The 40,858-nt window shown below is 66.0% G+C and carries 36 protein-coding genes; 14 read left to right on the top strand and 22 right to left on the bottom strand.

The features are described from left to right. Positions 1-427: 427 nt before the first annotated feature. The 5 genes from LL972_RS17330 to LL972_RS17310 all read right to left on the bottom strand — a co-directional run bounded on the left by LL972_RS17330 (position 428) and on the right by LL972_RS17310 (position 8,168). Complete coding sequence (locus LL972_RS17330) at positions 428-1,876, bottom strand: dihydrolipoamide acetyltransferase family protein (RefSeq protein ID WP_228328645.1); 1,449 nt, start codon at positions 1,874-1,876, stop codon at positions 428-430. Further along, a complete protein-coding gene (locus LL972_RS17325) occupies positions 1,873-2,256 on the bottom strand; it encodes an SH3 domain-containing protein (protein ID WP_228328644.1) in 384 nt (127 codons plus the stop codon). Before LL972_RS17325 ends, LL972_RS17330 begins: the two co-directional genes overlap by 4 nt. A 1-nt stretch (position 2,257) precedes the next feature. Next, positions 2,258-3,328 (bottom strand): alpha-ketoacid dehydrogenase subunit beta, encoded by a 1,071-nt coding sequence (locus tag LL972_RS17320; RefSeq protein ID WP_228328643.1) that lies wholly within the window; start codon positions 3,326-3,328, stop codon positions 2,258-2,260. Next, entirely contained in the window at positions 3,321-4,409 is a 1,089-nt protein-coding gene (pdhA, locus tag LL972_RS17315; protein WP_228328642.1) for a pyruvate dehydrogenase (acetyl-transferring) E1 component subunit alpha, read from the bottom strand. The genes LL972_RS17320 and pdhA overlap by 8 nt, the downstream gene beginning before the upstream one ends. 177 nt (positions 4,410-4,586) lie before the next feature. After that, positions 4,587-8,168 (bottom strand): lamin tail domain-containing protein, encoded by a 3,582-nt coding sequence (locus tag LL972_RS17310; protein WP_228328641.1) that lies wholly within the window; start codon positions 8,166-8,168, stop codon positions 4,587-4,589. Positions 8,169-8,836: 668 nt separating this feature from the next. Between LL972_RS17310 and LL972_RS17305 the strand changes: the two genes are divergently transcribed. From LL972_RS17305 to LL972_RS17295, 3 genes are all read left to right on the top strand, one after another. After that, on the top strand, positions 8,837-9,739 hold the full coding sequence (locus tag LL972_RS17305; protein WP_228328640.1) for a tryptophan 2,3-dioxygenase: 903 nt from the start codon (positions 8,837-8,839) through the stop codon (positions 9,737-9,739). Positions 9,740-10,010: 271 nt separating this feature from the next. After that, positions 10,011-11,528 (top strand): peptide MFS transporter, encoded by a 1,518-nt coding sequence (locus LL972_RS17300; protein WP_228328639.1) that lies wholly within the window; start codon positions 10,011-10,013, stop codon positions 11,526-11,528. A gap of 11 nt (positions 11,529-11,539) precedes the next feature. Next, positions 11,540-12,130, top strand: a complete 591-nt coding sequence (locus LL972_RS17295) for a thioredoxin family protein (protein ID WP_228328638.1) — start codon at positions 11,540-11,542, stop codon at positions 12,128-12,130. A 50-nt stretch (positions 12,131-12,180) separates the two neighbouring features. Here the strand turns inward: LL972_RS17295 and LL972_RS17290 are convergent, their stop codons facing one another. Next, the gene (locus LL972_RS17290) at positions 12,181-12,669 is read right to left on the bottom strand and encodes a MarR family winged helix-turn-helix transcriptional regulator (protein ID WP_016905082.1); all 489 of its coding nucleotides are present in this window, start codon (positions 12,667-12,669) and stop codon (positions 12,181-12,183) included. Positions 12,670-12,791: 122 nt separating this feature from the next. On the opposite strand from LL972_RS17290, the gene hppD reads away from it, so the two are divergent. From hppD to hmgA, 3 genes are all read left to right on the top strand, one after another. Continuing rightward, positions 12,792-13,922 carry a 4-hydroxyphenylpyruvate dioxygenase gene (gene hppD / locus LL972_RS17285; RefSeq protein WP_228328637.1) on the top strand — a complete coding sequence of 377 codons (1,131 nt, stop codon included), beginning with the start codon at positions 12,792-12,794 and terminating at the stop codon, positions 13,920-13,922. 246 nt (positions 13,923-14,168) lie between these two features. Continuing rightward, positions 14,169-14,561 carry an endonuclease domain-containing protein gene (locus tag LL972_RS17280; protein WP_228328636.1) on the top strand — a complete coding sequence of 131 codons (393 nt, stop codon included), beginning with the start codon at positions 14,169-14,171 and terminating at the stop codon, positions 14,559-14,561. Between the two features lie 100 nt (positions 14,562-14,661). Further along, complete coding sequence (gene hmgA / locus LL972_RS17275) at positions 14,662-15,975, top strand: homogentisate 1,2-dioxygenase (protein ID WP_228328635.1); 1,314 nt, start codon at positions 14,662-14,664, stop codon at positions 15,973-15,975. A gap of 211 nt (positions 15,976-16,186) precedes the next feature. On the opposite strand, the gene LL972_RS17270 is transcribed toward hmgA, so the two are convergent. From LL972_RS17270 to LL972_RS17240, 7 genes are all read right to left on the bottom strand, one after another. Beyond that, positions 16,187-16,741, bottom strand: a complete 555-nt coding sequence (locus tag LL972_RS17270) for a hypothetical protein (protein WP_228328634.1) — start codon at positions 16,739-16,741, stop codon at positions 16,187-16,189. 250 nt (positions 16,742-16,991) lie between these two features. Beyond that, on the bottom strand, positions 16,992-17,417 hold the full coding sequence (locus tag LL972_RS17265) for a Na+/H+ antiporter subunit G (RefSeq protein WP_228328633.1): 426 nt from the start codon (positions 17,415-17,417) through the stop codon (positions 16,992-16,994). Further along, positions 17,414-17,698, bottom strand: a complete 285-nt coding sequence (locus LL972_RS17260; RefSeq protein WP_016901330.1) for a K+/H+ antiporter subunit F — start codon at positions 17,696-17,698, stop codon at positions 17,414-17,416. The genes LL972_RS17265 and LL972_RS17260 overlap by 4 nt, the downstream gene beginning before the upstream one ends. Continuing rightward, positions 17,695-18,201, bottom strand: a complete 507-nt coding sequence (locus LL972_RS17255) for a Na+/H+ antiporter subunit E (protein ID WP_119129415.1) — start codon at positions 18,199-18,201, stop codon at positions 17,695-17,697. Before LL972_RS17255 ends, LL972_RS17260 begins: the two co-directional genes overlap by 4 nt. Next, entirely contained in the window at positions 18,198-19,742 is a 1,545-nt protein-coding gene (locus LL972_RS17250; RefSeq protein WP_228328632.1) for a monovalent cation/H+ antiporter subunit D, read from the bottom strand. Before LL972_RS17250 ends, LL972_RS17255 begins: the two co-directional genes overlap by 4 nt. Next, positions 19,739-20,113, bottom strand: a complete 375-nt coding sequence (locus LL972_RS17245; RefSeq protein WP_016901335.1) for a Na+/H+ antiporter subunit C — start codon at positions 20,111-20,113, stop codon at positions 19,739-19,741. The genes LL972_RS17250 and LL972_RS17245 overlap by 4 nt, the downstream gene beginning before the upstream one ends. Beyond that, entirely contained in the window at positions 20,113-22,941 is a 2,829-nt protein-coding gene (locus LL972_RS17240; protein ID WP_228328631.1) for a monovalent cation/H+ antiporter subunit A, read from the bottom strand. The genes LL972_RS17245 and LL972_RS17240 overlap by 1 nt, the downstream gene beginning before the upstream one ends. Before the next feature lie 165 nt (positions 22,942-23,106). Here LL972_RS17240 and LL972_RS17235 point away from each other — a divergent pair, with 165 nt between their 5' ends. After that, the gene (locus LL972_RS17235) at positions 23,107-24,009 is read left to right on the top strand and encodes an NAD-dependent epimerase/dehydratase family protein (RefSeq protein ID WP_228328630.1); all 903 of its coding nucleotides are present in this window, start codon (positions 23,107-23,109) and stop codon (positions 24,007-24,009) included. A 176-nt stretch (positions 24,010-24,185) separates the two neighbouring features. On the opposite strand, the gene LL972_RS17230 is transcribed toward LL972_RS17235, so the two are convergent. The 7 genes from LL972_RS17230 to LL972_RS17200 form a co-directional block, all read right to left on the bottom strand. Beyond that, entirely contained in the window at positions 24,186-24,671 is a 486-nt protein-coding gene (locus tag LL972_RS17230; protein ID WP_228328629.1) for a DUF962 domain-containing protein, read from the bottom strand. Positions 24,672-24,769: 98 nt separating this feature from the next. Then, positions 24,770-26,365: a M4 family metallopeptidase gene (locus tag LL972_RS17225; RefSeq protein ID WP_228328628.1), complete on the bottom strand. Its 1,596-nt coding sequence runs from the start codon at positions 26,363-26,365 to the stop codon at positions 24,770-24,772. Between the two features lie 430 nt (positions 26,366-26,795). Beyond that, on the bottom strand, positions 26,796-28,553 hold the full coding sequence (locus LL972_RS17220; RefSeq protein ID WP_228328627.1) for a peptidoglycan-binding protein: 1,758 nt from the start codon (positions 28,551-28,553) through the stop codon (positions 26,796-26,798). A 74-nt stretch (positions 28,554-28,627) separates the two neighbouring features. Beyond that, positions 28,628-29,164 (bottom strand): hypothetical protein, encoded by a 537-nt coding sequence (locus LL972_RS17215; RefSeq protein WP_228328647.1) that lies wholly within the window; start codon positions 29,162-29,164, stop codon positions 28,628-28,630. A 233-nt stretch (positions 29,165-29,397) separates the two neighbouring features. Continuing rightward, the gene (locus LL972_RS17210) at positions 29,398-30,024 is read right to left on the bottom strand and encodes a hypothetical protein (protein WP_228328626.1); all 627 of its coding nucleotides are present in this window, start codon (positions 30,022-30,024) and stop codon (positions 29,398-29,400) included. Between the two features lie 176 nt (positions 30,025-30,200). Next, a complete protein-coding gene (locus LL972_RS17205; RefSeq protein WP_228328646.1) occupies positions 30,201-30,881 on the bottom strand; it encodes a hypothetical protein in 681 nt (226 codons plus the stop codon). 118 nt (positions 30,882-30,999) lie between these two features. After that, the gene (locus tag LL972_RS17200; protein ID WP_167765859.1) at positions 31,000-31,926 is read right to left on the bottom strand and encodes a phosphoribosylaminoimidazolesuccinocarboxamide synthase; all 927 of its coding nucleotides are present in this window, start codon (positions 31,924-31,926) and stop codon (positions 31,000-31,002) included. 207 nt (positions 31,927-32,133) lie between these two features. Between LL972_RS17200 and LL972_RS17195 the strand changes: the two genes are divergently transcribed. After that, positions 32,134-32,463 (top strand): J domain-containing protein, encoded by a 330-nt coding sequence (locus tag LL972_RS17195; protein ID WP_047126203.1) that lies wholly within the window; start codon positions 32,134-32,136, stop codon positions 32,461-32,463. Positions 32,464-32,591: 128 nt separating this feature from the next. On the opposite strand, the gene LL972_RS17190 is transcribed toward LL972_RS17195, so the two are convergent. Beyond that, positions 32,592-33,431 (bottom strand): outer membrane protein, encoded by an 840-nt coding sequence (locus LL972_RS17190; RefSeq protein WP_228328625.1) that lies wholly within the window; start codon positions 33,429-33,431, stop codon positions 32,592-32,594. 122 nt (positions 33,432-33,553) lie between these two features. On the opposite strand from LL972_RS17190, the gene rpe reads away from it, so the two are divergent. The 6 genes from rpe to LL972_RS17160 all read left to right on the top strand — a co-directional run bounded on the left by rpe (position 33,554) and on the right by LL972_RS17160 (position 39,523). Continuing rightward, positions 33,554-34,225, top strand: coding sequence for a ribulose-phosphate 3-epimerase (rpe, locus tag LL972_RS17185; protein WP_228328624.1), 672 nt, complete (start codon positions 33,554-33,556; stop codon positions 34,223-34,225). Beyond that, on the top strand, positions 34,222-34,713 hold the full coding sequence (locus tag LL972_RS17180; RefSeq protein WP_228328623.1) for a GNAT family N-acetyltransferase: 492 nt from the start codon (positions 34,222-34,224) through the stop codon (positions 34,711-34,713). Before rpe ends, LL972_RS17180 begins: the two co-directional genes overlap by 4 nt. A gap of 233 nt (positions 34,714-34,946) precedes the next feature. After that, positions 34,947-35,876, top strand: coding sequence for a lipid kinase YegS (gene yegS / locus LL972_RS17175; RefSeq protein ID WP_228328622.1), 930 nt, complete (start codon positions 34,947-34,949; stop codon positions 35,874-35,876). A gap of 288 nt (positions 35,877-36,164) precedes the next feature. Beyond that, positions 36,165-37,640 (top strand): anthranilate synthase component I, encoded by a 1,476-nt coding sequence (trpE, locus tag LL972_RS17170; RefSeq protein WP_102583237.1) that lies wholly within the window; start codon positions 36,165-36,167, stop codon positions 37,638-37,640. Continuing rightward, positions 37,640-38,707, top strand: coding sequence for a threonine aldolase family protein (locus LL972_RS17165; protein ID WP_228328621.1), 1,068 nt, complete (start codon positions 37,640-37,642; stop codon positions 38,705-38,707). Before trpE ends, LL972_RS17165 begins: the two co-directional genes overlap by 1 nt. A 27-nt stretch (positions 38,708-38,734) precedes the next feature. Continuing rightward, positions 38,735-39,523, top strand: coding sequence for an SIMPL domain-containing protein (locus tag LL972_RS17160; RefSeq protein WP_228328620.1), 789 nt, complete (start codon positions 38,735-38,737; stop codon positions 39,521-39,523). Positions 39,524-39,655: 132 nt separating this feature from the next. Here the strand turns inward: LL972_RS17160 and LL972_RS17155 are convergent, their stop codons facing one another. Beyond that, a complete protein-coding gene (locus tag LL972_RS17155) occupies positions 39,656-40,564 on the bottom strand; it encodes a LysR family transcriptional regulator (RefSeq protein ID WP_228328619.1) in 909 nt (302 codons plus the stop codon). Positions 40,565-40,858: the final 294 nt, after the last annotated feature.

Raw genomic sequence — 40,858 nt, 5'->3', positions numbered from 1 at the left:
CTTACGCGGCATGGATGCCGCGTAAGAGCCTCCATGGACGGATTCACGGCGTGTCCTGCGATGGTGGGCGGGCAAGGGCCCTGCAGAAAGCCCGCAGATCGGCTGCTCTGCAACTGATCCATCCGCAGTGTGCAAGCCTCATCGGGGCACGACGCATAAAGCGGCCAATACTTCGACCAAGGCGTTATTCCGCCGCGGTCAGATGCTTGAAACAAAAAAACGGTGGGTCGACTGCGAGGTACCCTCACCGATTGCGTGACACGTCGCGACTCGATCCCTGGATGGCGACATCGTGGGATGTCGCCATCCGTTCTTGTCTTGAAGCAGCGAGTTCACTGCAACCGCCGACTTGGCCGTGTGCGGATGAGATCCACAAGACCGGCCGCGCCCACGTGGCGGTGGACGCGGCCGTCTTGCTGTCCGCGCGTTAGTTGGCCAGCGCCAGATCGTCCAGCAGTGCGCGCAGGAAGCGTGCGGCTTCGCCGCCGGTAGCGGCGCGGTGGTCGAAGGTCAGCGATAGCGGCATGACCTTGTGAGTTTCCACCCCGCCCATCACCGGGGTGAGCTGGTAGCGCGCGCGGCCGGCGGCGACGATGGCCACGCATGGCGGCACCACCACCGGAGTGGCGTAGCGGCCGGCGAACATGCCGAAGTTGGACAGCGAGATGGTGTAGCCGCTGAGTTCGGATGCGGCAATGCTGCGGGTTTCCACCTGCTGGCGCAGCCGGTTGACGCTCTCGCGGATGCCGTGCGCGTCCAGCATGTCGGCATTGCGCAGCGCGGGCACGAACAGGCCTTCTTCAGTATCCACGGCAATGCCGATGTCCACCTGCGTGTGCAGGGTGCGGCTGAGTGCCTCGCCGTCGAACCAGGCGTTGAGCGCCGGCACCGCCTGGCACGCACGGACGATGCCGCGCACCAGGCGCACGGTGACGTCGTTGCCGGGCTGCCAGGCGTGGATGTCGGCATCGTCGTTGAGCGTGGTCGGCACCACCTTGCTGTGCGCATCGGCCATGACCCGCGCCATGTTGCGCCGCACGCCCTTGAGCTGTTCCGGCTGGCCTTTTGCGACCACGCCTGGCGATTGCGTGCGCATCGGCTTGCCGGTGGCAGACAGCGCTGCACGTGGTTGCGCGTTGCTTGCTGCGCTGGTTGCCGAATGCGTGCCGGCAGCGGCGTGCGGCGCGGCTGCCCGCGCGTTGTCGCCGTTGATCGGCGTGACCGATGCGCTGGCACGCGTGGCAGACAACGGCGCGCTGCCAGCTGCGGCGGCCTGCTTCACATCCGCCATCGTCACCGTGCCGTCCGGGCCGGTGGCGCGCACCTGTGCCAGATCCACGCGCAGCTTGCGCGCGAGCGCACGCACCGCCGGCATCGCGCGCACGCCGCCGACGGCAATCGCCTGTTCGCTCTGCACCGCGTTGGAGCTCTGCATCGCACCGACCACCGTGCCGGCGTCGTCGCGCTCGCTCTCGCCACTGGCATCGGCGTCTACGATCTCGCCGCCGTTGTCGGAGGCGACCACGCGCGCGGTCGGGCCGGCCGCGCTGTCGCCGGTGCTGGGCGTGTGCGTGGGTGCAGGGCCATGCGAGTGGCCGGTGTCCTGACCATCGGCGCGCTGCGGCTGCGAGGCGTCCAGCGCGAACTGCGCCAGCATCGCGCCGGTCACGATCACATCGCCAGCGGCACCGGCGAGCTTGGTCACGGTGCCGGAGAACGGCGAGGGCACCTCGACCACCGCCTTGGCGGTCTCCATCGAGACCAGCGGATCGTCCAGGCGCACGCTGTCGCCTTCCTTGACGAACCATTCGACGATGGTGGCATCTGGCAGGCCTTCGCCCAGGTCGGGCAGGTGAAAATTCTTGGCTTCGCTCATGGCAGGTTCTCTTGCGCCGCAGGCAGCGGCGGCGTGGTGTCGTCGAGGAGTTCGAGGTCGGCAGCCGGCAGCCAGCCTTGCATGCCATCGGCACGCTCGGACCACCACCAACCGCCATGTTCGTAATGCAGCAACACGTCCTCGCCCTGGTGGGCATCGAGTTCGCGTGCGTCGTAGTCGCGCAGGGCTTCGGCCTGGCCGTCGCCCAGGGGGCGCAGCCAGGCCACCGGGGCCCAGCCGGCATGGCCGTCGCCGGTGTTGACCCAGGCGAAGGCCGGCCATTCCTCGTCGCGCACGCCGATGGTCACGTGCTGGCCAGCGTGGAGGCGGATCGGGTTGGCGTACGCGGCGCGGTAATCGCAGAGCAGACGGGCGCGCATGTCAGCCGGCAGCCACCGCGCGACGGGCGGCGGTGACGATGCGCTCCACGCTCGGCAGGTACTTCATCTCCAGCCGGAACAGCGGGATATGCGTGTCGTAGCCGGTGACGCGTTCGACCGGTGCGAGCAGGTCGTACATCGATTTTTCCGCCAGCTGCGCGGCGATCTCCGCACCGAAGCCGGCGGTGCGCGGGGCTTCCTGCACGATCACGCAGCGGCCGGTCTTGGCCACCGATTCGGCAATGGTGTCGAAGTCCAGCGGGCGCAGCGTGGCCACGTCGATGACCTCGGCGCTGATGCCTTCGCCGGCGAGCTTGTCGGCCGCTTCCAGCGCTTCCTTGACCTGCGCGCCCCAGGTGACCAGGGTGACGTCGGTGCCGTCGCGCAGCACGAAGCACACGTCCAGCGGCAGCGCTTCGCCATCGTTGGCGACCACTTCCTTGTACTGGCGGTAGATGCGCTTGGGTTCCATGTAGATCACCGGGTCCGGGTCGCGGATCGCGGCCAGCAGCAGGCCATAGGCGCGCTGCGGCGAGGACGGCAACACCACGCGCAAGCCGGGCACGTTGGTGAAGATGGCCTCGTTGGCTTCGCTGTGATGTTCCGGCGCGCGGATGCCGCCGCCCCACGGCACGCGCAGCACCATCGGGCAATGCAGCCGCCCGCGGGTGCGGTTGCGCAAGCGCGCGGCATGGCAGATCAGGTGGTCGACCATGGGATACACGAAGCCGTCGAACTGCGCTTCGGCCACCGGCTTCATGCCCTGCGCGGCCAGGCCGACGCTCAGGCCGGCGATGGTGGTTTCGTCCAGCGGCGTGTCCAGCACCCGCTCGCTGCCGAAGCGCTGCTGCAAGCCGGCGGTGGCGCGGAACACGCCACCGTTGACGCCGACATCCTCGCCCAGCACCAGCACCGCAGGGTCGTGTTCCAGCTCCCAGGCCAGCGCCTGGGTGATGGCTTCGATCAGGGTGATGGGCGAACTCATGGCACTCTCTCCGCGCGTGGCTGCGGCGTTGTAAGGGGCACTGGCCTGCTGTGTCGCAGCCAGGTGTGACAGGTTGTGCTCATCCATGACGGGCCTCCTGCGCCATCACTTCGGCGCGCTGGGCCAGCAACTCGGCCGGCGGGTCGCCATAGAGGTAATCGAACATTGCTTCGACCGGCTGCACCGGGGTGTTGAGGTAGGCGTTGACCTCTTCGTCCACGCGCGCGCCGCATTCGGCCTTCCAGGCGGTTTCCTGCGCTTCGTCCCACAGGCCCTGCGCGGTGAGATAGCGGCGCAGGCGCAGCAGCGGCTCGCGCGCCCAGCCTTGCTTGACCTCTTCTTCGCCGCGATAGCGCCGCGCATCGTCGGCGGTGGTGTGATCGGACAGGCGGTAGGTCAGGAACTCGATCACCGTGCCGCCGTCGCCGGCCAATGCGCGCGCGCGCGCCTGGCGCATCGCTTCGAGCACCGCGATCAGGTCGTTGCCGTCCACCTGCAGGCAATGCAGGCCGCCGGCCAGGCCCTTCTGCGCCAGCGTCTGCGCGCCGGTCTGCGCCGAGCGCGGCACCGAGATCGCCCAGCCGTTGTTGATCACGCACAGGATCAGCGGCAGCTTGTAGGCACCGGCCGAATTGAGCGCGGCATAGAAGTCGGTCTTGGAGCTGCCGCCATCGCCGCAGCAGGCCACCGCGACCTGCGGCTTGCCCTGCAGCTTGAACGACAGCGCCGAACCGGCCGCATGCAGGCACTGGGTGGAGATCGGCACGCAGATCGGGAAGTCGATCGCCGCATCGGCATCGCGCGGATAATCGCTGCCGCGTTCGTCGCCGCCCCAGTACAAGAGCACGTCCCGCGGGCGCACGCCGCGTTCGAACATGGTGCCGTACTCGCGATAGCTGGGCGCGAACACATCGCCGCTGCGCATCGCCGCGCCGATGCCCACGTGGGTGGCTTCGTGGCCGAGGCAGGCCGCGTAGGTGCCCAACTTGCCGGTGCGCTGCAGCGCGACCGACTTGCTGTCGAAGGTGCGCACGAACAGCATGCGCTTGAACAGGGCGAGCAACTGTTGCGGATTGGCGGCGTCGGCCGGCAGGTCGTCGCGGACCATCTGGCCGTCCGCGTCCATGTATTGCAGATATTCGATCTCGAACTGCGCGGCTACGCTCATTGCGGCGACACCTTCACCAAGAAGTTTCAAATGATATGAGTTGCGATGTTAAGGACCACACAGCAAAAAGCTGTCCTGCACCGCAGCACACAATGATGCTGGCTTGCACAAAAAAAAGGGCGCGGACCAGGCCGCGCCCTTTGTCGCAGTACAGAATTGCGACGTGGTGCACTGCGATCAGCGGCGGTCTGCGCCTCCACCGATCGGGGTGACGATCAGCGCCGTATTGTCGGCCGGGTTGGCATCGGGCGAGGTCGAACTGGCGCTGGCCTGCACCCGCACTGCGCGCTCGGCCGGGATCGGCTTTGCCGCGACGGTCAGCTGGAACGCGGCCTGCGCGCCCGGCTGCACTGCTGCGGCGGTGCTGCACACGAAGATCGCGCTGCGCAGCGACTGCAGTTGCTTGGCGCACCGCCAGCCGCTGGGCGGCACCAGCAGCGACAGCGCCGACACCGTGTTTCCTTCGATCCGCACGCTGGCACCGGTGGCCGCTGCGTTGCCGCGGTTGTCCAGCACCACCCGGTAGGTGGCATTGAAGGCAGTGGTTGGCAGCGTGGCTGGGCCTTCCAGGCGCACTGCCAGATCGCTGCGCAGCTGCGGCTGCACGCTCACCGCGGCGGTGTCGGTGTTGTTGTCAGGCTGCGGGTCGGGCGTTTGCGAGGCGACCGAGGCGGCCAGGGTCAGGCTGCGTCCGGCCAGCTCCGCGCCAGCGTCGACCTGCACCGCAAAGCGCTGTGCATTGCCGGATGCCAGCGCGGCGATGGTGCAGGTGACCACCGTCTGGGCACCGGTTTGCGGCGGCTGGCAGTTCCAGCCCGCTGCCGCGGTGACCCGTGGGCTGATCGCGGCATCGAAGGCCAGGGCCACCGCTGCAAACGCTGCGCTGTCGGGCCCGCGGTTCTCCACATCCACACTGAAGTCGATGCGCTCGCCTTCGGTGACCTGTGCGCGTGCCGCGGTGACCATCACGCCCAGGTCGGCACGTAGCGCTGGCGCCATGCGTAACAGCACCACGGTGGGGTCGTGGTCGGACAAGCGCGTGGGCGTATTGGCATCGTTGCGCGCGGTGCCGGGGAAGTCGGCATTGATGCGCGCATGGCCCACCGACAGCGAGGCGATGCCAGGCGCGCGCATCAGCGCCTCGTTGGCCAGGATGTGATCCAGCGACTGCACATTGCCGTCGAAGGCGTACGAGTAGCTCTGGTCGGGCGTATTGAACCAGGTCAGGTCGGTGTAGTCCGGATTGACCAGGTCCACGCCATCGCCGCTCACCACGGTCTGCGCATCCGGTGCCGGCCTGCCGGTGACGGTGCCCATCGCATCCACATAGCCGTCGTTGAACTCGAAGGCGTTGAAGTCGCCCATCACCAGCACCTGTTCGGCCGGGTCGAGCTGCTGGCGCGTCTGCAGCAGGCGCGCCAGATACTCGGCCTGGGCCTGGCGTTTGGCGCGGATGCGGGTGCCGGCCGCATCGTCGGTCTCGGCACCGTTGAGCGAGCGCTGATGCACCACGATGGCGGTCAGCGGCAGCACGCGGCCATCGGCCTGGTGCACCCTGGCGCTGAGCACCAGCGGCGGGCGATCGTTGAGCAGGCTCACCGCGCCGCCTGGTTCGGTCCAGGTGGTGGTCTTGCCTTCCTGGGCGATGGACACCACTTCCACGCGCGGCATGCCGGCCGACACCGCAGCGGTCTTGACCAGGAAACCGACGTCGATGCCGCCGACGTCATTGCCTTCCTGCAGGTACGCCACGTACTGCGGATTGGGCTGGCCGGAGGCGATGGCATCGGTGTTGATGCGCGCAGCCAATGTCTGCAGCACGCCGAGGTTTTCCACTTCCACCGTGCCCAGGATGTCGGGCGCGTGCAGGTAGTTGCGGATCGCCAGCGAGGCCTTGTTGAGGCGGGCCTGGAACGCAGTTGGCGTGAGCACCGGTTCGCCGATCGCCGGGTCGTTCTGGTCGTCGAAGAAGCGCTCCATGTTGTAGGTCGCCACGGCCACGTCGTCGGCCTGCGGTACCGGTGCCGGGCGCGGTTGGTCGGCACCGTTGCAGTTCACCTGCGGGGTGCGTTCCGGATACAGCGTGTAGCGGCGGAAGCTGTAATCCAGCGGGCCGGTGACATCCAGCACGACGCAGCCGGAGGCCAGATCCAGACGCTCGGCCCCGACGCCGGCGCTGCCGACGGCGATCACTTCCGGGTTGGTGTTCCAGCGCGGCACCCCGGCAGGCGAGCCGGCCGGCAGCGGGTCGGGCAACTGCACGCCGGGCTCGCGAAAGGCGCGCGGCAGGCCGGTGACCACTGCATGGAACACGCCATTGCTGGTGGCGGTGGCGTTGGTCTCGTTGACGCTGCCGCCGGTGGGCGCATTGACGGTGAGGCTGGCGGCGGTGACGCGCATGCCTTCCAGCGCTTCGAGCTGATCAAAGGCGCCGCTCGGGTTGGGGAAGTTCGCGCTCAACGCCACCGGCATCGGCAACGGGTTGCCGGTGTAATCCAGCAGCACGGTCAGGCTGCCGCCGATCTCGGTCAATGGCGGCTGGGTCGGATCGGCGGTGGGCACGTACTCGAGCACCGTGCCCTGCACGCGCACCCGGTTGCCGATGGCGGCGGCGTCCGGCGGTGCGCTGCCGGTGTAGACGTAGACGCCTTCGGAGGTGGCCGCATCGCCATCGGTTTCGGCATCCGCTGCCTGCAGGAAGAAACCGGCGCTGCGACGGGCGGTGACGATGCCCGAGGTGGCGACCACCTGGCCGTCCAGCGGCGAGCGTGCGCCCTTGCCCTGGATGGCGTGGATCGGCAGCAGGCTGAAGTCGTCGTTGAGGAGGGTGCCGGTGGCGCTCAGCGTGGCCGGCAATGCGCCGGTGAGGCCGCTGATCTGCAGCGCGAAGGTCTCGTCGGGCTCTGGCGTGGTGTCGCCCAGCACCTCCACTGCAATGCTGGCGCTGCGCTCGCCAGCGGCAATCCGGACGCTGGAGGCGGGCAGGGCGACATAGTCGCTGCCAGCGACGGCGGTGCCATTGGCGGTGGCCGCGGTGAAGCTCACCCCGCCCGCACCGGCCGGCTGGCTCAGGCTCAGCGTGAACACAAAGCTGCGGCTGCCGCTATTGCCTTCGGCCTGGCTGACATCGGCCAGCGTGGCGATCGGCTGGCCGCCGCCGCTGCACAGGCGTGCGGGGCTGGCGGCGTTGCGCGGGGCCGGCGCGCCGGTGGCGAAATCGGCCGCGTTGTTGTCGGTGTCGGTGCAGCCATCGCCGCCGCGCAGCACTGCCAGCGTATTGCTGGGCGCCGGTGTGGGCGCATTGCCTTCGGCGCAGCTGGCGGTGCTGCCATAGCCGACCAGATCGGCATTGCCGGTGGGGCAGGCGCCGCTCAACGCCGAGGCGCTGTTGCTCAGCGCCACCTTGCCGGCGCCGCCGCCCATGGCGATGGTGCCGGTGGCGTCGGGCGCAGGCAGCGCAACGCTGCCGCCGCTGCCATCGGCCTGTTTGACCAGGTAGTAGCCGCCGGCCGGCACGCTGCCCGCCAACGGGGTGACCTGCCAGCTGCTGCCGGCGGCCGAGGCGTATTGCACCGACCAGCCGTCCAGGCTGACCGTGGTGCTGCCGATGTTGTGCAGCTCGATGAAATCGCTGCGGAAGGTGGCACCGCTGTTGCCGCCACCGCCGTAGACCTGGCTGATGACGACCTGGGCGTTGGCGTGGCCGGCAACCGCCAGCGCACAGACGAGTAAGGCTGCACGACGCTGCAACACATGCATGAGATGAGAGTCCCCTGATCCGTGATACGTGAAACGCTCCCCTGGTCCGGCCACGTCCCTGGCCGGCAGCGCCGTTTGATTCTGCATGAATTTGCAGACCTAGGTTGACGATACGGTGACACCGGCGCAGCGGCTGCGACCGCGCAGTCGAGAGCGGTTGGCTTTTTCAGGTGTGAAGTACCAGTCGCGTACGCCACCGCGTTGTCAGGCTGCCCGCGTGAGCAGGTCACCCAGTCAAATCGGGCGCTGCGGCAAAGGCTCGCTACAGCGCCATGCAGGCGCGCTGCAACGACATGCAGGGAGGCCGCGCGCTGCACAAGGAGTAATCCGGAAGGGCGTCGGTCCAGCCAGAAGGTCTGCACGGTAGAACGATGCGACACACACCGGAGATCACGTGTCGAAGACCCAGCCTCCAGCGCCGCCCTCAGCCGCCAGGCCGTCGATATCCAATCTCCGCTCCCGCCTCCCGCCTCCCGCCTCCCGCCTCCCGATTCCCGATTCCCGATTCCCGATTCCCGATTCCCGATTCCCCCAATCCCCCAATCCCCCAATCCCCAATCCCCAATCCCCAATCCCCAATCCCCAATCCCCAATCCCCAATCCCCAATCCCCAATCCCCAATCCCCGCCACTGAGCTACCCTGACCGGCCCGATCCATCTGCACTGCCATGCCCGTCGACAAGAACCTGCGTGACCTGGAACCCGGCATTCACACCGATCTGGAGGGGCGGCTGACCTACGGCGGCTATCTGCGGCTGGACCAGTTGCTGTCGGCGCAGCAGCCCCTGTCCGAGCCGGCGCACCACGACGAGATGCTGTTCATCATCCAGCACCAGACCTCCGAGCTGTGGCTGAAGCTGCTGGCGCACGAGCTGCGCGCGGCGATGGTGCACCTGCAGAACGATCAGGTCTGGCAGTGCCGCAAGGTGCTGGCGCGCAGCAAGCAGGTGCTGCGCCAGCTCACCGAACAGTGGTCGGTACTGGAGACGCTCACCCCGAGCGAGTACATGGGGTTTCGCGATGTGCTGGGGCCCTCGTCCGGCTTCCAGTCGCTGCAGTACCGCTATATCGAGTTCCTGCTGGGCAACAAGAACCCGCAGATGCTGCAGGTGTTCGCGTACGACCCGCAAGGGCAGGCACGCCTGCGCCAGGTGCTGGAAGCGCCCAGCCTGTACGAGGAATTCCTGCGCTACCTGGCGCGCTTCGGGCATGCGATTCCGCCGCAATACCAGGGGCGCGACTGGACCTGCGCGCATGTGGCCGACGACAGCCTGCGCCCGGTGTTCGAACGCATCTACGAAAACACCGACCGCTACTGGCGCGAATATTCGCTGTGCGAGGACCTGGTCGATGTGGAAACCCAGTTCCAGCTATGGCGCTTCCGCCATATGCGCACGGTGATGCGGGTGATCGGCTTCAAGCGCGGCACCGGTGGGTCCAGCGGCGTGGGGTTTCTGCAGCAGGCGCTGGCGCTGACGTTTTTCCCGGAGCTGTTTGACGTGCGCACGTCGGTGGGCGTGGAAAGCCGCGAGCCGATGGACGGTGGCCGCGGTGAGTCGGAGAAGGGCTGAGAGGGCTAGCCCCTCTCCCGTCGGGGCGAGAAGGCACGGTTTGCGCGCCACTGGCGCGCGTGCCTTGGAGCGCCCGCGTCGCAAACGCGGGCCGGGGCGCGGAGCGGGGGCTAGGGTGAGGATACGGGCGTCATCCTCGCAGACCAACCGCCGCCATCAGGTCGGCGAGTGCTGCGAATTTGACGCGTACATGACGTCTAAGTGATCCTCGCGCGTCTCCCGGGGTACGCCCTGGGCACCCAGCCATTCCTGAATACGCAAGGGACATTCCATGAGCGTTGACGCTACCGCGCCGACTTCCGCCGCCACTCCGCCGCCGCCGGCACCGCCCGAGTTTCCCACGCTGCTCGGTCATCCCCGGCCGCTGTGGATGCTGTTCATGACCGAATTCTGGGAACGCTTCGCGTTCTACGGCATTCGTTGGGCGCTGGTGCTGTACATCGTGGCGCAGTTCTTCAATGGCGATGCCACCGGCCAGGCGCCGGCCGGACGCACCTATGGCGCCTATCTGGCGCTGGTGTATGCGGCAGCGATCTTCGGTGGTTACGTGGCCGACCGCGTGCTCGGCTACCAACGCTCGATCCTGGTCGGTGCGGCCGTCATGGCCACCGGCCTGTTCCTGATCGCCATTCCCGACCACACCATGTTCGAGATCGGCCTGGCCACCGTGGTGGTGGGCAACGGGTTGTTCAAACCGAACATCTCCACCATGGTCGGCAAGTTGTATTCGGTGGCCGATCCGCGCCGCGACAGCGGCTTCACCATTTTCTACATGGGCATCAACCTCGGCGCGATGATCTCGCCGGTGCTGACCCAGTTGCTGGCCGAAAAAGTGTTCGGCACCGACGCCATGCCGTCCTACAAGATGGTGTTCATGGCCTCCGGCGTAGGCATGCTGATCAGCCTGGTGTGGTTCTGGATCGGCCGCGCACAGCTCAAGGGCATCGGCGCACCGGCGCCGAATGCGCAGGGCATCGGCCGCGTGCTGATGGTGCTGGTCGGCTGCGTGCTGGCGATTCCAGTGGTGTACTTCCTGCTCACCGTCGGTGCGGACGTGTTGCAGATCGTGCTGACCGTGCTGTTCGTCGGCCTGTCGGTGATGCTGCTGGTCGAAGGCATCCGCGAAGGCAAGGTGCAGCGCGACAAGGTGATCGCGATGCTGATCATTTTCGCCTTCAACGTGCTGTTCTGGATGTTCTTCGAACAGGCCGGCAGCTCATTCACCTTCCTGGCCGACAACATCGTCGACCGCGGTTTCGGCGACTGGACCTTCCCCACCGCCTGGTTCCAGTCGGTGAACTCGATTGCCATCATCACGCTGGCGCCGATCATCGCCTGGATCTGGGTCAAGGCCGGCCGCTTCAACCCGTCGATTCCGCGCAAGTTCGGCCTGGGCCTGCTGTTCAACGGTCTGGCGTTCCTGCTGCTGATGTTTGCACTGTCGAGCCTGGTCAACGATGCTGGCAAGGTGCCGTTCTGGACCTTGTTCATGGTGTACGTGATCCAGTCGGTAGGCGAGCTGTGCCTGTCGCCGATCGGCCTGTCGATGGTGACCAAGCTGGCACCGGTGCGTCTGGTCGGTTTCGGAATGGGCGGCTGGTTTTTGTCTACCGGCATCGGCAACAACCTGTCGGGCATTTTTGCCGGGCATGTCAGCGGAAGCGAAGGGATGAGCGTGTCCTCGGCCCTGAGCGGGTATACCTTCGGGTTTTGGGCGCTATTGGGCGCTGGCGCGGTGCTGTTCCTGATCGCGCCTTTGATCAACAAACTGATGCACGGTGTGAAGTGAGGAGAACAGCAATGCCGATCAAACCCACTGTCTGTGGCCTGCTGCTGGCAGGTCTGTTGAGCGCCTGCGGGCAGCCCACCGAGCAACAGGAGGCGCCACGGCCGCTGGATACCTCGATGCAGAAGCCGCCCAGCGCCGATCCCAGCCAGCCGGTGTCCTCGGGCAATACGCCTACTGCGGCGGACATCGCCGCGGCGGCGGCGCTCAATGCGCAGTACGACCCGTCGCGCGATCCGGCCGCCGATCTGGAGACCGCCAAGGTCGAGGCCAAGCGCGGCGGCAAGCGCATCGTGCTCAACGTCGGCAATGCGGCCTGCGAGCCGTGCAAGGCGCTGGACGAGCTGATGGGCGGCGATGCGGAGCTGCGCAGCTTCCGCGATGCGCACTTCGTGGTGGTCAAGGTCAATCGCGATGCGGCCAACGACAACGCCGCCTTCCTGTCGCAGTTTGCCCAGCTCAATGATTTTCCGGCGCTGCTGGTGCTGGACAACGACGGCAAGCTGCTGACCACCCAGGCCGGCCCGGAACTGCGCAAGGGCGAGGGCTTCGACCGCAGGAAGCTGTTCGATTTCCTCAAGCAATGGGCGCCGCCGCAGGCCTGACGCGTCGTTGCCGTGTCATGCAAAAACCCCCGCACTGCGGGGGTTTTTTATCAGTCCTTGCCGGCCATGCGCGGCAGCCCGTCCTTGGCCAGCCGGTCGATCAGCTTCTCCAGGACCTGCTGCTCCTCGGCGCTGAACACCGACATCAGCCGCTGCTCCATCTCGTTGACCAGCGGGGCGACGGTCTCGTAGACCTGGCGTCCGGCCGGCGACAGCGCCAGCATCGAGCGGCGGCGGTCGTCGCCATGGGTTTCGCGGCGGATGAAGCCGCGCTCCAGCAGGCGCGCCACGGCGCGGCTGACTGCAACTTTATCCATCGCGGTGCGGTCGGAGACCTCGCTGGCCGAGGAACCCGGATACAGCGCCAGGATGGTGATCACCCGCCACTCGGGGATGGCCATGCCGTAACGATCGCCGTAGACCTTGGCGATGTTGCTGCTGATGCGGTTGGACAGCACGCTCAGGCGATACGGCAGGAACTGCTCAAGGTTGAGCAGCACAGGATGTGGCGGCGGGGTGGGGGCGTCGAGATCGCTCATGTTGCACTGTGTCTTGATTTTGGTTTCATTTGCAACTACAAACCTTGGGTGGCCTGCGCATTCTCGCGGGTCTTCTGCCACCCCGCATAGCCCTGCGGACGGCCTAGCGTGGAGAAACGACGATGAGCGCACAACCGAGCAGTACCGCAACCCGCCCGAACCTGGGCATGCAGGTCACCACCTTCGACAATCCGATGGGGATCGACGGGTTCGAGTTCGTCGAATTCGCCGCGCCCGCCGGCCAGGTCGCGCAGCTGCACGACTACTTCCGCAAGATGGGCTTCAGTCCGGTGCTGCGCCACCGCAGCCGTGCCATTACCGTCTATCGCCAGGGCGGGGTCAACTTCCTGCTCAACGAAGAGCCCGATTCGTTTGCCGCCGATTTCGCCGCCGCGCACGGCCCGAGCGCCTGCGGCTTTGCGATCCGCTTCCGCACCCCGGCCGAGACGGTGCTGCAGACCGTGCTGGGCAACGGCGGCGAAGCGGTGCAGGACAAGGCCGACACCCGCGCCGTGCCGGCCCCGGTGGTCAAGGGCATCGGCGACTGCATGCTGTATCTGGTCGACCGCTACGGCGATGCGGGCAGCATCTACGACGCCGATTACGAGCCGATCGAAGGCGCCGACCAGCACCCGGCCGGCTTCGGGCTGACCTTCATCGACCACCTGACCCACAACCTGTACTTCGGCAACATGCAGCGCTGGTCGGACTATTACGAGCGCCTGTTCAACTTCCGCGAGATCCGCTACTTCGACATCAAGGGCGCCAAGACCGGCCTGGTGTCCAAGGCGATGACCGCCCCGGACGGCGTCGTGCGCATCCCGCTCAACGAATCCTCCGACCCCAAGAGCCAGATCAACGAGTACCTGGACGCCTACCAGGGCGAAGGCATCCAGCACATCGCCTGCTTCACCGACGACATCTACAGCTCGGTGGAAAGGATGCGCGAGGCAGGCGTGACGTTCCTGGATACGCCCGACACCTATTTCGACGTGGTGGACCTGCGCATTCCCGACCACGGCGAAGACGTCGAACGCCTGCGCCGCAACAAGATCCTGATCGATGCCGACGTGGACACCAAGCAGCGCAAGCTGCTGCAGATCTTCACCACCAACTGCATCGGCCCGATCTTCTTCGAGATCATCCAGCGCAAGGGCAATGAGGGCTTTGGCGAAGGCAATTTCCAGGCGCTGTTCGAGAGCATCGAGCGCGATCAGATGAAGCGTGGGTGCTTTGAGGGCGGGGATTGGTGATTCGCTGTTCGGGATTCGTGTCAGTAACTGCGTTGTTACGGGTGTGAGCGGCGCATTTCGCTGCGATACCGAGCGCTGCCTTCCCTAAAGTCAGATGTGGCGACGCTGCCGATCAAGTGAAATAAGGGGTATCGCCAAGCACGCACCAAGGACGTGTTTTTCTGACAGCGCAGCACAGAGAAAATGCAGGCGCTTAAAGCCCCTCTCCCTTCGGGAGAGGGGTTGGGGTGAGGGTACGGTGGAGCGATGAAAATCAAACCGCCATTACCCACCGTCGCGCTCACCAACGCGCGTGCGTTACGGGCAGGGATGACAGAAGCAGAGCGCGCACGTTGGCACTGTCTCCGCGGCAGTCAGCGACAAGGTTTCACGTTCAGGCGTCAGCATCCGATTCCGCCGTACATCGCAGATTTTTGTTGTATTGATGCGGCGTTGATTGTTGAACTGGATGGCTCGCAGCATCAGGCATCCAGCGATCAGGCAAGAACACGGTGGCTGCAATTGAGGGGTTGGAGAGTGCTGCGGTTCTGGAACAACGATGTGTTGCTTTCGCTGGATGCGGTGGTCGAGATGATCTTCGAGGTAGTCGCTACGCCGTACCCTCACCCCAACCCCTCTCCCGCGGGGAGAGGGGCGTAATCCGCCAGGCCTCAGCTCTTCTTCGGTAGGAAAGGCCTGATTCAACTCAATCCCAACCTTCTGCATCCGGGGAGGGAGGGCCAAGATCCGGACGCATGCCATGCATAACAACGAGCACTACATGAGCGGTTTCGGCAATGCGTTTGCGACCGAGGCGGTGGCCGGCACCTTGCCGATCGGGCAGAACTCGCCGCAGCGTGTGGCGCACGGGTTGTATGCCGAACAGTTGTCCGGCACCGCGTTCACCGCGCCGCGCAGCGAGAACCGGCGCAGCTGGCTCTATCGCATCCGTCCGGCGGCCGTGCATGGCGCGTTTTCGTTGATCCAGCAATCCACCTTCCACAACGACTTCGGTCGTGGCCCGGTGCCGCCGGATCAACTGCGCTGGAGCCCGTTGCCGTTGCCATCCGTGCCAACCGACTTCGTCGATGGTCTCTACACCATGGCCGGCAACGGCGGGCCGGAGGCGATGTCCGGTGTTGCCGTGCATCTGTATGCGGCCAATGCCTCCATGCACGATCGCTTCTTTTACGATGCCGACGGCGAGCTGTTGCTGGTGCCACAACTTGGGCGCCTGCGTATCCACAGCGAGCTCGGGGTGCTGGAACTGGAGCCGCAGCAGATCGGGGTGATACCACGCGGCGTGCGCTTCCGTGTCGAGTTGCTCGATGGCGAAGCGCGCGGCTATGTCTGCGAAAACTTCGGCGCATTGCTGCGGCTGCCCGACCTGGGGCCGATCGGCTCCAACGGGCTGGCCAACGCGCGCGATGTCGAAACGCCGCATGCGGCCTTCGAGCAGCGCGAAGGCGCCTTCGAACTGGTGGCCAAATTCCAGGGCCATCTGTGGCGCGCGGACATCGGCCACTCGCCGCTGGACGTGGTGGCCTGGCATGGCAACTACGCGCCATATCGCTACGATCTGCGCCGCTTCAACACCATCGGCTCGATCAGCTTCGATCATCCGGATCCGAGCATCTTCACCGTGCTGACCTCGCCCAGCGACACGCATGGCACGGCGAACATGGATTTTGCGATCTTCCCGCCGCGCTGGCTGGTGGCGCAGCATACCTTCCGCCCGCCGTGGTTCCATCGCAATGTGGCCAGCGAGTTCATGGGGCTGGTGCACGGCGTGTACGACGCCAAGGCCGACGGCTTCGCGCCCGGTGGTGCCTCGCTGCACAACTGCATGAGTGGGCACGGACCGGATGCGGCGACCTTCGACAAGGCCTCGCATGCGGACCTGACGCGCCCGGACGTGATCGCCGACACCATGGCCTTCATGTTCGAAACGCGTGCGGTGCTGCGTCCTACGCAGCAGGCTTTGCAGGCCACGCACCGGCAGGGCGACTACCAGCAGTGCTGGTCCGGATTACGCGCGGCGTTCCAGGCGCCCAGGTCAGGCGATGCGCAGTAACTCGGGCCGCTAGCCGGACGTGCTAATCAGGCAGTACGGCATGGCAGAGGCGTGGTTGTCGGATCGAGTCGCCTGCAACGCACCAATGGCAGGTGTCCGATCAAGCAGCCTGCAGGGTATCGGTTGCGCTTGTCGGATCAAGCCAACTGCAAGGCATCAGTTGTAGCAGGCAGATCACGCCATCTACGACGTAGTCGTTTCAGCTGTTCGATCAAGCCGCCTGCAGCGCATCCGGCAGCAACTCGCCGATCCTTGCACGTACACGCTCTGCGTAGCTTGCCGAGGTGATCTGCGGCAACGCGCGTAGCGCCTCGGCGATGGCGGCGCCGATGGTGTCTTCGGCGCGTGCGGCGTGCAGTTGCCGATGCAGCACAACGGCCGCCGGGTTGCGTTGCAGCTGCAGGATGTCGAGCAGGTACAGCCGCGCGTTGGTGGCCGCGCGACGGCGCTGGCGTTGCAGGTCCTCTTCGCTCGGCGGTGCAGCTGGCGGCGGCACGGAGGTGCCGGGCATGACGACCGGAGCGAGCGTAGCGGCCGGGGGCGTGAGTGGCGTTGCCGCACCGCCTGCTGGCGTGCCAAAGGCCGGATAGCCCATTGCGCAGAGCGCCTGCACCAACGCGGCGCCGTCGCCGCCCAGCAGCACGGCCAGTGTTGCCAGATCGCGCTGCCCATCGGCCAGGATCAGCGCGCGTCGCTGCAGCAGGGTGAGTGGGCTGCGGTGCGATTGCAGCGCGGTGAGGGCGAGCGCGGTCTTGCGTGGGGTCATGGCGGCAGTCCTGCGAGGCGCTCAGCTTGCCCGCAGCCAATGAAGCGCCGATGACATCGGCACGCTGCAAGGCACGCTGGCGTTCTGCACGTCGCCGCGATGTGCGCCGTTAGGCTGTGGCGGACCCGTAGGAACGCCATGCATGACCACCGGATTGCCTGGTTTGATGGGCGCACTGCTGTTGCTGACCGCCTGCAACCGCGCCGGGGCGCCAGCACGGCGGTGCCGGCCGAGGCCGCAGCATGAAGCCTTAGTGCGGATCCTTGTCCGGCTCCACATGCTGGCTGGCGGTTTCTACGTTCTCGCCGACATCGCCCTGGGTCTGCGGCGTGGGCAGGCCTTCCTTTTTCATGTCGCCGTGGTTGGGCACTTCCGGGCGGTTTTCCATCATCAGCGACAGCGCGGCCTTGGCCATCAGATGGGCGCTGATCGGTGCGGTGATGAACAGGAACACGGTGATCAGCAGTTCGCGCGGTTGCGGGTCCACGCCGAGGAACAGGTGATAGCCCACCGATGCCAGCAGCACGCAGCCCACCCCCAGCGTGCTGGCCTTGGTCGGCGCATGCAGGCGCTTGAAGAAGTCCGACAGCTTCACCAGGCCGAACGCGCCGATCAGGATGAAGAAGGTGCCGACCAGCAACAGCGCGCTGAGCAGATATTCGGTCAGCGCGATCATTCGACGATGTCCCGACGCAGCACGAACTTGCTCAGCACCACGGTGCTGCCGAAGCCCAGCATCGCGATCACCAGCGCGGCTTCGAAGTAGATCGGCGAATCCAGATACATGCCCAGCAGCATCAGCTCGGCGATGGCGGTGATGGACAGGGTGTCCAGCGCCAGGATGCGATCAGGCACGCTCGGCCCGCGCAGCAATCGCCACAGCGCCATCAGCATGGCCAGGCCCACCGCATGCATGCAGATGACGATGGTCGATTCGATGAACATGTGGCCGGTCATGGAAAGATCTCCATCAGGGGCTTCTCGTAGCGGGTCTTGATCTCGGCGATCAAGGCGTCCGGGTCGTCCAGGTGCAGCACGTGCACCAGCAGATACTTGCGGTCATCCGAGAGCGCCGCCGACACCGTGCCGGGAGTGAGGGTGATCATGCTGGTCAGCGCGGCGATGCCGTGGATGTTGGCGATGTCCAGCGGCACCCAGATGAAACCCGGATGGATGCGCGACTCCGGGCCGAGCACCTGGCCGGCCACCTTGAGGTTGGAGCGCACGATGTCGCCGGCGGCCACCAGCAACATGCGCGGCACCGAACGTAGCGACCCGATGCGGGCGAACTCGCGGTCCAGGCGCGCCGCAAAGATCGGCACCACCCAGCCCAGCAGCAGGCCCAGCACCCATTGCTGCGGCCCGAAGCTGTCGCTGAGCAACAGCCAGAAAATGAAGACCGTCACGCTCAGCGAGGGCGAGGGCAGCAGCCGGCTGCGCAGCGGCATGCGCGTGCTCATGGCTGCCTCCGTTGCGGCGTGGTGGCGCGCACCTGTTCCACGTAGGCGCCGGGATCGCGCAGCTGCACGCCGGCCGCGTCGGTGTAGCGCATCAACGGGCCGGCACCGGCCGTCATCGCCACCAGCCCGCCCAGCAACAGCAGCGTGGCGGCAGTCTCCACCGGGCGCATGCGCGCACGCCGTTGCGGCTGCAGCGCGGGGACATCCTGCACCGCTTCGGGCACGCGCCAGAACAGGCGCACGCCGGCACGCGTCAGGCCGATCACCACCAGCAGGCTGCTGCCGAGGATGGCGACCCACACCGGTCCGACCAGGCCGGCGGGCACGTGCTGCAGCAACGCGGCCTTGGCCAGGAAGCCGGACAACGGCGGTAGCCCGGCAACCGCCACCGCGGCGACCATGAACATCTCACCGGGCATCCCACGCCGCGGCAGCGGCGCGACCACTTCCTTGCGGTCGCTGGCGCTGCCGCGGCGACGCCGAATCAGGTCCGACACCATGAACAATGCCGCGGCCACGAAGCTGCTGTGCGGCAGGTAGTACAGCCCCGCACCCAATGCGCCGGCATCGTCCAGCGAGAACGCGATGAACAACGTCGCCGCCGAGAACACCACCAGATACGACACCATCACCCGCAGCCGCGATGCGGCCATCACCCCGAAGGCGGCCATCAACAGCGTGGCGATGCCCAGCCACAGCAATGCGTGGCGACCGAAGCCCTGCAGCGCGCCGGCACCGGCGCCGAACCACAGCGCCGACACCCGCAGCGTCGCGTACAGCCCGACCTTGGTCATGATCGCAAACAGCGCCGCCACCGCCGCCGGCGCGCGCGAATAGGTCTCCGGCAACCACAGGTACAGCGGCAGCAACGCCGCCTTGCTGCAGAACACCAGCAGCAACAGGCCCAGGCTGGCCTTGGCCAGCGGCACGTCCTGCGCTGGCAACGCGGCGATGCGTTGCGACAGCTCGGCCATGTTCAAGGTACCGAACACGCCGAACAGCAGGCCCAGCGCGATCAGGAACAGGGTCGACGCACACACGTTGAACACTACGTAGTGCAGGCCAACACGCATCTGCAGCCCGCGCCCGCCGCTGAGCAACAGGCCGTAGGAGGCGATCAGCATCACTTCGAAGAACACGAACAGGTTGAAGATGTCGCCGGTCAGGAACGCACCGTTCAAGCCCATCAACTGGAACTGGAACAAGGCATGGAAATGCGGCGCGCGCCGGTCCCAGCCCGCGCAGGCATGCAGCAGGCAGGCCGCGCCCAGGATCAGGGTGGTCAACAGCATCCACGCCGACAGGCGGTCGCCCATCAGCACGATGCCGATGCGCGCCGGCCAGTCGCCGAGCAGGTACACCAGCACCTGGCCTTCGGCGGCACGCGCGAACAAGGCGATGACTGCCACGGCCAGCAATGCCATGCTCGCCCACGCCACCGTGCGCTGCACGCGCGGCCCATAGCGCCGATGTTCGACGAACAGCGCCGCCGACGCGCCCAGCATCGGGATCAGGATCGGCAGGATCAGCAGATGGCTCATCGCCGGGCCTCGCGCGTGTCCACGCCGGTGGTGGCGTCTTCATGCGCATCCACATGGTCGCTGCCGTTGTCGCTACGGCTGCGGATCGCCAGCACCAGGCTCACCGCGGTCATCGCGAAGGCGATCACGATTGCGGTCAGCACCAGCGCCTGCGGCAACGGATCGGTGTAATGCATCAGGTCGGCCGGCACGCCCTCGCGCAGCACTGGCGCCTGGCCGCTGCGCAGCCGCCCACCGGCGAAGATCAGCAGGTTGGTCGCATACGACAGGAAGGTCATCCCCAGAATCACGTCGAAGCTGCGCGCGCGCAGCAACAGGTAGATCGCCAATGCGGTCAGGACGCCGATCGCGCTTGCCACTGCCAGTTCCATCAATGCTGCTCCGCGGTGCGTGTCGAACGTTGGGTGGGGTCGATCTCGCCGCGCTGCGAGCTGCGCGTACGCGAGGGTTTGATCGTGCCCATCATCGACAGCATCAACATCGCCGCGCCGAACACCACCAGATACACGCCGACATCGAAGCCCAGCGCGCTGGCCAGCTCCAGATCGCCCAGCAGCGGCAACGGAATCTCCAGATGCCCGCTGCTCAGGAACGGCATGCCGAAGACCAGCGCACCGGCGCCACTGACCAGCGCGCACAGCAGGCCGATGCCGATCAGGCGGATGTAGTCGAAGCCGAAGCGCGATTCCACCGACGCGGTGCCCTGGATCACGTACTGCATCAGCAACGGCACTGCCAGCACCAGCCCGGCGATAAAGCCGCCACCGGGCGCGTTATGGCCGCGCAGAAACAGGAACAAGGACACCGTCAGCGTCAGCGGGAACATGATCTGCGCCAGGTCGGCCGGCACCGGCAACTTGATCGGCGGGCCGGGCATGCTGCGTTCCGGCGCCATGCGCGAGCGCCGCAGCAGTGCATGCACCACCAGCCCGGCGATCGCGAACACGGTGATCTCGCCGAAGGTATCGAAGCCGCGGAAATCCACCAGAATCACATTGACCACGTTGCGCCCGTAGGCTTCCGGCAATGCACGTTGCAACAGCTCGCCGGCCACCGTGTGGCTGGGCTGGGTCATCAAGGTATAGGCCAGCGCGGCAAGCCCGGCGCCCCCGACCACGGCGATGCCGGCATCGCGGAGTTTGCGCAGGCGCGCAGGCTCGGGCAACGAGCGCTCGGGCAGGTAATTCATCGCCAGCAGCATCAGCACCAGCGTCACCATCTCCACCAGCAGCTGGGTCAACGCAAGATCCGGTGCCGACAGGAACACGAAGGTCATGCTGACCGCCAGGCCGGTGCCACCCAGCACCAGCACGGCGAGCAGGCGCTGCTTGTACAGGAACAGGCTGCCCAGGGCGCAGGCGATCATCAGCAGCCAGATCGTCCAGCCCAGCAGCGGCAGCGGGGTGGGCGCCGGCCAGGCCGGCAAGGCGCCGCCCTGCAGGAACGGCACCAGCGCCACCACCACAGCGCTCAGTACCAGCAGCATCAGCATGCGCTGCAGATTGCCGTTGGTGACCGCATCGGTCATGCGCACGGTACCGGCGAACAGGGCGCGCAGGTTCCAGTTGAACAGCGCCTTGCCCGGCGAGCGGTTCTGGATCGCGTACATGTCCAGCGTGCGGCGCAGCGCCATGTACAACAAGGTGCCGCCCACCATGCCGGCGATGCTCATCGCCAGCGGCCAGTTCCAGCCATGCCACAGCGCCAGGCTGTAGTCGGGCAGGCGCTCGCCCAGGATGGCGCTGGCACCGGCGCGCAGCACCGGCGCGATGGTCCAGGCCGGCACGATGCCCACGGCCACGCAGATCAGCACCAGCACATCCACCGGAATCCGCATCCAGCGCGGCGGCTCGTGCGGGGTGGTGTCCAAGTCGCGCGGGCCTTCGCCAAAGAAGGTGTCGTGCACGAAGCGCAGGCTGTAGGCCACGCCGAGCAGGCCGGCCAGCAGTGCGGCGATGCTGGCCAACACCCGCATCGTCTGCGGCGCATCGGTTTCCAGCGCCACGGCGAAGAACATTTCCTTGGACAAAAAGCCGTTGAGCAGCGGAACGCCAGCCATCGCCAGCGAGGCGGTGATCGCCAGCACGCTGGTGACCGGCATCAGGCGGCGCAGGTTGCCCAGCTTGCGCATGTCGCGCGTGCCGGTCTCGTGGTCGATGATGCCGGCGGCCATGAACAACGAGGCCTTGAACACCGCATGGTTGAGGATGTGGAACACGCCGGCCACCACCGCCATCGGCGTGGACAGGCCGAACAGCATCGTGATCAGGCCCAGATGCGAGATGGTCGAGTACGCCAGCACGCCCTTGAGATCGTGCTGGAAGATCGCGTGCCAGGCGCCGAGCAACAGCGTGATTGCACCGATGCTGGTGACCGTATAGAAGAACAGATCGGTGCCGGCCAGGGCAGGATGCAGGCGCGCCAGCAGGAACACGCCGGCCTTCACCATCGTGGCCGAATGCAGATACGCCGACACCGGCGTGGGCGCGGCCATCGCGTGCGGCAGCCAGAAATGGAACGGGAACTGCGCGCTCTTGGTGAAGATGCCCAGCAGCACCAGTCCCAACGCATACGGATACAGCGGGCTGGCGCGAATCAGATCGCCGGCCGCCAGCACCGCATCCAGCTGGAAACTGCCGACGATGCGGCCGATCATCAGGGTGCCGCCGAGCAGGGCCAGGCCGCCACCGGCTGTCAGCACGAAGGCCATGCGCGCGCCTTCGCGCGCGTCCTTGCGGTGCGACCAGAAGCCGATCAACAGGAACGAGCTGATGCTGGTGAGTTCCCAGAACACCATCAGCAACAGCAGGTTGCCCGACAGCACCATGCCGAGCATCGCGCCCATGAACAGCATGAGATAGGCGAAGAAGCGCGATGCGCTGTCGCGCGCACTCAGGTAGTAATGCGCATACAGCACCACCAGCGCACCGATGCCCAGCACCAGCAACGCGAACATCCACGCCAGGCCATCAAGCCGCAGCGAGAACATCAGGCCGATCTGCGGCAACCATGCGTATTGGCTGTCGATCACCTCACCGCGCAGCACGGCCGGTGTGAGCGTTGCCAGGATGGCCAGCCCGCCCAACGGCGCAGCCGCAGCCAACCACGCAGTGATCGAACGGGAGGTGCGCCAGAGCAGCGCAGTGGCGGCCGCCATCACAAACGGCAGCGCGAGCAGGATTTCCAGCGAGAAAGGCATGCAGGGAACACAAGATTCGCGAGCAGGCCAGAGAGCTTAACAAACCGTTGACTGACGCCCGCGTCAACGCCGTGGCTGCGCGCATGCGCAAATCGCCGACGCAGCAGCATCGCGCCGCTGCGTGTCACTCGTTATGCTGGGATCACCCAGACCGCATCCGAACCCGTGACCGCTGCCGATCCCGCTCCGTCCCCTGCCGTTTCTGCGCCACGCGCCCTGGTGTTCGGCGGCAGCGGTCAGATCGGCGAACGCCTGCTGACGCGGCTGCTCGGCCGCGGCTGGCAGGTGACGGCATGGTCGCGCCAGCCGCGCGCGGCGCGCTCCGGGCTGATCTGGCGGCAGGGCGACCTGGCCACGCCGGCTGCCGTGGGCGAGGCCTTCGAGGTGATCTTCAGCTGCGGCCCGCTGGACCATTTCGCGCGCTGGTATGCCGAAAATCCGGTGCGCGCTCCGCGCATTGTGGCGTTCGGTTCCACCAGCCTGGAGGTCAAGGAACACTCGATCGACGCGGCCGAGCGCGATGTCGCACAGCGCCTGGCACATGCCGAACAGGCGCTGTTTTCCGCAGCCCAGGCGCGTGGCGCCGCGGCGACGGTGCTGCGCCCGACGCTGGTCTATGGGGCCGGGCGCGACCGCACGCTCACCCAGATCGCCGGGCTGGCGCAGCGCACCGGCGCCTTCGTGCTCCCGGCCAACGCAACCGGGCTGCGCCAGCCGGTGCATGTGGACGATCTGGCCAGCGCGGCGCTGGCGGTGCTCACCCAGCCAGCGACACAGCAGCGCAGCTATGCCGTCGGCGGCGGCGAAGTGCTGGCCTATACGCAGATGGTGGAGCGCGTGCTGGCGGCGCTGCCACGACCGGCGCGGCTGTACCAGGTGCCGCCCGGCCTGTTCGGCCTTGCCCTCACTGCCGCGCAGCGGCTGGGGCGCCTGCGTGGCATCAATGCGGCCGCATTGCAGCGCATGCGCGATGACCTGGTGTTCGACCTGGAACCAGCGCGTCGCGACTTCGGTTATGCGCCGCGCGCCTTTCTTCCGCTGCCCGAAGAGCTCGGCATCGGCGAGTGATCCATCTGGTACACGCGTGTGTGCCATGCAGCGTTGCGTAGTGCGCGGTCGACCACGCCTGGGGCGCAGCAGTAGCGCGCCATCAGCGTTAGCCGCGGAAGCGCCCAGTCGTAATACGCCACCTCAACGCATGACCGCGGCGGCACCGGGCGGTGCGCTGGGCCTGTCGGCCATGCTCAGTACCGCCAACCCAACTGACGATACAACTTGGCCAATACCCAGATCGGCCCGATCAGCAGATAGGTCAGATCGGTCAGAAAGCTCGGTTTGCGGCCTTCGATCTTGTGGCCGACGAACTGCGCGATCCAGGCCAGCACGAACACTGTCAGTGCCGTGGCGAACAGCCCGGTGAGCCCGAGTCTGCCTTCAAGTAACCGGCACAGGCAGCCGAAGAAAAAGAAGATCCCCAGCATGCCCAGCCCCAGCGGACGCGATAGGCGGTTGTAGTACGACCAGGCTGCGAACATCGACAACGCCGCCCACACGCCGCTGCTGAACCAGGTGCCGCCGACCGGGATGCACCACAGCAGGGCCACTACCGACCACAGGATCGCCGGCACCGCCAGCACATGGATCTGCTGATTGGTCGCGTTGCGATGGTCGTCGGAATAACTGGCGAAATAGCGGTCGATCGGTCGCGCGGTCTTGGTGCGTTCGGTCATGTTCCCTCCCAGGAATGACCCAAGCATACGCGCGCGGATGGCACTGTGGCAGCCGCGCCCTTTGCCACGCGCAGCTCGCGTGGCAAGGGCGGCACCCGTCAGTTCACCGACACGGCACTCCATGCTGCGGCAACCGCGCGGTACTGCGTGGACGTGCTGCCGTATAGATCGGTGGCAGCGCTCAACGTTGCCCGGCGTGCGGCCGCATAGTTGGTCGAGGAGGTCATGTACACCGTCAACGCGCGGTACCAGATGCGGCTTGCCGCCGCCCGGCCGATCGCTGTCAATGCCGTGTTGCCGTTGCAGACCAACCCGGCCGGCGTCACGTTCCAGCTGGTGCCTGATCCGAAGCCGCTCGGCACCACTGCGCCTTCGGCCAACAGATAGTAGAAGTGGTTGGCCACGCCCGAGCTGTAATGCACGTTGAGCGAACCCAGGCTGCTGCTGTAGCAATCGGGCGAGTCGCCATCCAGGCTGGGCTTGAACATGTAGCGCAAGGCCAGCGTCCCGCTGCTGTTGCCGGGGATGATCTTCTCGCCGATCAGGTAATTGCCCGGCTGTGCGCTGTTGTTGGCCGAATATTCCACCATCGCGCCCATGATGTCGGAGGTGGCTTCGTTCAAGCCGCCCGACTCGCCCGAATACACCAGTCGCGCGGTGCGGCTGGTCACGCCGTGGGTCATCTCGTGACCGGCCACATCCACCGACACCAGCGGCGTGAACGTGCTGCCGTCGCCATCGCCGAAGGTCATGCAGAAGCAGCTGTCCTGCCAGAACGCGTTGTTGTAGCGACTGCCGTAATGCACGCGGCTGCGCGCACCGACACCGTCGTTGGCAATGCCGCTGCGCGCATGGGCGGTGCGGAAATAGTCCCAGGTCAAGGCCACGCCGTAATGCGCATCCACCGCTGCGGTCACCGTATCGCTGTTGGCGCCGCTGCCCCAGGCGTTGTCGGCATCGGTGACCAGCGTGCCGTTGCCGGAGGTGCTGTTGCGCATGTTGTAGGTCGCGCCGCTGCCGCGGCTCAGATCGGTCAACTCGTAACCGCTGCTGCAACGCGTCGTCGCCAACGCCACACTGCCTGCATACAGCGAACGCCCGGTGCCGGCCGCACTGGTGCCACCCGCACAGGCGGTGTGCACCGTGTCCCAGGATTCGAGAATGCGTTGATTGACTGCATCGACGATGTAATGCATTTCGGTCGGCGTCTGATCGGGCTTGATGCCGCTGTAGATCACTTCATAAACCAGCCGCGGTGCGCCCTGGCGCGCATACAAGGCCAGACTTGCGCGCGGCGTGGCATCGGGTGCCAGATCGAACTGCGTACCGGCCGCACGCACTGCCGTGTCCGCATCAATGCCGGGCACGATGCTTGGGCGCACGCTGGTGTCCATGCTCTGGCTCAACTGACGCATCACTCCGCGTCGCGAATGCACGACCACATCGCCGCCGATCACCGGCAGGCCCTGATACGTGCGATCAAAGCGCACATGCTCGCTGCCGTCGGCATCGACAATGCTGTCGCGCGCGACAAACGCATCGGCCGTTGCACGATTGGCCAGCGCCGCAGCGTTGTTGCCCAACAAGGATTGCGCGCGCGACACCGCGGCAGTTGCGGAAAGATCCGCAGCGGTAGCAACGGTAGACAACGATAGCGCGCAGCAGATCGCCGCGCCCAGGACATGAACTTGCATGACGACTCTCTCCCCGAAAACGTGCAATGCAAAGATCGGCGGCGATACGCTTCACGGCCGATCGCGACTGGCAACAGGTGCCGGCAGATAAACTTGCACAGTCCATGACAGCGCAGTAGTAAAAATTACAGCTGTGTTGCGTTCTGTGCGCCGCGCCACTTTGCGATGTGGAGGGCATCGCAGAGCGCCAGGAGCAGCGCTGCGTGTGGCACGTCGTCTGCGCTGCAGGCGTGTCGTCTTGTCGCAGTCTGGAAGGGTCTGCCAACGTCTAGCGACGGACAACACGCTGACGGCGAAAAGCAGTCCGCTCAAGGGTGCGTAGCGAGGTGCAGTCGCCGCAGCGTTCTCAGCGGTGATGTCGAGAGCAGGACACGCACAAAAAAAACCGGCCAGACACCTGGCCGGTTTTTTTGTGCTGCACCGCTACACTTCAGCGGCCGCCGATCGCGACCTTCTGCTGCTCGTCCTGGGCCTGTTGCTGCGCACCCTGGCCAGCCAGCAGTCGCGCACTGGTCTGCTCCAGCGTGGGGGCAGGTTGGTTCAGATCCACTGCCGCACGGAAGCCCGGCGTGGTGCCCATGATGAATGCCTTGCCATCCTGCACGGTGACGTTCTGCAGCTTGTCCGCGGAATCGATACCGTTCTGCTTGGCCTGCAGGGTGACGTGGGCCGCGGTCTCGTTGGAGATCATGCTGGGCAGCTTGCTGCGGATCGCGTTGTGCAAGGCATGGTCAGGATGCGAGGCATCGTCGAGCGACGGCCCCTTGGGCGCTGCAATCTGCGTCTCACCGGCCTGCGTCCGGGTCTGCGCCGGTTGTGCGGACAACGCGGCCTGCGTATTGCGGCCCACCACGCCATCGGCCTGCAGTCCGTGCTGCTTCTGGAACGCAATCACCGCCTCCCGCGTGTTGTCGCCAAAGCGACCATCCTCGGCAAGCCGGTTGCCCTGCGCATCGCGTACGCCGAGACGGTTGAGGTCCTGCTGCAGCTTGCCGACATCACTGCCTTGTTCGCCGTGCCGCAGCGTGCCGTTGCCACCCGCTGCCGCTGCCTGGGAGTGGCGCGCGCCGGACTCCTGCTGATGGCCCTGATTCCAGAATGTCTCCGGACTGGTCAGTTTGCCGTTGGCATCGCGCAGCTGGTAATGCACATGCTGCGCGTACTGGTTGTTACCGTTCGGGCCGCGTCCACCCATCGTGCCGATGGCATCGCCGGCGGACAGCGTCTGACCCTCCTTCACCTTGAGTGCGTCCAGGTGCAGGATCTCGTGCGAGTTGCCCTGTGCATCGCGAATCTTGACGGTGCCGTAGTTGCCGCCCGCAAAAGTGACGGTTCCGGCGACCGGCGAATGCACCGTCGGGTGCTGCATGTTGCGGCCTGTCTGGCCACCCTGGTAGTTGAAGTCGGTACCGCCGTGATCGCGGGCACTGCGATGCTCGCCGTAATGGCCGGTGATGTGCGGCGCCGTCCCGTTCTGCGGCGGGAGCATCCGTTCCATCGTGTGCTGAAACGCGCTGGATCCGCCATGCTGCGGCTGCGCAGGTGCTGGCGCAGCGGGCTGCACCGGCTGTCCGAGCTGGCCGTGTGCCAGGTTGTTCATCAGCTCTGGAGTGATATCGCGCTGCCAGCGGGCAAACCGGTTCTCGCGGTCGGCCAATCCATTCGGCGGATCGCCGCCGTTGATGGCAACGCCTGCCGCATGCGCGTCCTGCCTGGCGGCCTGTGGCACGTTGTTCTGCCAGTACCAGGTCGCGATGCGGGATGCGTTCTCAGGTTGTGCCGCCAGATCGGGGTGCGCCACCAGGTCCAGATTCAACGCTTCGCCGGCCGCACGATATTGGTCCTTGCCGGTGAGCTGCATGTAACCGCGGCCACGGTACAGGTAGCCATCGCCGGGCTCGTTATTGCCCATGCGTCCGCCATACATCAATTCGGCCAGTTTTTCCGGTTGCCCGCGCAGGGCATCCAGACGCGCCTGCTCCAGGGCCTCGGGCCCCTCACGCAGTGCGGATCGCACCTTCGAACTCACCTGCGAGGATCCGTGCGTATAGCGGAACCCTTCTTCCAGGCGGTTGAGGCCCATCGACTCATGACCCACCTGGGCCATGAAGTTTGCCAGCTCCTTCGGCTGGGTAATGCCTGCTGCATAGGCTGATTGGAGCAGCCCTGTTTCGCGATCGGTTGCCATGGGTGTAACTCCTCATTTCTCAGCAACATGAAATAACGGACTCCTTCCTTGTCCGTGCAAACCATTACTTCCGTTTAATTCGCCTTCTCGGCTGCGGCGTCGTCCAATGCCGCAGCTTTCTTCAATGTGGAGGGATCAAATTCCGGGAATGCCACCGTGCCGAAGTCCTTGGTGGTCAATTCCAGGGTGTTGTGCTGCTCGGTCTCGGTATCGGACAGGTCACGCACCACCTTGTCCAGCAACCAGCTCTGCTTGTCTGCCGAGTACTTGAATGTAAAGTCGTCTGCCCAGCGCTCACGCGATCCGCCGGAAATGGAAATGGTGAATTGCCCGGGCTGGATGCGCGAAAACGCATAGGGGTCGCCTGCCAGGCCGCCACAACGGGCGCATGGGACGATCTTGCTGTTTTCGGCAGCCTTTTTCAGCGCGCCGTCGGCAGTCTGTGTCAGCAACAGGACCGTACGCGGCTGCCCTTCACCGAGCTTTTCCGCACCAGTGGCTGGCGGGGAAATCACCACCAGCGCATCGGAGCGCCCCGCGCCAGTCAGATCGCCGCGGATGGTCTCCAGAGCCTTCGATCCCGCCGGAATGAAGGAGTCTATCGTGCCCATAGGTACAGTCCCTTGTGTCGGTGTTGCGGGGGGTGTTGCGGCAGGTGCGGACGACTGCGTGGCCGCGGTATCGGCAGCTGCCGTCGGCTGCTCGGTTGCACCGCCGGCCTGGGGGCCGTTACAGGCCGCAAGTACAACTGCCAATGCAGGGCCGATCAATCGGAAATGGCGCAAGGTTATCTCCTGGAGCGATGGCAGGTATGCGATGAACGGCGCGGCCGCTGGCGCGCAGATTACAGGGATTGGTCGTCCACCTTGACCAGCATCCAGCAGGGGCGCTGGGCGAAGTGGTAGACCTGCTGATCACCGCTGTCCGGCGTGCGGACCAGTACCTGGCGGCCATCGGCTTCTTCGGAAATCGTGACTTCGCGGCCGCCGTTGCGGGCCGCCTCCAGGTTCGGGATGACGGGCCATTCAACGTCGGCCAGCGCAACCGTGCGGGTGACCGGCGCCGGCTCGGGCTGTGCATCCGGGTCGAGTTGGATCATCGTCAGCGGATCGGCCGTGGCCTTTTCCTGTACCGCAATGTCTGCACTGAAGCTTTTCAGAAACGCAGCGAAGTCGGTGCTGGGGCAGGTTGTCGCCTGAGCAGGCGCTGCCGGAGCGGCGGCAGGTGTCGAGGCTGCAGTTGCGGCATCTGCAGGTGACGCAGGCGTCGCGGCGTCGGCTGGCTCTGCCTGCGGTTTGCAGGCAACCAGCGCCAGGCTCAGCGCAAGGGCGTGCAGGGAAGTTCGGAAAAGGGCCAACGGATCCTCCTGATCGTAGCGGGCAAGTTGGTGCGCGGGCGGGATGTTATACGCGCCCTGCTTGCAAATGTGTGAAGGCATGCGGAGTCGAAGTTTACGCAAACCGGACGGCATGCGGCAGGTCAATACACTCGCAGAACAAGCAGCCTGACGGTGGCTCCGGTGCTCGGGTGAGTCCACTGCCGCTGATTGCTCTCATCAAAGCCAGGTTATCTCGATCGAGCCTGCGCAAAGATCATACTGATTTGATCATGGTATGGCCGGAGATTTATCCGGTATGGCGCGGCTGACTATATCCCGTTTGAAAATACATCCAGTGCATCCGCACCCACCCATCCCTGTGCGCAGTCGCCGACATATTGGCCTGGTGCGGCGGCATGGCAGCTCTCGCCAGTGGCGCTCTTCGAGCGTTGGATCGGCCTGTCGCCATATGTTCCGCATGCCGGGTTGTTCTTGCATCCAGCAACACTGTCTGCAGGAATCGCAATGACGTAGTAATACAGAGGATTCTGTCCGGCGCGGCCGATCGCTTGAATACAGACGAGCTGGCCCTGCGCCAGCCTGGCTCTTGCGATCGCGTTACTTCCAGTGGTTGGCACCGCGTCGAGGACATCCACCCCGTTTGCCTGCGTCACGCCGGCAAAGAAGCCTGCATCGCCACATGCAGGTGAGAGCTCTACGTCATAGAAATCGCCGGCATCGACATTTCCAGCTATGCAGCCTTTTGCCATGTTCGCATCGATACACTGCACGCCGCTTGCCTGCAGCAACGTCGCGAGCCGGTCATTGACGGAAGCGCCAACAGGAGCCGGGGCATCTGCTGATGCTGACGCCGATGCCATGGATGCGACTGGTGGCGCGACAGGTGCTGCCGATTCGCCAGCGCTGCACGCGCTTACTGCAAGCAGTGCGGGCAGTAGGACGTTGCGCAACACCGGCAATCTGCGGAAGGAAAAACATGAGAGAGCCATTGCGACTTCCTTGGACAATGGATGGCGTCTGGTGCGTGCTTCAGCGCTCGATAAAGAGCGCTGCCCGCCAGTGCTGCTTTAGCGCAGCGTCAAAGCCCCGAGCGCGGGGCCTTGAAGATCAATCGACCGAAATACCCGCCAACCGCTGCAATGCCTCGGCATATTTTGCGCGCGTGCGCTCGATCACGTCTGCTGGCAGGCTGGGGCCGGGTGCGGTCTTGCCCCAGTCCAGGGTTTCCAGGTAATCGCGCACGAACTGCTTGTCATAGCTGGGCGGGCTGGTGCCGAGTTCGTACTGGTCGGCCGGCCAGTAACGCGACGAGTCCGGGGTCAGCATCTCGTCCATGATGTACAGGCGGCCATCGGCATCGGTGCCGAATTCGAACTTGGTATCGGCCAGCAGGATGCCGCGTTCGGCGGCGAAATCGGCGGCGAAACGGTAGATGCGCAAGGTGGCATCGCGCACGCGTTCGGCAAGCTCGGCGCCGACGGTCATGACCATCGCATCGAAGTCGATGTTTTCATCATGGTCACCGACCGCGGCCTTGGTCGATGGGGTAAAGATCGGCTCGGGTAGTTTCTCGGCCTGGCGCAGGCCGTCGGGGAGTTCGATGCCGCTGATCTTGCCGGTGCGCTGGTAATCCTTCCAGCCGCTGCCGATCAGGTAGCCGCGTGCGATCGCTTCCACCGGCACCGGCTTGAGCTTGCGCGTGACCACGGCGCGCTTTGCATACAGCGCCGGGTCCACACCCGCGGGCAGCACCTGCTCCACGGTGATGTCGACCAGGTGGTTGGGCATCAGGTGCTCGGTCTTGTGGAACCAGAAGTTGGAGACCTGGCACAACATCTCGCCCTTGCCGGGGATCGGGTCGGGCAGCACCACGTCGAACGCGGACAGGCGGTCGGTCGCCACCATCAACAGATAATCACCCGGCGGCGCATCGGCCGGCAGGCGCTCGCGGGGAATGTCGAAGACATCGCGGACCTTGCCACGGTGACGCAACGGCAGGCCGGGCAGATCGGATTGCAACAGCGTGGTCGACACAGGCACTCCTAAGGACGTCGCAATGACGCTGTCCCCGGGACCCGGCGGGCCCGCGGGTGGGCAGCGGGCCGCGTAGTGTACGGCGCTTCGGCGCGCGCCGCTGGATTTATTGGAGCCCGCCCGCAGGCCGGCGTGCATGCCGCGTCAGCCAGGCCGGGCGGGCGTTCGGGTAAGATCGCCAGCCCGCCTTCCCGCCCCCGATCGCCCATGTCCTGGTACGGAAAATTGCTCGGCGCACTGGCCGGCGCCCTGCTGTTCCGCGGCGCGCCGGTGGTCGGGCTGATGATCGGCCTGGCGATCGGGCATGCGGTGGACGCCGGCTGGTTCAAGCGCCGCGCCGAAAACCCGTACGAAGCGCTGGGACTGGAGCCGGACGCCACCACTGCCGAGATCGACCTGGCCTATCGCCGGCTGATGTCGCGCTATCACCCGGACAAGGTGGCCAACGCCGAGCCGGAAGCACGCCGCCAGGCCGAGCGGAAGGCCAGCCAGATCAATGCCGCCTACGACCGGATCCAGCGCCTGCGCAAACGCTGATCCAGCCCCGAGCGCTCCGGTATCGGTGCCTGGCGGGACAGCGCCCGCACCCAAATCGGCATTGGTGCTGCCAATAAAAAAACGCCCGACCCGTTGCGGGTCGGGCGCGCTCACTCAGACGCCCGGACTCAGAAGCGATAGGTCGCCGTCAGGCGCACCGCATTCGACGAAAAGTCCGTATCGGTGCGGCGCAGATCGGTACCGGCCGGATTGACGCGCAGGAACGGGTTGGTGGCCGGCGCGGTGCCCGGGCCGACACGCACGCGGGTGTCTTCGTCCTGCAGGCGGGTGAACAGGTACTCCACGCCGACCGAGACGTTGTCGCTCAAGCGGCGCTGCAGGCCCAGGCCGGCCTGGTAGCCGTCGGCGCTGTCGCCGCCGCTGCTGGTGAAGCTGTTGGCGGTGTTGCTGCTGGAGAAGCTGTGGTCGAACTCGCCGCGTGCCACGCCGGCGGTGAAGTAGGCCAGAAAGTCACCCTGCGCGCCGAAGGCATAGCCGATACGGCCGCGCAGGGCGGCGGTGCGGTTGAGCTGGCGGGTGAAGGTGTAGAACGCCGGGGTGGTGCTGAAGGCGCTGACACTGTCCCGCAGGTCGTTGCGGGTGTATTCGGCGACCACACCGTAGACCCAGTTGCCGGCCTGCCAGTCGTAGCCCAGCCGCGCGCCATATTCGGCGCCGCCCTTGTCCTTGCTGCAGCCGCTGGCCGGGGTGCGCCCGGCTGCCGCGCCGCCGCAGAACCCGGGCGAGAAGGCGTCGGCGCCGGTCGGGGTGCTGACCTGGTCGCCATCGCGGCCGTCCAGGTTGGTATCGAAGCCGAAGCGGCCGCCGGAAACGCCACTGACGTCGGCACCGCCGACATTGGCGCCGATCGAAAAACCTGACCAGTCGGCCGGGCCGGTCTGTGCCCAGGCGGACGGGGCCAGGGCCATCAAAACAAGCGCAGCGGAGGCGAGCGGGGTGGTCTTCATGCGGTGTCCTTGGCGAAAGGGCGCGGTGCGCCGGTCAGGTGCATACGCAGGCGGGACCGGCGCGGATGCACTGGCTTTGCGTGCCTGCGACAATGCGTGTCCCGTTCCTTGACGAGCTGCCCATGCAACCGACGGCGATTGCCCCGTCCATCCTGTCCGCCGATTTCGCCCGCCTGGGCGAGGAAGTGAACAACGTCCTGAAGGCCGGCGCCGACTGGGTGCACTTCGACGTGATGGACAACCACTACGTGCCCAACCTCACCATCGGCCCGATGGTGTGCCAGGCGCTGCGCAAGCACGGCATCGTTGCGCCGATCGACGTGCACCTGATGGTCGAGCCGGTGGACCGCATCGTGCCGGACTTCGCCGAGGCCGGCGCCACCACCATCAGCTTCCATCCCGAAGCCAGCCGCCATGTGCACCGCACGATCCAGCTGATCAAGTCGCACGGCTGCCAGGCTGGTCTGGTGCTCAACCCGGCCACCCCGGTGGACATCCTGGATTGGGTGCTGCCCGAGCTGGATCTGGTGCTGGTGATGTCGGTCAACCCCGGCTTCGGCGGGCAGGCCTTCATTCCCTCGGCGCTGGATAAATTGCGCGCCATCCGCAAGAAGATCGACGCGCTGGGCAAGCCGATCCGGCTGGAGATCGACGGCGGGGTCAAGGCCGACAACATCGGCGCGATCGCTGCGGCCGGTGCCGACACCTTCGTCGCCGGCTCGGCCATCTTCAACGCGCCCGACTATGCGCAGGTGATCGCGCAGATGCACGCGGCGGTGGACGCGGTCCGATGAGCGCGCCCGCGCTGCAGATCCGCGCTGCCACGCCGCACGATGCGCAGCTGCTGCACGAGCTGATCACCGCACTGGCGGTGTACGAACGCGAGCCCGATGCGGTCAAGGCCAGCCCGGAGGACCTGCGCGCCAGCCTGTTCGGCGAGGGCGCCACCGCGCATGCGCTGATCTGCGAGCAGGATGGCCAGGCGCTGGGATTTGCGGTGTATTTCTTCAACTACTCGACCTGGCTCGGCCGCAAAGGCCTGTATCTGGAAGACCTGTTCGTGCGCCCGCAGGCGCGCGGGCAGGGCGCCGGCCTGGCCTTGTTGCGGCATCTGGCCCGATTGGCCGTACAGCGTGGCTGCGGGCGTTTCGAATGGTCGGTGCTGGACTGGAATCAGCCGGCCATCGACTTCTATCAGGCGGCCGGTGCGCAGCCGATGGATGGCTGGACCGTCTACCGGCTCGACGGCGAGCGCCTGGCCGCCTTCGCCTCCGGTACCTGAGCGCGGCCTGCCGCGCCGCCGTGGCACGCAAGAAGAAGGCCGCTCCCCTGGGAGCGGCCTTCGAGAAAATTGGAGGCTGATCCTGCCTCCGCCCGTCGTCCCTGCTATGGTCTTCCACTCTCCGGGTTCTCGGTGACATGCCGATGACAGCCCGGCGACATTGCGTATTCACGATGCACGCAGCGGGCCGCTGCTAGCCTGCGGCCACCACCCTCACAGCATTGGCAGCGTGCATGGCCGCGTCCCACTGGCGTCTGATCCTCAACGGCAAGTCCACCGACAACCTGGACCTGCGTGAGGCGGTGGGAACGCTGCGCAAGCGCGGCATCCAGCTCGAGGTGCGGGTCACCTGGGAAGACGGCGATGCCGAGCGCTATGTCGGCGAAGCGGTTGCCGACGGCGCCCATACCGTGATCGCGGCCGGCGGCGACGGTACCTTGAGTGAAGTGGCCGCCGCGCTGGCGCATCACACCGCCGACGCCGCCACGCTGCCATCGCTGGGCCTGGTGCCGCTGGGCACCGCCAACGACTTCGCCACCGCCGCCAACCTGCCGATCGAGCCGCTCGCTGCGTTGACGCTGATCGCCGAGCGCCCCGCCGAGCCGATCGACCTGCTGCGTATCGATGCCGAGCACGGCCCGCACTGGTGCGCCAATGTCGCCAGCGGCGGGTTCGGCACCCAGGTCACCGTCGAAACCGACGAAGGCCTGAAGAAGATGCTCGGTGGCCTGGCGTATCTGATCACCGGCATGTCGCGGCTGGGCCGGATCGACCCGATCAGCGCCCGCTTCAGTGGCCCGGATTTCAGCTGGGAAGGCGAGTTCATCGCACTTGGCCTGGGCAACGGCCGCCAGGCCGGCGGCGGCCAGGCGCTGTGTCCGGAGGCCTTGATCGACGACGGCCTGCTCGACGTCACCATCGTGCCCGCGCTCAACGGTGAAGTGGCCGCCACCCTCGGCACCCTGGTCACCGGCGGCAAACAGGCCGCGCTGGAACGTGTGGCCGTGCGCGCGCGGCTGCCGTGGCTGGAGATCGTCTCGCACCAGCCGCTGACCTTGAACCTGGATGGCGAGCCGGAGACCTCGCTGCATTTCTGCATCGAATGCGTGCCGGCGCGGTTGCGGATGCATTTGCCGGTGGAGTGCCCGTTGCGTAGCGCCTGAGCGCTGGGAATGGGGAATCGGGATTGGGGAATCGGAAGAGCGAAGAGCGTGTGTTGCGGCGTCTCGGTGCTGGAGGTCGGCGTGTACAACACGAGTGCGGACTAGCTCGGCTTCGCGGTTTGCGCGGCTTTGGCTTCGCGCCTGCTGCCCTTGCGCGGCAGTTGCGCTACAGTAGCGGCGTGTCCCGCCTGACGACTCCACGCTCCTTCTCTTCCGCTCGCCGCTGGTGGCGATGGTGGCCCGTTGCCGTCGTCCGCCCCGCCACAGAGTCCCGGAAGGAAAGTCGTCTTGATCACTGCAGAGCAGTTCCAGCGCCAGGCCGCTGAAGGTCACACCCGTATCCCCGTTGTCCGCGAAGTGCTGTCCGATCTGGACACGCCGCTGTCGGTCTATCTGAAGCTCGCCGACGGCCCCTACACCTATCTGTTCGAATCGGTCGAAGGTGGCGAACGCTTCGGGCGCTATTCCATCATCGGCCTGCCGGCGCGGCGTGTGTACAGCTTCCGCGGGCATACGCTGGAAATCAGCGAGCACGGCGAAGTGCTGGAAACCCGCGAGGTCGCCGACCCGCTGGCCGAAGTGGACGCCTTGCGCGCCGAGCATTCGGTGCCGCAGCTCGACGGCCTGCCCGGCTTCACCGGCGGCCTGGTCGGCTGGTTCGGCTTCGAGTGCATCCAGTACATCGAGCCGCGCCTGGGCAGCGGCGACAAACCCGATGAGCTGGGCACGCCGGACATCCTGCTGATGCTGTCCGAAGAGCTGGCAGTGTTCGACAACCTCAAGGATCGGCTGTACCTGATCGTGCACGCCGACCCGCGCCAGCCGCAGGCCTATGTGCGCGCCAACCGGCGTCTGGACGAACTGGCGCACCGGCTGCGTCAGGGCGGTGCCGGGTATCCGCAGGCGCAGATTTCCGATGCGATCGACGAGTCGGACTTCCACTCCTCGTTTACCCGCGAGGAATATCACGCAGTGGTGCGCAAGGCGCAGGAATACGTGCGCGCCGGCGACATCTTCCAGGTGGTGCCGTCGCAGCGCTTGCGCGTGCCGTTCCGTGCGCGTCCGGTGGATGTGTATCGCGCGCTGCGCGCGCTCAATCCCTCGCCGTACATGTATTTTCTCGATGTGGGCGGCACGCAGGTGGTCGGCTCCTCGCCGGAAATCCTGGCGCGCCTGCGCGATGGCGTGGTCACCGTACGCCCGATCGCCGGCACCCGCCCGCGTGGTGCCACGCCCGAGCAGGACAAGGCGCTGGAGGCCGAACTGCTGGCCGACCCGAAAGAGCGTGCCGAGCACGTGATGCTGATCGATCTCGGTCGTAACGATGTCGGCCGCGTGGCCGAACCGGGCACGGTCAAGGTGGGCGAGCAGTTCGTGATTGAGCGCTATAGCCACGTGATGCACATCGTCAGCGAGGTCACCGGCACGCTCAAGGCCGGCCTGAATTACAGCGACGTGCTGCGTGCGACCTTCCCGGCCGGTACCGTCAGCGGCGCGCCGAAGATCCGCGCGCTGGAGATCATCCGCGAGCTGGAGCCGGTCAAGCGCAACGTCTATTCCGGCGCGGTCGGCTATATCGGCTGGCACGGCGATGCCGACACCGCCATCGCGATCCGCACGGCGGTGATCCAGGACGGGTATCTGTACGTGCAGGCCGGCGGTGGCGTGGTCTACGACTCGGACCCGGATCTGGAATGGCAGGAGACCATGAACAAGGGCCGCGCGCTGTTCCGTGCGGTTGCGCAGGCGGCCAAGGGGCTGTGATGGACGGGCAGGGCCACGCTGCGCGCATCAGCTTCCGCAACGATTACAGCGAGGGCGCGCATCCACGCCTGCTGCAGGCCTTGGCACAGGCCAGCGCCGAGCAGAACGCCGGCTACGGCACCGACCGCCATACCGCGCGTGCGGTTGCGCTGATCCGCAGCGCAGTTGCGCAGGCGCAGGCCGAGGTGCATCTGCTGGTCGGCGGCACCCAGACCAACCTGACCGCGATCGCGGCGTTCCTGCGTCCGCATCAGGCGGTGATCGCGGTGGAAGCGGGGCACATCGCCACGCACGAAACCGGCGCCATCGAAGCGACCGGCCACAAGGTGCTGACCGTGCCGGCACTGCACGACAAGCTGACGCCGGCGCTGATCCAGCCATTGCTGGATGTGCACGGCAACGAGCACATGGTGCAACCGCGCCTGGTCTACATCTCCAACAGCACCGAGAGCGGCACCATCTACACCCGTGCCGAACTCCAGGCGCTGTCGCGTTTCTGTCGCGCGCACGATCTGCTGCTGTATCTGGATGGCGCACGCCTGGGCGCCGCGCTGACCGCCGAGGGCAACGATCTGGATCTGCCCACGATCGCCGCGTTGACCGATGCGTTCTACATCGGCGGCACCAAGAACGGCGCATTGCTCGGCGAAGCGCTGGTCATCGTCACTCCTGCCCTGCAGGCCGACTTCCGCTATCTGATCAAGCAACGCGGCGCGCTGCTGGCCAAGGGCATGCTGCTGGGGTCACAGTTCGCCACCTTGTTTGAAGATGGCCTGTTCTTCGAGCTGGCCGCGCATGCCAACGCGATGGCGCAGCGCCTGCGCACAGGATTGTTGGCCGCTGGCGCGCAGTTCACCAGCGATTCGCCGACCAACCAGCAGTTCATCGCCGTCAGCGCGCAGCAGGCCGCGCAGCTGGCGCAAGGCTACGACTTCGAGCGCTGGGAAGTGCGCACCGATGGCAGTCAGGTGATCCGCTTCGTGACCTCGTGGGCGACCACGGCCGCGTCGGTCGACCGGCTCTGCGTGGACGTCGCAGCGCTCAGTCATTCGGCCATGCATCCATAACCATCTATCTCATCAAGGAAGAACCCGATGAAGCGAGTTGCCCTCTGGATTTTCGCAAGCCTGTTGATGCTGCCGCTCGCCGCGACAGCGCAGGTCAACAGCCTGCCATCACAGCCGCATTTGCTGGTGAAAGGCCAGGCTTACCGCACGGTCGACCCGGACCGCTTCATCATCGATCTCAAGGTCAGCAACACCGATCTGCAGCCTGACCTGGCGCGCAAATTCGTCGAGGAACGCGCCCGATCGGTGCTGGACGGCCTGCGACGCAACCACGTGCTGATGGATTCGCTCTATGCCTCGTCGCTGTCGATCTCCCCGCAGTCGCGCTACGAAAATGGCAAGTCGGTGTTCCAGGGGACCCGCGTGGAGCGCAAGATCCGCGGCACCTTCTCGTCCCTGAAGGACGTGCGCGCCTTTCTGGGCGGCCTGGAGGCCAACGAGAATGTCCAGGTGTTGTCGATGCAGAGTGCATACGCCGATGCGGCCAAGCTGCGCGCCGAACTCAAACGCGAAGCCGCAACGCAATCGCGGGAATCCGCCCAAGGGCTGGCCAGCGCCTACGGAGTGCGGCTGACCGGGATCTACAGCATCTCCGATGTGGCGCCCAGTTTTGCCTATGGCGTCGAAGCCAGCACCTGGTCTGCGCCTGCAGCGCCAACGCCCAGCTCCGTGGTTTCGCCGCCCTCGCCACCGGCACCCCCACCGCCGCCGCCACCTGGTGCAGATGGCAAGGTGCAAGGTCTCGGCGAGAGCCTGCTGACCGGCACGATCACCTACACCGAGAACATCTATGCGGTCTTCCTGATCGCGCAATGAGTCGCTGCCGTGCGGGTCGTCAGCGAGCAGGGGGTCCATGTCATGGGGGAGCGCCTGCCCACCGGGGCATGCGAATCGCATGTTGCGCACGCCGGGAGCAATAACGTTCGGGCCGGTGACAGCAGATGGTTTTTAGCTGCCGAGCGGACCGAGCTCGCGGACCAGATCGAGCAACAGGCGCAAGCCGGTAGGCAGTTGCCGTCGGCTTGAGTAGTAGAGATGAAAGCCGGGGCCAGGGCTGGCCCAGTCCTCCAGCACGAGCCGGGCGGTGCCCGCGGCAAGCAACGGAGCCAGCACTGGCTCGGGCGCATAGACCAATCCTGCTCCGCCGGTGAGGAGGGCCAGGGCCAGCCTGGTGTCGTCAATCGTCATGGTTCCGGGCACGTCGACAGTCAGGAGTTCGCTGTCTTTTTCGAGCTCCCAGCGATAGATGCGGTCATTGCCCAGCCGGATGCGCACGCACCGATGATGGTGAAGGTCGAGCGGATGCTGCGGTATGCCATGGCGTGCGAGGTAGGTGGGCGCCCCGGCGACCACCCATCGGATGTCCGGCGATAGCCGCTGGGCAATCATGTCTTCCGGGACGGTTCCACCATAGCGAATCCCCGCATCAAAGCCTCCCTCGACGATGTCAATCATCCGATTGGTCGAAACAATATCCACTTCCACCTTGGGATAGCGTTCCGCAAAGATCGGCAGCACCGGGCCGAGCAGGAGCGGCACTGCATCATTGATGACATTGAGCCGGATACGGCCGGCGGGCGAATTCCTGTGCTGGTTCAGCAGCTCTATGGCCTCGCCGATGGCTCCAAACGGCCCAGATATCGCCTGTAGCAGCTGTTCGCCGGCAGCTGTCAGCGTGACGCTGCGGCTGGTGCGATGAAGAAGCCTGACTGCCAGGCGCGTTTCCAGGCCCTTGATGGCATGGCTAAGCGCTGAAGAACTCACCCCAAGCTCTGTGGCAGCACGGCTAAAGCTCAGATGCCGCGCAATGGTCAGGAAATAGACAAAGTCGGCCAGGTCCGCGCGATTAAGGTTCATCTGTCTTCATCGGTATTGTGCTGTGTAGTGCTGAAGATGATTCGGGCGCCAGATTCACGGCTGCTTGTGTGATTGAGTCTCGTCAAACAAGAGCCCGCCTCGCGACCGTTCTTTGGTCGCAACCGCGTATATGGCCCATACGCCAGGTTCGAATTTCATGGTTCGAATTTCATGGACGCGTGCATCTCTGCGGCCGCGCTACGGTTCATTCCTCTTTCGGTAATCCCCCCGCCCATTAGCTGACGCCAGAAGTGGAATTTTCTCGTCCCCTTTCCCGAGGAGGTTCCATGAAGA

This window comes from Xanthomonas campestris pv. asclepiadis (assembly GCF_020784175.1).
GTDB classification, from domain to species: Bacteria; Pseudomonadota; Gammaproteobacteria; order Xanthomonadales; family Xanthomonadaceae; genus Xanthomonas; species Xanthomonas campestris_D.
The sequence above is the reverse complement of the archived record's forward strand: the minus strand, read 5'-3'. Positions and strand labels throughout refer to the sequence as shown.

Excerpts from the sequence above, each read along its gene's own strand:
- LL972_RS17330 (WP_228328645.1), bottom strand. The coding sequence starts at position 1,876 with ATGAGCGAAGCCAAGAATTTTCACCTGCCCGACCTGGGCGAAGGCCTG.
- LL972_RS17325 (WP_228328644.1), bottom strand. The coding sequence starts at position 2,256 with ATGCGCGCCCGTCTGCTCTGCGATTACCGCGCCGCGTACGCCAACCCG.
- LL972_RS17320 (WP_228328643.1), bottom strand. The coding sequence starts at position 3,328 with ATGGATGAGCACAACCTGTCACACCTGGCTGCGACACAGCAGGCCAGT.
- pdhA (WP_228328642.1), bottom strand. The coding sequence starts at position 4,409 with ATGAGCGTAGCCGCGCAGTTCGAGATCGAATATCTGCAATACATGGAC.
- LL972_RS17310 (WP_228328641.1), bottom strand. The coding sequence starts at position 8,168 with ATGCATGTGTTGCAGCGTCGTGCAGCCTTACTCGTCTGTGCGCTGGCG.
- LL972_RS17305 (WP_228328640.1), top strand. The coding sequence starts at position 8,837 with ATGCCCGTCGACAAGAACCTGCGTGACCTGGAACCCGGCATTCACACC.
- LL972_RS17300 (WP_228328639.1), top strand. The coding sequence starts at position 10,011 with ATGAGCGTTGACGCTACCGCGCCGACTTCCGCCGCCACTCCGCCGCCG.
- LL972_RS17295 (WP_228328638.1), top strand. The coding sequence starts at position 11,540 with ATGCCGATCAAACCCACTGTCTGTGGCCTGCTGCTGGCAGGTCTGTTG.
- LL972_RS17290 (WP_016905082.1), bottom strand. The coding sequence starts at position 12,669 with ATGAGCGATCTCGACGCCCCCACCCCGCCGCCACATCCTGTGCTGCTC.
- hppD (WP_228328637.1), top strand. The coding sequence starts at position 12,792 with ATGAGCGCACAACCGAGCAGTACCGCAACCCGCCCGAACCTGGGCATG.
- LL972_RS17280 (WP_228328636.1), top strand. The coding sequence starts at position 14,169 with ATGAAAATCAAACCGCCATTACCCACCGTCGCGCTCACCAACGCGCGT.
- hmgA (WP_228328635.1), top strand. The coding sequence starts at position 14,662 with ATGCATAACAACGAGCACTACATGAGCGGTTTCGGCAATGCGTTTGCG.
- LL972_RS17270 (WP_228328634.1), bottom strand. The coding sequence starts at position 16,741 with ATGACCCCACGCAAGACCGCGCTCGCCCTCACCGCGCTGCAATCGCAC.
- LL972_RS17265 (WP_228328633.1), bottom strand. The coding sequence starts at position 17,417 with ATGATCGCGCTGACCGAATATCTGCTCAGCGCGCTGTTGCTGGTCGGC.
- LL972_RS17260 (WP_016901330.1), bottom strand. The coding sequence starts at position 17,698 with ATGACCGGCCACATGTTCATCGAATCGACCATCGTCATCTGCATGCAT.
- LL972_RS17255 (WP_119129415.1), bottom strand. The coding sequence starts at position 18,201 with ATGAGCACGCGCATGCCGCTGCGCAGCCGGCTGCTGCCCTCGCCCTCG.
- LL972_RS17250 (WP_228328632.1), bottom strand. The coding sequence starts at position 19,742 with ATGAGCCATCTGCTGATCCTGCCGATCCTGATCCCGATGCTGGGCGCG.
- LL972_RS17245 (WP_016901335.1), bottom strand. The coding sequence starts at position 20,113 with ATGGAACTGGCAGTGGCAAGCGCGATCGGCGTCCTGACCGCATTGGCG.
- LL972_RS17240 (WP_228328631.1), bottom strand. The coding sequence starts at position 22,941 with ATGCCTTTCTCGCTGGAAATCCTGCTCGCGCTGCCGTTTGTGATGGCG.
- LL972_RS17230 (WP_228328629.1), bottom strand. The coding sequence starts at position 24,671 with ATGACCGAACGCACCAAGACCGCGCGACCGATCGACCGCTATTTCGCC.
- LL972_RS17225 (WP_228328628.1), bottom strand. The coding sequence starts at position 26,365 with ATGCAAGTTCATGTCCTGGGCGCGGCGATCTGCTGCGCGCTATCGTTG.
- LL972_RS17220 (WP_228328627.1), bottom strand. The coding sequence starts at position 28,553 with ATGGCAACCGATCGCGAAACAGGGCTGCTCCAATCAGCCTATGCAGCA.
- LL972_RS17215 (WP_228328647.1), bottom strand. The coding sequence starts at position 29,164 with ATGGGCACGATAGACTCCTTCATTCCGGCGGGATCGAAGGCTCTGGAG.
- LL972_RS17210 (WP_228328626.1), bottom strand. The coding sequence starts at position 30,024 with ATGCCGTCCGGTTTGCGTAAACTTCGACTCCGCATGCCTTCACACATT.
- LL972_RS17205 (WP_228328646.1), bottom strand. The coding sequence starts at position 30,881 with ATGGCTCTCTCATGTTTTTCCTTCCGCAGATTGCCGGTGTTGCGCAAC.
- LL972_RS17195 (WP_047126203.1), top strand. The coding sequence starts at position 32,134 with ATGTCCTGGTACGGAAAATTGCTCGGCGCACTGGCCGGCGCCCTGCTG.
- LL972_RS17190 (WP_228328625.1), bottom strand. The coding sequence starts at position 33,431 with ATGAAGACCACCCCGCTCGCCTCCGCTGCGCTTGTTTTGATGGCCCTG.
- rpe (WP_228328624.1), top strand. The coding sequence starts at position 33,554 with ATGCAACCGACGGCGATTGCCCCGTCCATCCTGTCCGCCGATTTCGCC.
- LL972_RS17180 (WP_228328623.1), top strand. The coding sequence starts at position 34,222 with ATGAGCGCGCCCGCGCTGCAGATCCGCGCTGCCACGCCGCACGATGCG.
- yegS (WP_228328622.1), top strand. The coding sequence starts at position 34,947 with ATGGCCGCGTCCCACTGGCGTCTGATCCTCAACGGCAAGTCCACCGAC.
- LL972_RS17165 (WP_228328621.1), top strand. The coding sequence starts at position 37,640 with ATGGACGGGCAGGGCCACGCTGCGCGCATCAGCTTCCGCAACGATTAC.
- LL972_RS17160 (WP_228328620.1), top strand. The coding sequence starts at position 38,735 with ATGAAGCGAGTTGCCCTCTGGATTTTCGCAAGCCTGTTGATGCTGCCG.
- LL972_RS17155 (WP_228328619.1), bottom strand. The coding sequence starts at position 40,564 with ATGAACCTTAATCGCGCGGACCTGGCCGACTTTGTCTATTTCCTGACC.